Below are 57,671 nucleotides of genomic sequence, written 5' to 3' on the forward strand. Positions count from 1 at the left end.
TTCACTGAAAAGCCTACTCAAAATAATCTACTGTGGGTTTTGGCAGATCTTGCAGCCCTTTTTTTAGAGTTTCAGACCATTGCTTACTGATATGCTGAAAATATGGATCATCTTCCACAATTCGTTTTCCTTTAGGAATTTTTAAACAGTCTTTATTGTAGATCATGGCATCTAACGGCATACCGACCGAAACATTTGAGCGTAATGTTGAATCAAATGAAATTAAGCTACAGCGCAATGCTTCATCTAAAGGCATATCATAACTCAATGCCCGATCTAAAATCGGCTTACCATATTTGCTTTCACCAATCTGAAAATACGGCGTATCACTGGTCGCAGAAATAAAGTTTCCTTGTGGATAGATATTGTAAAGTTGCATCTCTTCGCCACTGATTTGTCCACCCACCAACAAACTACAGTAATAATTACTCTGCTCTTGTGTATCTTCAGTTACGTCTGCAATGACTTTACGTAAAGTCTGCCCAATCAAACCCGCTGCCTCAAACATGGTATTGACGCTATATAAATTAGGTTCTTGTTTTAAAGCCAAGTGATTTTCCAAATGCCCAATCACGGCTTGGGTTGTAGCGAGATTACCTGAGGTCTGGATACAAATGAATCGTTCACCTTCAATTCCAAATGTATAGAGCTTACGATATACCGAAATGTGATCGACTCCTGCATTGGTTCGAGTATCACTGATAAATACTAAACCTTGTTTAAGTCTTAAAGCACAGCAATATGTCATGGAACTACCTATACAACTAAAAATCGAAATGGATCACTTTTATAATAAAGACACTATTTACCACTCAACTGATTAGCATGCAAGCACTTGAACGATAGAATACATGGTTTCTACTCCGCCACGTTCACGCACACCACGAACGGGAGCCACATCCCAATAATCTCGCCCTATGGCAACATATACATGCGCGTGAGGGCAAAATAGTTGATTGCTTACATCAATGACATGCCATTGCCCTGCTAAAAAAACTTCTGTCCAAGCATGGCTTGCAAGATGCGATTGATTATTCACATATAAATAGCCTGAAACATAGCGTGCCGGAACACCCACCGCTTTCGCCATTGCGATCAAAACATGACTATGATCCTGACAAACCCCTTGCTGAGCAGAAAAGGATTCTATAGCCGTATGAGTTACAGTCGTACTTGCCGTCATATACGGCATATGCTGTAGTATTGCTGCAGCTAATTTCTGAAAGTTAGCCCAACTTTTTTGTGGTAAATAGTATGCTGCAAAAGCAATCATTTCATCATTGCACTGAGTCGCATTGGTAGGTTGTAAAAACACGGCAGGAGAAAGAGAATCCTGCAATCCAAACTGGTCAGTTGTATTAATTTCAACAATACCCTGTGCCATAATCAACATTTGTTGATAAGACTCTATTTGCGAACTGGTCAACCAAATATTATTAAACGCGTCTTTTTTATACTGTTTTTCTCCAGGTATACTGATTTGCCAACCTGTGACCTGTTGATGCCGGTTCGACTGTGGCGTCATTTTTATATACTGAATGCTATTTTTTGCCCAATCAGAATACTGATAATGGGTTTGATGGTTAATCATAAGTTTCATAAGCGATCCAATTCAAACAAGGAATCAATATGATCACTAAAATGATAGTAATTCATTCGATTAGGCTGCTTTTTTAATTCCTCCCAAACTTCAGGCAAACTACACATCCCATGCTGATTCAAACTACTGATTACCGCATTCAATTGAGCAACTGTGGCTGATTTATCTTGATCTAAACGTAATTGTCGATCAAATTGTTCCATCTTTTGCCCTAAACTAAAAAATAGAAAAAGCAACTCGTCATCTTCAGCCTCCAGTACATCATTACATTCTTCACAAACATCACAGATAAAACTGGCATTCTGCTCTGCTTGATGTAACAGTTGATTTAACTCTGCAAATGATTTTGCAGAAATAACGCCGCGTAAGTCGTGAATGTTATTTTTCGCGCAAGAAAACTGTTGGTGAAATGATGCAGGTTGTTCAGCATCCAAAATAAGTTCATTCAAAGAGCTGGCATCAAATGCAGGCAAGCAAAATGCGTTTGCATAACTTAGAGCCAGCTCATTGGTTTTGAATGGGAACTGGCTACATAAATATTGAATTCGGGTCAAATAACGCCCTAACCAAAATATATTTTGTGCATTTGTACTGAGTAAAATCATCTGTACTCTCCTTTGGTTGGGATGACTAAGGAATGATTAAATTGAATATTCATCAATCACCCAGGTATCCTTAATTCCACCGCCTTGTGATGAGTTAACCACCAATGAACCTTGTTGCATTGCCACTCGGGTCAAACCACCCGGGACGATTTCTATTCGTTCAGGTGAGGTTAAAATAAATGGTCGTAAATCTATATGACGTTCAGCAATTCCTTGTGAGGTTAATGTTGGCGCTACGGATAAATCTAATGTCGGTTGTGCGATATATGCTGAAGGCGTAGCGATTAATTTCATTTTAAACAAATCAATTTCTTGCTCAGTGGCTTTAGGGCCGATCAGCATCCCATAACCTCCAGAACCCTGCGCTTCTTTAATCACCAATTGATCAATATGTTTCAAAACAAAATCCAATGCTTCAGCTTCACGACATTGATAAGTTGGTACGTTGGATAAAATTGGCTTTTCATTCAAATAATAACCAATCATTTGATCCACATATGGATAAATGGATTTATCATCTGCAACCCCAGTACCAGGTGCATTTGCAATGACCACATTGCCACTTAAGTAAGCAGACATCAGCCCTGCAACACCTAAAGAACTGTCAGGTCTAAAGCATAAAGGATCTAAAAAAGCATCATCCAAACGTCTATAAATTACATCAACCTGCCGGCGACCTCGGATGGTTTTCACATAAACCTTGTCGTTTTCAACAAAAAGATCACGTGATGTCACTAAGGGCACACCCATTTCCCTTGCCAAAAATGAATGTTCATAATACGCACTGTTATAACGCCCCGGTGTCAGCACTACGATTAAAGGTGTACTTACTTTTGAATTTTCAGCAAGAATTTCACACAAAAGCTGCGGATACTGCTCAATATTTGCAACATTTTGATTGCATAATTCAGGCATTAATTTTTGACTCATCTTGCGACTTTCAATCATGTAGGATACTCCTGATGGAGTGCGCAGGTTATCTTCTAAAACAAAGAACTCCCCTTGTCGATCACGGACAATATCGATCCCACTGATTTGACTATATATATTTCCATTCAAACAGTGATTCATCATGATCGGCTGATACGCTTCATGTGAAAGCACAGGTAACTCGGGAATAAGCCCCTCTCTCAAAATATTTTGCTGATGATAAATATCTGCAAGAAACAAATTTAACGCTTGAATACGCTGTTTACAGCCTGCCTCGATTTTGTTCCATTGTTGTTTGGCAATTACTCGCGGAATCAAATCAAAAGGAATGGTGCGGTCAATTCCAGATTGTTCTCCATATACAGCGAAGGTAATCCCTTGGTATAAAAAATGTGCTTTTGCTGTTTCATTTAATTTTTCAAGCGCATAAATACTATGCTGAGATAACCAATGCTCAATTTTTTCTGCTGTCTCAGGGGAAAGGACATGATCGTCAGTCATTTCATTAAAGAAAATAGAATCGAGTTGTTTAAGTAAATGCATAGCTGGTTGCTGCATACCAATATTTAAATGAACACCTGCTTGAATATTTTTTATCTCTTTTAATTCGCCTGTCTTCGCCTGAGTCTGTTCTTCAACCATTGGCACAGCAAAACGTTCTGCATAATTTTCATTACTTGAATTTGTATCCATCGTTTCTTTTAGCATACAAACCTCTTCTTATGTTCTCTGGGGGGCAGGATCAATCAAGCAATATCAATGCCAATAATCATTGTGCCTCAAAATGTTTTTTCAGCATCAGGATTAAATCTTTTAACCATCATTTATTAATTCATTGTTTACGGTTTAGCTCAATGTGAGTTTTGATTGAACTTGTTTCAAAATTTTTTAGTGAGTGTTTTCAAAGTCTAACAAACTAATTTAAGGATAGAACTTGCAGAAAGTTTTTTATTTTTCTATTGTGTAGCTGATTTATTTCCCTTAAACCTTCACGATTTCAACGATATTTGACATGTCTGCACAAGAAAAAGAAACCTCGAACAGCCTCTATCGCCAATGGCAAATTTTATCCCGACTTTCTACGGGTAAATGGATGGGCACACGTGAATTACAAGAAGTCTTAGAACGTGAAGGAATTGAGATCAGTCTGCGTACCATTCAGCGAGATCTCAATCAAATCGCGCAACGTTTTCCGATTGAAAGCAATAAGACAGTGCCTCAAGGTTGGCGTTGGCGCTCAGATGCACCAATTCAAAGCTTACCGCATATGACCAGTTCTCAAGCAGTCACATTTATGATGGTTGAAGAACATTTAAAACACCTTTTACCACCCAGTTTGATTGATGAAATGAATCCTTGGTTTGATTTGGCTCGTCGTAGCTTGTCAACGCAGAATAATGTTCGACAATGGATTAATCGTGTTCGTATTGTACCTGCAAGTCAACCTGTGATTCCGCCTTTAGTTGAGAGACAGGCACAACAGGCAATCTATGAAGGATTACTCCAAGATAAGCAAATTGAGTGTGTCTATCGCTCACGGGGGCATCAAGGTGAGGAAAAAACTTATATCCTCAATCCTTTAGGCTTGGTGCAAAAAGGTGCAATTATTTATCTGATTTGTACCAGACATGATAAAACCGAAGTTCAGACCTTTGCCTTACATCGTTTTAAATCCGCAACGGTTTTAGATCTTCGCGCATTACATCCTGTTAAATTTGATATTGATGAATATATTGATTCAGGAGCGCTTGGCTTTAGAGTTGATTTTTCTCAGCCCACCAAGCATGTTGAATTAAAACTCGTGATGCACGAAGATGATGCGCAATACTTTACAGAAAGTCAGCTCAGCAAAGAGCAAAAAGTTGAACAATTAAATGAGCAACTGTATCAAGTAAGTGCAGTAGTTCCCTTTACTTCACAATTGGTATGGTGGCTGAGAAGTTTTGGTAAAAAGATTGTTCGAATTGAACCCATAGAAGTTTTTAATGCAGTTCATGAAATTGAATGATTCAATTTACGCAACATAGATATAAATTCTAGATACAAGTACTCAATAAAAAAGAGCCTCTCGGCTCTGATCTTTTATTGTTTTTGTTTTTTTAAATTTTATTATTTTGCGCTGATTAAAACTCACATCACATTTTTACATGTCCACAAGACATGAGTTTAAATTGGAGAAAGCTGAACATCATATCAGACAGCACGCAAGTTCAGCATTGTTGTAACGGATTGATTTCATCGTCATAGCCACCACCTCTCGTTTGAATGTAGATTGACTATAACCGCGTTTTTTCATACTGAAAAATAATTAAAATTGCTTTATTTTTCACCAATTCTGTTTAAGAATTATTTTGATAACGTTATACCCGTCTTGTTGAAATACGATACTCGGAACATCATTAGCAACTGTCTATGCTATGGTTGCTTTTATAAAATGTTGTTTTTTAATTAAATGAATATATTGCTGCTCAGCGAAAAATTTTGCTGTGAGCTTCGATATGGGTATGCAAAATGTCACCCTTAGCAGACTTAACTGATCATGTTGGAACAAAAAGAGTTCAAGCCGAGGGCTGAATCTGAAACTAACAGACTGTTCAACAAGACTTTACCCAGATTATTTTTCAATAACTTAAAGGCTTGTTTCATCATATTTTCGGGAACATCTCGATTTTAAAGTAGATAAATCAAGACAGTACAAGCACACTAATCTCTTGATTGATATCCATCTTCATTTCTAGGTTGTCATGTGAAGATTAAGTTTTTCCAATAAAGGCTCTACCAACTGTTTCCCTCTTAATTGATCCAGCCATGACTGAGGAATATCACGATAACCAAAATATAGTCCTGCAATACCGCCAGCCACACATGCTGTTGTATCAGTATCTCGTCCTAATGCAACTGCGCTTTTAATCACATCTTGATATGTCTGCTGTTGTAAGACATATCTGGCTGATTTTAAACAATCAACCACATAACCACTCCCTGTGCCCTGACTTAATTCGTCTGGCCGAATATGGAAATTAAGCTGTTGCAAATCTTCAGGTCGATCCTGTAAACAGTTACGTAATTTTTCCACTGCATCCGACCAGGCATCTTCAATCCCTAAACCATTTAAAATGGCTCTCGCCCATAAACAATATAGAGCACAACATACTTTTGATCTTAGGTGCGCATGGGTAACATGCGATTGCGCATATGCATCTTCAATCAACTGTTGGTCTGAACCTTGATGCCACAAGGCTAGAGGTAATACCCGCATGAGAGAACCATTACCGTTGGCATATTCATCATTTTTAGCAACCTGAGATAGAGGGACGCCCGACCTGTACTTTCTTATCGCTTCAGCTGTTTGCACCCCCACATCGAAAACTTCATAATCAACTGCCATATACCCGTATTGATACCAGTTACACAGTCGCCTCATCAGGTCTTCTGCATCCATTTCATGGTTATACAGGAGTGAATCCAGTAAACTCAGGGCTTGCGCTCCATCATCAGACCAAGTTCCTATAGGAATTTCTGGATAGGTCTTAGAAAAACAAGCAGGGGGCAGCATATCAATTTGATCATATTCAGGTAACTGTTCAGGTAGATTAAACTCATAAGGCACACCGACGGCATCCCCGACCAATAAGCCATAAATCGCACCTTTAATTCGATCTTGCTTGTTCATGTTGTTCTCTAAACTGATTACTTTATTTTATATTGTCATAAAGACCATATATTTTCAACAAACGAAGATGTATTCTTCCAGATATAAAAAAGCCCGCATCAAGCGGGCTTCTTCACTGACGATCATCTACGCTGACTTTTTCATTTGATTATGTTTACGAATGGTAATCATCACCAATTGAACAGCCGCAGGTGTTACGCCCGGAATTCGACTCGCTTGTGCAAGCGTTTCCGGCAATACATTTTTAAGTTTCATGGTAATTTCACGAGAAAGACCTGAAACAGCATCATAGTCAAAATCGGCAGGAATTTTAGTATCTTCCAAACGCTTCATTTGAGCAACATCCTCTTGCTGACGATTGATATAGCCCGCATATTTCACTGCAATTTCGATTTGCTCACCAACGAATGCAGACACTTCAGAGCCTGTCAATTCCGCAATTTGAGAGAAATTGATATTTGGACGTTTGAGCAAGTCGATCGCAGAACATTCTTTGGACAGATCAGCACCGGTCATTTCAACGAATTTTTTGCCCATTGGATTATTTGGTGCCGCCCAAAGATGTTGCAAACGTCCTGTTTCTTTTTCGACTGCTTCCATTTTTTCACAATATGCAGCCCAACGTTCATCATCCACCAAGCCCAGTTCACGACCAATGGCTGTTAAACGCTGATCTGCATTGTCTTCACGAAGCATCAAACGGTATTCTGCCCGTGAAGTAAACATACGGTAAGGTTCTTTCGTGCCTAAAGTAATCAAGTCATCAACCAAGACACCCATGTACGCTTCATCACGTTTAGGTGTCCATTGTTCTTGGTCCCACGCACGGCGTGCAGCATTTAAACCTGCCAATAAACCTTGGGCACCAGCTTCTTCATAACCGGTTGTACCATTGATCTGACCAGCAAAATAGAGGTTGTTAATGGATTTTGTTTCCAAAGAGAATTTCAGCGACTGCGGGTTGAAATAATCGTATTCAATTGCATAGCCTGGGCGAAGAATATGTGCATTTTCCATCCCGCGGATTGAACGTACCAACTCAAACTGCACATCAAATGGCAATGAAGTAGAAATACCATTTGGATAAAGCTCATGTGTATCCAGCCCCTCAGGCTCCAAGAAAACCTGATGCGAGTCTTTGTCAGCAAATTTATGAATTTTATCTTCAATAGATGGACAATAACGTGGACCTACCCCTTCAATCACACCGGTATACATCGGCGAACGATCTAAACCACCACGAATAATTTCATGGGTACGTTCGTTAGTATGGGTAATATAACAGTTCACCTGTTCTGGATGCATAGACACATCTCCCATGAATGACATGGTTGGAGATGGGAAGTCACCCGGTTGTGGGATCATCACAGAAAAATCAACTGAGCGTGCATCAATACGTGGTGGTGTACCTGTCTTTAAACGCCCTACTGGCAAGTTTAATTCGCGCAAACGTGCAGCCAGAGAAATCGAAGGTGGATCACCTGCACGACCACCTGATGAATTATTTAAACCAACATGAATCACACCACCCAAGAATGTACCTGTTGTCAACACCACAGTTTTAGCATCAAAGCGAATGCCCATTTGAGTGACTACACCTTTAACAGTGTCGCCTTCAACGATCAGATCATCGGCAGCTTGTTGGAAAATGTCTAAATTTGCTTGATTCTCCAAAGTATGGCGAATCGCTGCTTTATAACGAATACGGTCAGCTTGCGCACGTGTTGCACGTACTGCTGCCCCTTTACGCGAATTCAGAATACGGAATTGAATACCACCTTTATCGGCAGCAAGTGCCATTGCTCCACCCAAGGCATCGATTTCACGGACTAAGTGTGATTTACCAATACCACCAATAGCAGGGTTACAGCTCATCTGCCCTAAAGTCTCAATGTTATGAGTCAAAAGCAGAGTCTGTCGACCCATACGCGCCGCAGCAAGAGCCGCTTCCGTACCTGCGTGACCGCCACCGATAACAATGACATCGTAAACTTTAGGATAATGCATAGTGATAAATGAGAGATAAAAAGAATGACAGGAAATTATAGCAAAATTTTACTGTGAGTTTTAGGCGGTTTTACAAAAAATTATTCCCTAAAGACATATATTTCCAATTAAACATTTAGATACATAGGCAACATAAATTGACACTTCGTTTCAGTAAGTCCCCACAAATCGAATTTAACTTAGCAAAAAACCGCTATACCATGAGAATCACTCAGATAATTAAATTTTCCATCATGAATACAAGGAATACGATTATGAAAAATACATTGTCTAAGATGATGACGGCTTCATTGTTAAGTTGTATGGCAATTGGTTTTGCTCATGCTGCTGAGGAAAACACCAGTAAAGCTGAAGTGAAAAAGCAAATTCAAGTTTGTGCCAAGAAAAAACAAGGTGACTGGGTCACTTATGCCAATAAAGGTGTAACTTTTAACGGTACTTGTGAACCAAACGAGAATGGCAAGCTTCAATTCAGTTTCCCTGCTCCACCAGCAGGTAGCAATACCACTGGTGCTGCTGTCTCACCAGAACCTGCAATGGAAAATCGTCCTGCTGTAGAACAAGCGGCTCCTGCAAGTGCTGATGCACCTGCAACCAATGACGCCTCTCAAGCAGAACAGCCAGCAGTTGAACAACCTAGCCAAGCTGTACCGAGCGAAGATCCAATTCAAGCTCAATAATTTTCCTCAAAATCAGCAATTCATCTTCTTTGATTACGTGAATGATACCTGTATTCAATAGGCTTTAAACTCAATGGATGATTGTTGAAATCAAGAGATTCCGGTTAACGGAATCTCTTTTTTTATATTCTGAATGTCTATGTGATCTCTCTCCTGATTACCCTCTTTCGAATTAACCGACATTTCCAACCAATTTAAGGAATTGTATTTACAATATATTTAAATCAACTTGATGACCTATCCAAATGATAGTTATTTTAAATTATTGAGGAGTCATGTTTTTTATTTTTCTATTTTTATAGTTTCGATTACACTCAATTTTGAGTAAGGAATATTCAACTGTTTAAATGATTTAAAACAACAAAAAGGAAGAAACTATGGATTCAGGAATAATCACCGTCATGCTTCCGCTTGCCCTCGCCATCATTATGATTGGTTTAGGCTTAGAGCTCACTCCGAAAGATTTCGCTCGGGTATCAAAACATCCTAAAGCCGTTTTAATTGCCTTATTTTGTCAATTGGTACTTTTGGTCGGCATCGCCTTTGTCATCTGTAAAGTACTCGCCCTACCGCCTTTACTCGCAGTCGGATTAATGTTACTCGCTGCATCACCAGGTGGAAGTACCGCAAATTTATTCAGTTATTTATTTAAAGGTGATATTGCACTGAATATTACTTTGACAGCTATTAATTCTGTGATTGCTGCTTTTACCCTACCTTTGATTGTAAACTTCTCCATCCAGTACTTTATGAATGATGGACAGCAAATCAGTATGCAGTTCAGCAAAATCATTCAGGTTTTTGCAATTATTTTAGTTCCTGTCTGTATTGGTATGTTGATTCGACACTATGCACCCCATTTCACTGAGAAACTCAATAAACCCTTGCGTATTTTCTCAGTGGTTTTTTTGATACTCATTATTATCGGAGCAATCGCCAAAGAACGTACACATATTCTGGAATACCTCACCCAAGTCGGTTTAGCCACAGTGATTTTCTGTATATGCAGTTTGCTGATCGGTTACTTTGTCCCAAGATTATTTGGCATCAATAGCGCTCAAGCACGTGCATGTGCTTTTGAAATAGGCATTCATAACAGCACCTTAGCAATGACCATCGCCTTGACAGTCATGGCAAACTCAACTGTAGCGATGCCTGCTGCTGTCTACTCGATATTTATGTATATTTTTGCAGCAATCTTTGGTGCATTGATTTCCAAACATGCCACGCAAGATTCTATAATTGAACGTGCTTAAAATGGTGGTTTTGTAACACAAAAGTGGATGTTGATACATCCACTTTTTTATTTTGGTGGAAGGTAGGCGCGCCTTCGCAGTTTCCGTTACAATATTGGCTTTAAGAAAACGATTTAGGTCTTTCCCGTGAAGTGGTTACAAATTCATATTACAGTTGAACAAGCTCAAGTTGATTTTACTGAAACTTTATTAAGCTCTTTAGGTGCAGTAAGTGTGACTCTCGATGATGCTGAAAACCAAGACTTGCTTGAGCCACTTCCAGGTGAAACACCTCTATGGAATAAAGTCATTGTCACAGGCATTTATGCTCAAGACGAACATGAAGAAATCGATGTAGCAGCTTTAGAGACATTTATCCGTACTCAGCTCCCCTCTGCTCCAATGAAGAGTGAATTCCTTGAAGATCAGGTTTGGGAACGTTCATGGATGGACTACTATGAACCCATTCAAATTGGTGAAAAATACTGGATCGTACCTGAGTGGTTACAACCGCCTGAAGCTGATGCAGTCAATATCAAACTTGATCCGGGCTTGGCTTTTGGTACAGGCAACCATGCTTCAACTTTCCTTTGTTTGCAATGGTTAGGAAAAACTGATGTTAAAGATAAAGTTGTGATTGATTACGGTTGTGGCTCAGGCATATTGGGTGTTGCAGCATTACTATTAGGTGCGAAAAAGGTCTATGCAACAGATATTGACCCCCAAGCAGTATTAGCAACAAAACAAAATGCTGAATTGAATGGCGTACTTGAAAATCTCTATGTCGGACTTCCTGAAGAATTTAATGAAGCATTTAAAACTCAGCAAGCAGACATCTTGGTTGCAAATATTCTGGCTGGTCCACTTATGTCCCTTGCCGAGGAATTCTCAACTTTAATTAAATCTGAGGGCGAGTTCGCACTTGCAGGAGTAATTGAAGAGCAAGTTGCTGATGTTTCTAGTGTTTATTCTGAATTTTTTGATATAGTAGAGGTAGAGAAACGCGAAGAAAACTGGTGCAGAATTTCTGGTTCGCGTAAGAAATTTTAATCGATGAATATTTAACTATCTATGGCTGAAAAACAAACCCGCTGCCCTAATTGTGCTTCAATTTATAAAGTGTCAGTTACACAGCTTACTGTTGCGCAGGGTATGGTTTGTTGTCCAAAATGCGGTCATAACTTTAATGCGCTTGTTCATCTCCAACCCGCTCCTTCTGAAAAACAGGTGGCAGATACATCCGAACCTGAACGCAAATTGGATCAGGAGTCTTTTGATAATCGTCGGAATGAAACCAGTGTACTGGATATATTCAATCGGAAAGTTGAACATTCCAATATTGATCTGAGAACCTACTTAAATAATTTGAACTACTTTAACAATGAACCTGTTCATAATATTCCCAGTTTAAATCTATCTAAAGGGCTGACTCACAAAGGCGATGATCTGCTAAAACCGAAAAGTACCCTATATTATCTGGCTTGGAGTTTTATCAACCTGTCTTTGCTCAGTATTTTGCTGTTTCAAATTGTTTGGTTTAACCCAAACTTGACTGACCGCTATCCTGCAATCAATACTGTTTTTACCAAAGCATGTTCAATATTTCATTGTGACACTGTCGATCAACGTTATAAACATATTGTAATTAGTAATCTCAAAGTAAAAGCAATCGATTCACAACAAACTCAATTCTCGGGTCAAATCAATAATGAGTACTCTAAAAGTTTAGAACTCCCGATGATAAGGGTCACACTCAAAGCAAATGATAAAATAGTCAAGACTTATACAATCTCGGCCGAAGACTATCTCATCAAGAGTCTGATTGGAATCAAACGAATTCCACAAAACAGCCCATATCCATTTAAATTTGTCATTACAGAGTCTAGAAAAAGTTTTGATGACTATCAATTAGACGTCATTCATCCATAAAATTAAAAAAAACTACAAAAAAATGAAAAAAAATGTAGTTTTCTTGCTCATTTTTTCTGAGACAATGCTATCATACGCGCCACGAAAGCTTTGTCCTGCAAACTCCTCGCAATTTTTCACAAAAACTACTGTTTTGTTATGTGCTTTATATCCAATATCGCGCAAGTAGAACATTTTTTTGTTTAAAAGAGTGAAGTAACAAATATTAATCTATTGTTACGCTTATTTTTCACTCAACTCGACGATTTGTGGCAAGCTAATTGTTCTTGTTTTAGAGCCAACCGTTTTAGGATCTAAAACGGGGCTCAGATTTTTTTTAGACCACATTTATATTGTTTTACCCAAGCAATATTTTGATTTTTCGGATTAACTCGCATGAATAGCAAATCTCCTATTTTTACTGCACAATCTGATGTCGCTCTTCGTATTCACGTAGATCGCGCAGTTCGTCACTATTTTGCACAATTGCAAGGTGAGCAACCATCTCAAGTGTACGACATGGTGCTAGCAGAAATGGAGAAACCTCTTTTATCTGTCGTTCTAGAATATACGCGCGGGAATCAGACACGCGCTGCTGAAATTCTCGGACTCAACCGCGGAACTTTACGTAAAAAGTTAAAAGCTCACGGTTTAATGAGTGAATAAATGATAAAATGCTCACGGCTTGCGTGGGCATTTTTTTTACCTACCTATTGCCTACCTGTTCAATCTCTAGACTTAAAAACTGTTGACGAAGATCATGACTATTAAACGCGCTTTAATCTCTGTTTCCGATAAAACCGGGATCGTTGAATTTGCCCAGAACCTTGTTGCTCTTGGGGTAGAAATTTTATCTACTGGTGGTACATATAAGTTGCTTAAAGACAACAATGTCGCTGTAGTTGAAGTTTCAGAGCACACTGGCTTCCCTGAAATGATGGATGGTCGCGTAAAAACACTGCATCCTAAAATTCATGGTGGCATCTTGGCTCGTCGTGGTCTAGACGAAGCCGTGATGGCTGAACACAACATTGATGCGATTGATCTTGTTGTTGTAAACCTTTATCCATTTGCGGCAACTGTTGCCAAAGCAGATTGTTCTCTTGCCGACGCAATTGAAAATATTGATATCGGTGGTCCGACAATGGTACGTGCTGCTGCAAAAAATCATGCATCTGTGGGTATCGTGGTCAACGCGGCAGATTATGCAACTGTGATCAGTGAAATCAAAACTGAGGGGGCATTATCTTATGCGACTCGTTTTGATTTGGCAGTAAAAGCTTTTGAGCATACTGCACAATATGATGGCATGATTGCATCTTACTTAGGTGCTCGAGTAGGTAAAGAAGACGGTCAAGCAGACAAATTTGCTCGTACTTTCAATACACAATTGAACAAAGTACAAGACTTGCGTTATGGTGAAAATCCACACCAATCTGCTGCTTTCTATGTTGAAGCAACTGCAACTGAAGCATCAGTGTCTACAGCAAAACAATTGCAAGGCAAAGAACTCTCTTATAACAATATCGCTGATACAGATGCTGCTTTAGAATGCGTGAAGTCATTTGCCAAACCAGCCTGCGTGATCGTTAAACATGCGAATCCTTGTGGGGTTGCTGTATCGCTTGATGGCATTCAAACAGCTTATGATCTTGCTTATGCAACAGATCCAGAATCAGCCTTTGGTGGTATTATTGCATTCAACCGTGAACTTGATGTTGCAACAGCCCAAGCGATTGTAGACCGTCAATTTGTTGAAGTGATCATTGCACCAAGCATTGCTGAAGGTGTACTTGAAGTCACAGGTGCAAAGAAAAATGTTCGTGTGTTGGTATGTGGTGAATTACCAAAAATTGATGAACGCGCTGCACAATATGACTATAAACGTGTTAATGGTGGTTTACTTGTTCAAGACCAAGATCTTGGCATGATCACCAAAGATGATCTTAAAGTTGTGACAAAACGCGCCCCAACTGAAGCTGAAATCGATGATTTGATCTTCGCATGGAAAGTTGCAAAATATGTTAAATCAAATGCGATTGTCTATGCCAAAGGTCGTCAAACAATTGGCGTTGGTGCAGGTCAAATGAGCCGTGTGAACTCAGCACGTATTGCGGCAATTAAAGCTGAACATGCGGGTTTGGTTGTTGAAGGTGCTGTGATGGCATCAGATGCTTTCTTCCCATTCCGTGATGGCATCGATAATGCTGCAAAAGCTGGTATTAAATGCATTATCCAACCAGGTGGTTCTATGCGTGATGAAGAAACTATTGCAGCAGCCGATGAAGCTGGGATCGCTATGGTCTTTACAGGCATGCGTCATTTCCGTCACTAATTTACGATAAATCAAATTAAAAAAATCCATCCAAATCCTCCTTAAAAAAAAGGGGGATTTGTTACGAAATACAGGACGCTTTAAATTCATCATTCCCTCACGAATTAACGAGAGGAAGGAATTTAAAAAGGATACATTCAATGAACATTTTAGTTTTGGGTAATGGCGGTCGTGAACATGCACTTGCATGGAAAATCGCTCAAGATGAAAAAGTCGCAAAAGTGTTTGTTGCACCTGGCAATGCAGGTACAGCTACAGAACATAAATGCGAAAATGTTGCACTCAACATCCTCGACAACCCTGCAATTATTCAGTTTGCCCAGAATAATGCAGTTGATTTAATTGTTGTTGGTCCAGAAGCACCCCTTGTAAATGGTGTTGTTGATGCAGGTCGTGCTGCAGGACTTAAAATTTGGGGACCTACACAATTCGCTGCTCAGCTTGAAGGTTCAAAAGCTTTTGCCAAGCATTTCCTTAAGCGTCATCACATTCCAACTGCATTCTATGATGTTTTCACAGAAGTAGATGCTGCCAAAGCATTTGTAGAAAAAAATGGCGCGCCGATTGTAATTAAAGCCGACGGTCTTGCTGCTGGTAAAGGGGTTATTGTTGCAATGACCAATCAAGAGGCTTTCGATGCAATCGATGATATGCTTGCAGGTAATAAGTTCGGTGATGCAGGTTCTCGTGTTGTGATTGAACAATTCCTTGCCGGTGAAGAAGCATCTTTCATCTGTATGATCGATGGTGAAAACATTCTTCCAATGGCAACCTCGCAAGACCATAAGCGAATTTTTGAAGGTGATCAAGGTCCAAATACTGGTGGTATGGGCGCATACTCCCCTGCTCCTGTAGTCACAGCTGAAGTCTTTGACAAAGTCATGAAAGAAGTCATGCGTCCAACTGTAGACGGCATGAAAGAAGACGGTCATGTTTATACAGGTTTCCTCTATGCAGGTTTAATGATTGATGATGAAGGTCAACCACGTGTGATTGAATTCAACTGTCGTTTTGGTGATCCTGAAACCCAACCGATCATGATGCGTTTAAAATCCTCTCTCGTTGATTTAGTTGAAGCGGGTATTGAAGGTCAGCTTCCAGCAGAAGCAGAATGGGATGAGCGTAAAACCGTGGGAATCGTTCTCGCATCTAAAGGTTATCCTGAAACATCAAGCAAAGATGATGTCATTTCTGGTCTAGATACAGAAATGACTGATGCCAAAGTATTTCATGCAGGTACAGCAAAGAACGCAAATGGTGAGATTGTGACTGCGGGCGGTCGAGTACTTTGCGTGACTGCTTTAGGTAACACAATCGGTGAAGCACAAGCCAAAGCGTTAGAACTTTGTCAAAAAGTGTCTTTTGACGGTGTTCAGTACCGTAAAGATATTGGTTACCGCGCAATTGCACGTGAAAACGCTTAGTTCGATAAAATTTTAAAACCCGCTTAATGCGGGTTTTTTATTTTTTATTGTCTAACAAATTTCAATTTCGTTGATCAAATCAGAAAATCGAATCAATCAGGAGTACGCGTCACATACTTAAGCCAACTAAGTAATTGTGGAAATTCTTGATAACCATCACTGCCGAGGAAGTGTCCTGCATTCGGAATCACCGTATAAGCAAAGTTGAGTTTTTTAGCCAATGCTAGACTCAATTCCGTTTGTACATATTGATCATGATCAGATATAAACATATGCCCCTGAAGAATTTTATCCTTAAAGGAAAAGTCTTTATTTGTAGCAAGAATATATCCGTCCAACTGAGGCAAAGTTGTTAATTGCTCAGAAAATCCTGATACACAAACCATTCCACCGATTTGCTGAAAGTTTGATTGTGCAAGATAATCAAGTAAGGTAATGCAGCCCAAACTATGAGCAACAAAAAATGTATGCTTATCAATCCGAGTAATATTGTCTTTTAATGTTTTATTCCACGCTAAAAGCTGGGGATGACTAGCGTCTGGTAAGGCAATTTTCATCACATGGTTAGTTTTATTGCTTAAGTTACGTTCGATATAGTTAAACCAATGGTCATTCACATTTGCACCAAAACCATGAATAATATAGATATTATTTTGAGCGGATACCGTATTTATCGATAAAAAACTACACAACAGCATAATAAGAAATTTCACGAGCTAAGCACCTTATTGATCAAACTTCCGCCATGCTAAACTATGACAGCACTGTCAATGTCAAGTAAACTTCATCAGTGTTCCATTGACTCTTAAGCACTTTCAAATTTATCGCGATCAAAAGCAATCTGTTCTAAGCCCTGTAAATCTAGATCATTTAAATCATGAACTGCTTAATGAATGCCCAAATGACCTTATGCTTTAACATATTTTAAGGTGTATCTACGAGATCGACCAAAATTTTTACAAAGCTCACATCACACAAGATAGCGCAATATCTTGAATCACTACTCACACTCCAGCCTTCCCTTTAGATATCTATATCTAAAATTTAGATAAAAAATCCAAAAAAATTTATATATAAGGAATAAGCATAAAATTTAAACAACGTTATGAAAAAATTCAACAAAAGCGTTTGTTTTCGCTCAAAAATTAATAAAAACATTGATATTCAAATCGATACAGCAGGATGTGTTGTTAAAAAACAACCACTATGTATAAGATTGATTTATTGATATGATGAACAAATCTTTAGGGTCTGTTTTAAACAATTAAAATTCCTTTAAAACTTCACTCTAATTCCGAAATGTATAGAATATAGATAGTGCAATTCGACATATACGTCAGCGCCTTATTTATTTTCAAAAAAGATGTTAAAAATTCGATTTAAACCATCGAGAATGCAAGGGACTCTCTTCGATTGCATTTCCTACTTAGGACTGATTCATGAAAAAGCTGTTTGGCGTTTTACTCAGCGCATCTGTGCTTACTCTTTCTGCTTGTGGAAAACAAGAAGCTCCAAAAAATGAAACTGCTCAAGCAGAGTCTGGCAAGGAACAAGTTGTGACTATGGCTTCAACGGGTTCTGATGCAGATATTTGGCGATATATCGCCACACTTCCTGAAACCAAACAAGCAGGCATTAAGCTTGAAGTCAAAAATTTCACTGACTATGTTGCGATGAATACTGCTGTTGCCAACAAAGAAGTCGATATTAATGCGTTCCAATCCTATGCCTATCTTGTGGCTTTCAACGACTCTAACAAAGAAAAAATTGCACCGATTTCGACAACTTATTTAGAACCGATGGGGATCTACTCAAGCAAGGTCAAAAAAGTTGATGCGTTCGCCAATGGTGCAACGATTGCTATTCCTAACGATGGGGCAAATGAATCACGCGCCTTATTGTTGCTTCAATCTGCGGGTTTAATCAAATTAAAAGACGGTTTTGATCTGGTTAAAGGTACGCCTGCTGACATCACAGAAAATACTAAAAAAATCGTTATCAAACCAATTCAAATGGCAACAGCTGTTCGTGCGAAAGATGAAGTTGATGCGATTGTTTTAGGTAACACGCTTGCAATGGAAGGTGGTTTGAATGTACTTAAAGATTCTATTTACTATGAGCCAGTAGACCAAACCACTAAAATGAATGTCAATGTATTAGCCGTAGCAGAAGCACGTAAAGATGACCCTATTTTGAAAAAAGTGGGTGAGTTATATCATGTTGCAGCTGTTGGTAAATATGTTCAAGAACACTTTGGCGGTACTAAAGTTGATGTGAATAAACCAGTAAGCTACCTTACCGAAGCAAAATAGCCTTATAATGGCTTATAAACAAAACAGGCAAAGCGACTTTGCCTGTTTTTTCTTTTTAGTATAGTTTTTGACGATATGATTGAATTTAAAAACATTTCAAAACACTATGAGTTAAAAGGCCAAACCATACGGGCGCTGGATCAGATTAATCTGGAAATTCCTGCAGGCAGTATTTTTGGCATTATTGGCTACAGTGGCGCTGGTAAAAGTACCTTAATCCGCTTGATTAACCTGCTTGAGCGTCCCAATGAAGGTCAGGTCATCATCAATCAAAAAGACTTTACGGCACTTGATGCACGCACATTACGTCAAGAACGTGCAAACATCGGGATGATCTTTCAGCATTTCAATCTGCTACAAACCAAAACAGTGGCAGACAACATTGAAATGCCTTTAAAATTACTGGGTGTAAATAAGTCCGTACGGGAAAAGCGCTTAAATGAGTTGCTTGAGTTCATTGACTTGAAGCATAAAAAGGATGCGTATCCCGATGAACTTTCAGGCGGTCAAAAACAACGTGTCGGTATTGCTCGTGCATTGGCAAATCATCCCAAAATTTTGCTTTGTGATGAGGCAACTTCCGCACTCGATCCTCAAACCACGAAATCCGTACTCGCTTTGCTTAAAAAAATCAATCGGGAGCAAGGAATCACTGTGGTGATGGTTACCCATGAAATGGATGTCATCGAATCTGTTTGTGACTATGTTGCCGTAATGGAACAAGGGAAAGTCATCGAAACAGGCTCAACCCTTGAAATCTTTAGCCAGCCCCAACATCCTACGACAAAAAACTTTATACAGACAGTTTTACAGCAACAACTGCCTGTGAATATCTTAAATAATTTAGAAAATCAGAATCATAAAAGTATCTACAGCCTTCAATTTCTTGGAACTTCTGCTCAGGAAACTGTGGTTCAGGCTGCAATTAAACAATTCGACGTGAGTTTGAATATACTGTTTGCCAATATGACTGAAATTAATGGTTCAGTGATCGGTCAAATGTTTATTCAGCTTCTTGGTGATGCAGAAAACATTCGCCAGACGCTCGAGTTTTTTGAGAAAAATGGTGTAAAAGTTGAACAGTCAGGAGTGAGAGTATGAGAGACCTCATCGTACAATGGCTGACGACCCTGACTGCGCCCTTTTGGAAAAGCTCACTCAGCATTGATCAATTTGTTACAGCAATGCAAGAAACCTTACAAATGGTTTTCTTTGCCATGTTGTTCGGTACAATCTGGGGCTTTATTCAAGCCATTATCTTATTGGTCACTCGTCCGAATGGTATTCTGCCGAATCGTGCCGTTTATCAAATCCTCAACCCGATTGTAAATGCTTTACGTTCACTCCCCTTCATTATTCTTCTTATTGCTGTATTTCCGCTTACAAAAGCACTGGTGGGTACCACCATCGGCACATGGGCAGCGATTGTTCCGTTAACGATTTATGTCGGTCCATATATAGGACGCTTGGTGGAAACATCGTTACTTGAAGTGAACGAGGGAATTATTGAGTCTGCTCAAGCAATGGGTGCATCTCCTTGGCAAATCATTTTTAAATTTATTATCCCAGAATCACGCAGCTCTCTGATTCTGAGTCTAACCACAGCCACGATTAGCTTAATCGGTGCAACTGCCATGGCAGGAGCTGTAGGTGCGGGCGGTATTGGAGACCTAGCCATTTCTTATGGTTATCAACGCTTTGACCAAAGTGTAGTCTATCTTACTGTTATTGTCTTATTGGTTCTGGTTCAAATTGTGCAAAGCTTAGGAAATTGGTTATCTAAACTGAGATAATCATAATTCTAAAAAATACCCTCTCCTGTCGAGGGTATTTTTTTGATTCCATCAAGCAAAATTTGATTTAACCTGAATGCGAAGCAATCAGATCTTTTTGATTTATTGAAAGCAATGATCTTAGCAGTGTACTTTGATTCAATTTTAGGATCAGCCTACGGCGCACTATATTTATGTTTCGGCATGAACAAAGGCAACTGTCTTGCGCACGACATTGCTGCGCACCGCAAAAATTTTCAACCACCAGCAACGTGTTCAATCAGTCGCAGAAACCATGCTTCATAAAAACTCCTGCCTCAGATATCTGCCGATAATGCTTCCAAGTAGCATCATTCATCAAAGATTTGTAGCTGAATGTGATTATTGACTGTATGTTCTCTTGATCAAAAGCACGCAACTGAGTAAGTTATGGAAAATTTAAGAAGCATCTAAAATGAATCCATCTCGCCAAATATTTAACCGAACAATTAGTGCTGTACTCGTTCTATTCTCCATGATTAGTTTTGCACATGGTGCAGAAGATTACACCACAACCGTAAAAGTCAATGGTATTGAACTTAATCAAGCCCTAAGTGCCGCACAAGTTGATAAGTTATTGGGAAAAAATAGTCAGAAAATCACCAAAGAGTACGCAGAATGCACAGAAAATTATGAATATTCAACATCTACACCGTCTGGGAAAAATTTAACATTTGAAATTTTTGCAGAAGACAATCCACAAATTAAATCCGACAGTTTTTATAAAAGTAAACAAAACTTTCAACAACTGGGAACAACCAAAGGACGTGTTTGGTTATCCTGGTCAAACAGTCAGCACATGAATGACAGTATTTTGGTTAACAACAAAGTCATTACCCCTCAATATACCCTAAATCAATTTAAAAAAGATTTTCCAAATAGCGCAAAGAATGGCACCAACGTTCTGATTTTAACACCTACTGAAGCTAGACACTATTTAAAAAAACCTTCTGAATTCGAGATAGGTTACACCGCCTATGTCAATTTTGATTTCAAAAATGGTAAGCTGAATAAACTTGCAATCAACCAAGGCATGGCGTGTTAAATCGACTTAGCATGGCCAGTCATCGATTGGCGATACTTTTACAGTTAAAACCCTCCATATCAATCAATGGCTTGTCTTTTCATACTCACTGCAATCATTCAGTCTCTTTCCAACTTGTCTATTGAGTGAGTTTGATATTAAATTTAAATCACCGTTTACAGGGAATACAATGATGCAATTTAAAGTTCACGTCATCGATGTCAAAAACCAATTACAAAACTATATTTGGCTTATAGAACATCAACCCAGCCAGAATGTTATTGCGATTGATCCGACTGAAGCATCATTGGTTGAGAATTATTGCAAAGAACAGCAACTTAATTTGGAGCAAATCTGGCTCACACACTGGCATAAAGATCATATTGGTGGAGTTCCAGAGCTGATTGCAGATCGCAACATTCCCGTATATGGACCACGCGAAGAATTGAGCCACATTCCCTTTATAACTCATCCACTACAGCATGATGATCAATTTGAATTCCATGGTATCAAAATTGACATTATCGCTGTACCTGGACATACCTTAGGACACATTGTTTATTTTATAGATGCGCTCGACAGTGTATTCTGCGGTGATACGCTTTTTGCTATGGGCTGTGGTCGCATGTTTGAAGGAACTGCAGAACAGTTTTATCATTCGCTCAATCGCCTCGCAGCGCTCCCGCCAAGAACCCAAGTTTACTGCACTCACGAATATACGCTTTCTAATGCACAATTTGCTTTACACATCGAACCAGAGAATCGTGCCATTCAACAGCGCGCAGAAGAAATTAAACACCTGAGAGAACAAGGAAAAATTACCTTACCCAGTAGCATTGAGATTGAACTTGAAACCAATCCATTTTTGCGCGTTGAAAGTGCTGAAGAATTTGCTCGAATTCGGGCGCTCAAAGATCAATTTTAATTCGTTATACTGAACTAAATTCAGGTGTTCAAGCCCAGTCAAGTCGAGGTTATACAAGCCTTTCAGTGTGCAGTATTGTCACAATATATCGATACTCATGCTATGAAAGGCATGAAGATATTGGGAGAATTCCTGCATCGACATCGGTAAACATGTCATACTTCTGCCTCTTCGAAGCAGGGGTTAACAATTGAGAATGCTTTAAATTACATTTCAGCAGATTGCTTACTAGACAATCCTAAGACTGGTCAATTCCGATGAAAATAGGGGTAGCTGCTTATTGTTGTCATCGCGATATGTTTGGACACGATTTTATTCGTTAAAATGCTTTAGCCTAGATGAACATGTCTGCATCGCAGGCATGAAGCATATATGATCTTCTCAACCATTAAGCGTAAGTAACCATTACCACCCCAACCCTTTCAGAATAACAATACAGCGCTCAACGCTGCATGCTACGCAAGAAATCCATACACTACGCAAGTACATCGCCAACCCAGCTTCAAACACTTGTACAAATGATTCAAACCACAATTCTAATCACTGTTTCAATCTCAGCACCGATTTCCCATTGCATGGAGAGCTGAATGATTCAGGATATCAATCGATTACTCAGATAATTTAAATTCATGTGAATTCTACTGAAAAAATTTAAGAATTATTCTCATGCCCTACAGCACATGACGCAATGAGCGCGCTGAAACAGAGCGACTTGGTAGTATTTATTAGATTTCTTAGCACGGTATCATGCAATATACGCTGAATGCCCTTTATTTTTGTTAAATTTACTTACATTTAAAGCGACTAGAATGAGAAAATTTCGAGTTTTTAAAAATGACATCTTTGCATCAAAATATTACAGCCGTATTTCACGCAATTAAATAACTCATTGTTTTACATTAGTATTTATTTAAGTATTCATATTCACTTCACACTCATCCTAAAAAGATACGCATTGATACAAAAGCGCCATTTCTCTAAGCGCTCAAATATTGATATAAAAAATAAAATTCAACGAATTTCCCCCTTTAAAATTTTAAAGGTCATCCCTATTAAATTTATAGGCAGGAATTAAGGAGATCTTCTGTGAAAAAAGTTGTAAAGGCAAAAAATTTAATTGCTTTCCGTATTTGGTTAGAAAAATTGGGCTATTCAGTCAAAAACTTAGCAGATGGTAAAGGATTTACTTTCAGCTTTAAAAAAGAATATGGTTTGGTGACTTGTGACTTATCTGGAAATAATCTGGCAATGCAACTGGGTGAAGAATTTGAGGATCACCTAAAAGCATAGTTTTTATTTCAGAAATGGATGAAGGTTCTCTGTAAAGACCGAATCAATTTTAATTCGGTCTTTTTTATTGCACTCAAAACAAAACTACAGACAATAAAAAAGCATGATAAAAATCATGCTTTTTTGAATATGGTGGGGACGGAGAGACTCGAACTCTCACACCTTGCGGCGCTGGAACCTAAATCCAGTGCGTCTACCAATTTCGCCACGTCCCCGAATAAAATAACTATAAATATAGCTTTTTAAATAAGTTGGCAGAGGATCAAGGATTCGAACCTTGACGAACGGTTTTGGAGACCGTCATGCTACCATTACACCAATCCTCTATAACAATTTCATTTCGTTTTAATACCACCAAATGAATTGCTTGGTGGGGACGGAGAGACTCGAACTCTCACACCTTGCGGCGCTGGAACCTAAATCCAGTGCGTCTACCAATTTCGCCACGTCCCCGATGGCTGTGTATATTATAGAGATCGTTTTATTATGACAAGCCTTTTTTTCGAAAAAATGACTTGTTTGTTTAAATAAAAAACAAAACACGCTCATACTGCTTTTTGTTTAGACAATTTGGCTTAATACTTGTTTTATTTGATAAATATTTGAACAACGTTGCTCTATTTTTTTACTCAGCATGAGTTTTAAAATATTCTCCAAATCTTTAAAGGCTTCAGGCAAATGCACATTCAGTTGCTGACAATGCAAAACTGCCCAATCTTGATAGCTTTTTGCAGACAATCGTTGATGGGTTAACCATTCCAACCAAATAATACCCAGTGCGTAGATATCAGATTGAAAGGTTTTCTGTTGTGCGTGAAATAATTCAGGCGCCATATAACGAGGCGTTGCAGTCGTTATGGGATTTAATCGATAAAGGTCCTGGTCAATGCTGTAAGCTTGCTCAAAATCGATCAGATAACTTCGTTGTTGTTGATAGCGAAAATGCTGAAGCTTTAAATCACCATGGATAAAACCATAGTTATGCAAGTTTTCCAGCACCTCCAAGCTCAACCTCAGTTTACTGAAGACATCCACTCGGATTAATTGATCACTCGCAGGCTCAAACAGAAGATCTGTATCATTCATCCAGATCGCCTGCTCAATCACTGCTTCATCCAATTGAAATTGATGATATGGGTCAATGATTGAAAAATTGCACAGCACCTCGTGGGTGGGTGTCTCTAGAGTATTTAATTGAGCATAACAGTTAACTTCGTTTAAAAAGCCTTGCTCATAATGGTAATTGATATTTTTTACTTGTAACTTCAGCCAAAAAAATTGATTGCCCTGTTTAAGTCGATAAACACGGCGACCAAATTTCTGACTTTGACTAGAATTTGAAGCAGCAGGAAGCGTAATTTTGTTTTGGCTCATACTTCCGATAGCTGCCCAACAGCTTGAGAATAACTTATAGAATGGTTCAGCACTTCCAGACAATGTTGAATTGTCTTACCAATACGCGCATGTGTTTCTATGCTCGATATTTTCGGCCAGGTTGCCCGCTCGCCTTCTCTTTGCAACAACTTGAATAAATGGGGACGTGGATTCTGCAACATATAACTATAATGACGCAGGCTATAATTTCCAATGATATTCACATCACCATAATAGCGTTGATCAATCACACCATATCCATGATCAAGCAAACGTCTCATTGACGGTATACGCCCCATTCGACCACGAGCAAAATCCATAACCCCCATTGCCGCCATTCGCCCTTGCATCCGTACAATTCGCTCTGGCCAACTCAATAGATCTTTACGATAGCGTTCTTCATCATTCTGCATAAATGGCACAATATGCGGATTCACTTGGCTAGCAATGGTATAATTTAAATTATATAAGCGGGACATGCGTTCTTGAGGGAAATCACTGCGTACACTACCATCAACCCAACGTGTATTGGCAAGATAAGGTGTATGAACACCATCATAACGTTTACTGATTAAACGGACCGGCGGAAATAATATCGGTACTGCGCAAGAAGCCAGCACAGCACTCCATACCAACAAATCCGGCGAAGTATATTTATTCATAATCCGTGCATCCTCTTGAGATACATCATAGGGTGCCACAGTAACGTTGATGTCTAAACCAGATTTTTCAAAAGCCTCTTCAAATGTGACATCTCCTAGGTTTTCGATCAAAAACTTTTTCAGATAACGGACATCGGCAAATCCACCATTACCTTTGATCAATTCCTTAAAACTACGAAAATGAAAAGCCTCACTATAGAACTGATCTCCAGATAAAAGATTTGGAATTTCTGTGGGTTCATTGACACCCAACAGCGCAGTCATGATCGCTCCTGCACTTGAACCTGAAAGCACTTTGGGCATCAAGTCTTGTTCCATCAGTGCTTTACACACACCACTATGAAATAAACCTAATGTCGCGCCACCTGAAAACATTAGTGCAGGTTGACCATAAGCTTTTTCACAGTTTTTAAAAAAATCTCGTTTACTGTCTAAACATAATGAATGGCAACTTTCAGAAGCAATAAATGCCAGACTGTTGCTTACTTCATCTATATAATCTTCAATGATTTTTTTAGTCCCTACATAGGTATGTGCAAATAACATTGGATGTCCAATATTTGCAACATCATGACTAAAACCTTCTCTGAGAATATACATCAAATCATGTGTACGATTTTGCTGTCGATAGCGCCGCAAAAGATTTAAACGATGTGAAATAATCTCGGCATCAAAATAAGGTGATCCATTATCAAATTTCCATTCTTGTGCACCTGTTTCTTCATCCAGTTTTAATGCAATCGACTTCCACTCTTCATAATTTTCCGCATGTTCCAGTTTCCGTTTTAATTTTTTGATTCGATAGGCCTGATGCGGATTTAAATCCTGAGTGAGTTCTAATAGCATTTCTAATTTTCCTTTGATTTCAACCCGAGGATAAAGACTCATCTATAAACTATGCTTAAAAATAAACAGATAATCAATTACCACAAGTCATTTAATTTTGGCGATCTACTCCGATAATCACCAATTGAGATGAGCTCAATAAAATTACTGTGCTAATATCATCCACACTTAGTAATTTCTGAACATAGCGAACGGATATGGCAACTTTAGATTTACCAGACAATATCATCCAAAAATTATCTCAAGTCCTTGATCAATTAAAGCAAATTTTACCTGAAACCAAACAAGAACCTGACTTTTCGGCAATTGCTTTTCGGTGGCATGATCAACAACTCAAAGCCATTTATAACCCGAAAGCCATTCATCTAGATGATCTTAAAGGAATCGAAAGGCAAAAAGCCAAAATTTTACAAAATACCGAACAGTTCCTGCATGGATTACCTGCCAATGATATTTTGCTGACCGGATCGCGTGGTACTGGAAAGTCTTCTATTGTACGTTCCTTGTTAACTCAGTATTCAGAACAAGGTTTACGTCTTATTGAAATTGAGCGTGATGACTTATCAGATCTTCCTGAGATTCAAAAAATTATCCAAAACCGCCCTGAAAAATTTATCGTTTATTGTGATGATCTGGCATTCAATGCTGAAGATGAAAACTATCGTAGTTTAAAAAGCGTGTTGGATGGGTCTTTACAATCAGGCTCGAGTAACTTTGTGATCTATGCAACCAGCAATCGCCGTCATTTATTGCCAGAATTCATGCACGAGAATACTCCCGTTACCAAAGTTGATGTACCACAATATAAAGAGCTCCACCCTCAAGAAGCCATTGAAGAAAAAATTTCATTATCTGATCGCTTCGGGTTGTGGTTGTCATTTTATCCCATGGATCAAAATCTTTATTTGGAAATTGTTGAACATTATCTTAAAAAAGAAAACATGCCGTTTGGTGAAGAAGTCCGTGCAGAAGCCCTCAGATGGTGTCAAGCGCGTGGACAACGTTCAGGTCGTGCCGCATACCAATTTTCCAAGCATTGGATTGGTTCTGAGCGTTTAAAATCAGCCTCATCTTCATAGGGTGTGTTGAGGATTTATCTATGGTTGCGATCAACTGTGTTTTTTAGAAAAAACGAGTGGAAATAGCAAATTCAATCATTCTAAATCATGAGAACACAGTTTCGCAAAATCACGACGAAGTGGCAAAAAAGCCAATCCTTACGGCGCCTTATGCAGCAATAAACAATGCGCTGTTGTTGCTTAGGTTACGGTTAAAATTATCTCAGCTTAGCTCATGAAACTCGAAAATAGTCGTACTATTTTTCTGGTTTCCTTGCGCAGCCAACTCCTCAAGCCTGCTCAATTTCAACTTCAACGCAAACCATTTATGAAATATCAAGACTCGAATGCATTTCCAGTCGAGGCAAACCCATACCCTGCTTTGAATATTGGTGAATTTCTTTGATAACGTTGTTTCTTATTTAAAAAAACGTGTATTAGAAGCCAGTGTATCTGAACCTCTTGAACTGCGACATGTCGTATATAAGAATTGTTGGAATTACATGCAATTGAATATCAAATATAACAAAACATTATATTTTTCATATATTTCAATTATTTAAAATTCCACCATCAATTTCATCAACCGATGATATTTCAGCACATCACTGTTTAAGCATGATAAAATAACCCGCAGTTTCATATAGGATTGGTCTATGCAGTTTGTTCATCTTGGTATTCATACCGAATTTTCGATTACGGAATCGATTGTACGTATACCTGATCTGATTAAAGCTGCTGCATCTGATGAAATGCCTGCTTTAGCCATCACAGACCTGTCCAATCTTCATGCCGCAGTCAAATTTTATAATAAGGCATTAGGTAAAGGCATTAAGCCTATTTTCGGCAGTGTGATCCGTCTCAACGATGCCAACCATAAAGCAACCCTACTTGCAATGACCAACAAAGGTTGGCGTGGACTGACTGAAATCGTTTCTCGTGGCTTTATCGAAGGGCAACAACTTTCAATTCCATGCGTTCAAAAGGAATGGATACTTGAGCAATCAGAAGATATTATCGTTCTCTTGGGTTTGCACAGTGATGTTGGTGAAATGCTCTGCTCAGCCTACCCAGAAAAAGCTGAACCTTTACTTGAGCAGTGGATTGAAAAATTTGGCAATCGGGTCTATTTGGCGTTGACTCGAACCGGTCGGCCACTTGAAGAAAGCTTTAATCAAGAAGCTGTCAAACTCGCTGCAAAATATAAGATTGGTGTTGTTGCTCACAATGACGTGCATTTTATCACCGCAGAAGATTATGAAGCACATGAAGCACGTGTTTGTATTGCCGATGGTTATGTTTTAGGTGACGATAAACGTCCCAAAAACTATAGCCCTGAACAGTATTTTAAAACATCGGCTGAGATGATTGAATTATTTGCTGATCTTCCAAGTGCTATCGAAAATACACTGCAGATTGCAAAACGTTGTACGGTCTCTTTGCGTTTGGGCTTCCATGATCTGCCTGATTATCCAATTCCTGAAGGTCACACGATTCACTCCTATTTCGAACACGTTTCAGAAATAGGTTTAGAAGAGCGTTTGGATGTGCTCTACCCCGTAGAAAAACGTAACGAAGACTGGCCTGAAATACGTAAACCTTATGATGAGCGCCTTGCATATGAGCTTGGAATCATCAATAAAATGGATTTCCCTGGTTACTTCCTGATCGTGATGGACTTTATTCAATGGTCTAAGAACAATGGTGTTCCAGTTGGACCTGGGCGTGGTTCGGGTGCAGGCTCGTTGGTTGCGTTCAGTTTGAAAATTACTGATTTAGATCCACTTCGCTATGATCTACTTTTTGAACGTTTCTTAAATCCAGAACGTGTATCCATGCCAGACTTCGATGTTGATTTCTGCATCGCTGGTCGAGATAAAGTTATCGACTATGTAGCAAGTCACTATGGACGTGATGCAGTCTCACAAATTGCGACCTTTGGTACCATGGCGGCCAAAGGTGCTATTCGAGATGTTGCACGCGTATTGGGTAAATCCTATGGATTGGCTGATCGTATTTCTAAAATGATTCCTACCAAACCCCTGGGGCTAAGTTTAGAAGAATCACTGGAAGCAGAGCCACAACTCAAAGATATCGTTACCAATCCTTCCAATCCGGATTATGACGATGCAGCTGAAATTTGGGAAATGGCATTAAAACTCGAAGGCATAACCCGAAATACCGGTAAACATGCAGGCGGTGTAGTGATTGCACCCACAAAAATTACCGATTATTCCGCTGTACTTTGTGAAGCCGATGGTAGCGGTCGTGTTGCGCAATTCGACAAAGATGATGTAGAAGCTGCGGGCTTAGTTAAATTTGACTTTTTGGGCCTACGTAACCTGACGGTGATTGAAGATGCAGTTCAAAATATCAATAAAAGAATTCAATCAGATCAACCCTTAAACATTTCAAATATTATTTTGGATGATCCAAAGGCATATGCCGTGTTTGCCGATGCGAACACCACTGCGGTATTCCAGTTTGAATCCGTGGGTATGAAAAAAATGCTCAAAGAAGCACGCCCAAGTAAATTTGAAGAAATTATTGCCTTCGTATCACTATATCGACCCGGTCCAATGGATCTGATTCCTGACTTTATTCACCGTATGCATGGCGGTGAATTTGAGTATTTGCATCCTTTACTTGAAAGCGTACTTGAACCGACATATGGCATCATGGTGTATCAGGAACAGGTTATGCAAGCTGCACAGTTCTGTGCAGGTTATACCCTTGGTGGCGCCGACTTACTTCGTCGTGCAATGGGTAAAAAGAAAGTCGAGGAAATGGTCAAGCAACGCGCAACCTTTATTGAAGGTGCGGCGAAAAAAGATATTGATGAAGCTACGGCAAACCATATCTTTGACTATATGGAAAAATTCGCAGGTTATGGTTTCAACAAATCACATGCGGCAGCATATGCTTTAGTTGCTTATCAAACAGCTTGGTTAAAAGCCCATTATCCGTCTGAATTTATGGCAGCGGTGATGTCGTCAGAAATGCAGAATACCGACAGTATCGTATTTTTAATTGATGATTGTCGCATCAATGGATTAGATGTACTGCCGCCATCTGTCAACATGTCATTTTACCAATTCCACGCCAGTGATGCGAAAACCATCATTTATGGTTTAGGTGCAATCAAAGGTGTGGGCGAACAAGCCATGCAGTCTGTGATTGACTCACGTGAACAGGATGGTCCATATAAAGATCTATTTGATTTCTGCCATCGTGTAGATTTGAAAAAAATTAATAAACGAACCTTGGAAGCCCTGATCCGTGCTGGTGCACTCGATTGTTTAGGCATCGAACGCTCAAGTTTGATGGCACAACTTCCTGAAGCTGTTCAAGCTGCAGAACAGGCTCGATCAAATCGTGAAACAGGCATTATGGATTTATTTGGCGAGGTTGAGGAGGTTCAACGCAAACCTGCCAAACCGGTCAAACCATGGTCAGATGAAGTCCGTTTAAAAGGTGAAAAAGATACGCTTGGCTTATACCTCACAGGTCACCCCATCGATGTATATCGTCCTGAGTTAAAATCATTTATTCCCCATAAGATTAATGAGCTGACACCAACCCGTCGTGGTGTTACCACAGTCTTTGCCGGCTTGGTCGTTGACGTTGCCAACTTCCCGAATCGAATGGTCGTCACATTGGATGATGGCACAGCACGTATTGAAGTTTCCTCCAACCATGAACGTTTCCAGCGCTTTAAAGATATTATTCAGAATGAAAAAGTGGTGGTGATTGAGGGTGAAATTTATGAGCGTGAGGGCTTTGACCGTCCAATGGGACGCTTAACCAAAGCATTCACGTTAAATGAAATTCGCCAAAAACGCGCCAACAGTATTGCCATTAAACTAAACCCAGAAGTCATCAGTAAAACCCTAGCATCGGATATTCAAAAAATTTTACTGCCTTTTTGCAATGTCGATATGTGTCAACATATTCCTATGCAAATTTTGCTGGACTATGATTATGCCACTGCTGAATTACATTTTGGACAACAGTGGAAAGTCGCACCTTTAGATGAACTCTTATCAAAATTACGTGATTATTTTGGTAAGGAATCAATTCATATTGAATATCAGGTCAAATCTAAGGCAGCTAAGGCAGTTGACCATCGTGAATTGGCACAGCCTGCTCAAGTTGCTCCTCCTCCAGACAATATGAGCATGGAGGATGCAATGGATGAGTATCTCGCTGATGCCAGTCAATACTCTTAACATACCTAATCTTCTCTTTATTTAATTTTGGAACATCAATGGACATTTTTGACAATGCTGTGATTTCACAGCATTTAAGTCATGTACGTATTGTGATGGTCAATACCACACTGCCTGCAAACATTGGCAGCGCATTACGTGCAATGAAAACAATGGGATTATCTAAACTGGTTTTAGTCGCACCGAAAACCTATCCGCATCCCGATATTGAGGCTTTGGCAGCGGGTGCTACAGATTTAATCAAGTCTATTGAAATCGTAGAATGTCTAGAAGATGCAATTAAAGACTGCCATCTGGTATTTGGTACCAGTGCGCGCAGCCGAACGATTCCATGGCCTTTGCTGGATGCACGCCCTGCCGCAGAAAGGTCAATGCAGTCTGTCATTTACAGTCAACAGGAGGTTGCTGTCGTTTTTGGTCGAGAAGATCGTGGACTCACCAATGAAGAGCTTGCGCTTGCGAATTATCATGTCACAATTCCTGTAAATAGTGATTATGGTGTATTGAATGTTGCTCAAGCTATCCAAGTGATCTGCTATGAAATGCGTATGGCAACCTTAGCACTTGCAGATAAAACTGTTGATACTCAAGCTGTAATGCATGTAACAGACTCAGCAGATATGCACTGGGACGAACCCCTGGTCACACATGAACAAATGGAACAATTTTATCCTCACATTGAAAAAATGCTGGCTGAAATTGAATTTTTAGACCCTAAAAATCCGCGCCTTCTTCCATTACGCTTGCGTCGATTATTTGGACGTATACAATTGGATAAGATGGAATATCATTTATTACGGGGTATTTTTAGCAGAGTTCAGGCTCTCAACAACGGGACATGGAAAAAGTCAAAACATGAGGATCAAAACTAATGCTTAAGCAGCTTAAAGAAGATATCCAAGCTGTATTCGCGCGAGATCCTGCTGCGCGAAATACATTCGAAGTTTTAACAACATATCCGGGCATACATGCGTTGATTATGCATCGTGTAGCGCATGAGTTATGGGAAAAAGACTGTAAAACTTCAGCGCGAATATTGTCTTCTTTTAGTCGCTTTGCGACAGGTATTGAAATTCATCCAGGCGCCAAAATTGGCAAGCGTTTCTTTATTGATCATGGTATGGGGGTAGTGATCGGAGAAACTGCTGAAATAGGAGATGACGTTACTTTATATCATGGCGTCACATTAGGTGGCACAACATGGAATACTGGCAAGCGCCATCCCACACTCGCAGATGGTGTAGTGGTAGGTGCTGGTGCAAAAATTCTAGGACCTTTTGTAGTGGGTAAAAATGCTAAAGTTGGCTCAAATGCAGTGGTCACCAAAGCTGTTCCAGATGGTGCCACCGCGGTTGGCAATCCGGCCCGATTCATTACCAAAGACAAAGAAACAATTGCAACCACAGAGACTCGCTGTCCAGAAGAAGTCGCAACTACAACCGAAAACACAGAGTTTCAGGCTTATGCCGCAACTCAGGAGCAACCGGATCCAATGCTCGAAGGCATGCGTGTTCTGTTAGATCGACTTGAACAAAATGAACAGCGTATTCATAGTCTGTGTAAACGTTTGTCACTTTTAGATCCTACATTTAATTTATCTCAGACGATTGAACAACCTTTGAGCGACGAGGAAATCAAAATTATTGAAGAGGTCAGGCGTGAGTGTGAAGCACAAAAAGTGCCATCAAAAACTTAATGTATAATTTTTAATAATACGAACCAAATCAAGTTGCATGTTCAGACGTCTTTTCATAGACTGATGCGCATGCACATTTTTTAATATAAATTAATGGAAGAAACACATGACGATTAAGCCTTTGGCATATGCATTGCTCGCTACATCATTTCTCACTGCGTGTTCAATTACACCAACCAAACAAAGCACAAAAATAGATGCGAATGAGCCTTTCATTTACACTGAGCCAGAATTATCTCCACCCTTCTATGCGTTAAATCCATTTGATTACTCTCAACCTCCTGTTTTTGAGTTGGAGTTAAAAAAAGCAGCAGCTCAGCCTGTCAATAAACTGGAAGTGACCGATCCAGCAAATCCAAATCAAAAAATTGTGCTTGATACCAATAAATTAATTGTACCAACGGTAAACAGTTCACAGCGTGCGATGAAATATGCTGTATTGGCGGGTGATAACGAAATCGATATCACTGCAATTGATGACTTCTTACAAATGGTAGAAGGTAAAGCTCGCCACTATCCACCACAGTTCAGTGACCGTAAAGAACGCAAAGGTTTTGAAGGAAAATTAAAGGAAGTATCTACGCAGCTAGACCAGCTTGCTGCTGCGCCAAATGCATCATTTGATATTCTGATTCGTGCATTTAAAGCCAGTATTCTTGGGCGCAACCTTGATTTAGGTTCTTCATATACCACTAAGTCATTAGATTATGCTCAACGTATTCTTAAAATCAATAAAGAAGATCCTGAAGCAAACTTATGGTTTGGTTTCTCTTTATCTGAAGGTGGCGGTCAAAAAGAAGCGATGCCATATTTAGATAAAGCCATGAAAGCAGGTGTACAGGAAGCTTATTTGTCTTCTGCCAATAATTATATTGGTATGGAACAAAAGAAAAATGCTGTGCAAACACTAAAAAACTATAAAGTGAAATATCCTGAAGAAGCAGAAGTTGCAGATCGTTTGATTCAAGAAATTGAAAAACAAGGTCGCTACAATGTTTGGCAAGTGATGAAAAACCCGGCTCTGACGAAATAATTTCTAGGCTAAAAAAATAGACTGAGCATTCAGTCTATTTTTTTGCTTATAAATTGAAATTCTAGAAAACTATCGTATTATTCAGAAAAGATTGATCTCGTTAATGTTTATGCAAAACTCAAAAAATAAAATTTTGCTTTATGTTTTAGCCATCAGCCCATTGATTTTCTCTGGATGTCAGGTTGTAAGTGTTAAAAATCAAAAGGTTAATGTTACGATCGCCAATGAGCGTGATAGCATTTTAACACGCTCCAAAATGAGTGAGGCAAGTTTAAATGTGCTCTCCATGACTGGACGTGAAGCAAAATCATGCGCGGACGAAGCAGAAAAATGTGTGGCTGATTTAGCAAAAATCCCGCAGATACAAGATGAACAGCTGCTTTCGACAGCCAGTGAAATCTACCTGACCAAAGCGATTAATCTAGCAGACTCGTCCAATTGTAAAATCAGTGTATTTTCTAAACATCAATCTACAGAAAAAAAGCAAAATACACAGAAAAATTATGATCAATGCTTAGACCAACAAATGGTCATGCTCGATAACAGTATTCGTTATAGTTATGCTTACTTGTTTAAAACAGAACGCCAACCACAAGACCGTATTTTCAATAACCGACAGGTTCAAATACGAGATTTTTACAACCAAGCGCTGGCAAAGCTGATTTCCACCTATGCGGCACGCCATAAAAACCAAAAAGTTGCCAAGCAGATTAAAGTTGGAACCAGTACTTATCGCATCAACTTTAATGGTTATCCCGCGATTGCCAATACAGAATTAGAAGATCTCGTTTCCAGTTACAATCTTAACTTTTCAGGTTTACGCTCAATTAACCGTAGAGATGGTTTCGGTGCAGAATTTGTCGCGATTTTGCCGAAGACCGATGCCCCTGAAGAAAACAAATATATTGTTAATCCATTTGATTACCAATATAAACATGGCATAAATCCTAATATTCACCCACCGCGTTATTTATCTGTAAGTATTGCGGCTCAACCTGAAAATACCAATGAATCATTGCAGAATATTTTGCACAACCCCAACTTCCAGTTAAATATTTACGATCCATATAGTGTCGAAAACATTAAAATTGGTGGAAAACAATATCCTCTAGCAGCCAATTTTTCTGCTCCATACGGCTTATGGTTAGCGCAGAATAATTTAGGGATTGCTGCATACCTGAGCTTGATTGATCGAGATCAAAGCTTGACTATGCCACACCTTTACATGCTTGAGCCGTATAACCCCAATAAGAAAGTTATTGTTTTGGTCCATGGTTTAGCCAGTAGTCCAGAAGCATGGATTCGATTAACCAATGACATCATGGGAGACAATGTACTCCGCGAACATTATCAGGTTTGGCAAATTTTCTATTCCACCAACATGCCAATCTTGGAAAGCCGTTATCAAATCAATGCGATTATCAATCAAACATTCGCTTCGATTGACCAAAAATCAGCTTCTGCAAAAGATGCTGTATTGATTGGGCACAGTATGGGCGGCATTATTGCGCGTCTGTTGGTCAGCGATGCTGATCTCACTCAACCTGCTTTAAAAATGTTAAATAACCGTAAGTTTGATAAATTCAAAGATGACCCGATCTTTAAAGCACGTCTGAGCATTCAATCTGTACCGAACTTCGACCGCGCCATTTTTATATCAGCCCCTCACCGTGGTACAGCATTTGCTGATCGCTGGTTCACCTTAGCGGCTCGTCGTATTATCAAACTACCTGGTGCATTTCTCGGAGCTTTAGCGGACTCCATTGATGAACGTGATTTAAATGCGAAAAACTTTCTAAAAGATGTGGGACATGGAATCATTCAAAATGGACCAAGTGATCTCAGCCATAACTCCAAGTTTACTCAATTAACAGAAAATGTGATGCCTAAAAAGACCATGGTCTATCATTCAATCATGGGCAATATTACCGACAGTCAGGATCCTAAAATCATGACTGATGGTGTAGTTCCTTATACCAGCTCACACCTTAATGGAGCAGCTTCGGAAGTCATTATCAAAGGCGGACATTCAATTCAGGAAACACCTGAAGCAGTATTGGAGCTACGCCGTATTTTGAGGTTACATCTGGTTAAACTCGGCATATATAAACCCTAAAGATCCCAGTAAAAACGCCAGTCAAATTAACTGGCGTTTTTAAGGTTAACAAGTTTAAGATTGTCTGTGATTAAAACCAAATCCCAATAAAAATGACTATTCATTATTTCCTGTAAATAAGGCGACAACATCAGCCTCAGTCAGCTTTTTCGTATGGTTTTCAAAATTATAAAAAGCGGGTTTATTGTCAATATAAATTTCCATATCAAATTTGATATCTTGAGGTTGCTCATCCAAAGCAAAAGCATTGATATTACAATAGCTTTGATCTTTAGTACGCCAGAACAGATTCGTTCCACAGGCATTACAAAAACCACGCTCCCCCCATTCCGATGAGTGATAAATACTTAAGTGGTCTTTTTTAATAAAGTTTAACCCATCTTGCTCCACATCAATAGTCATGATTACACCACTGGTCTGTCTACGACAGATTGAGCAATGGCAAGCATGTACCGCATGATTTTTTAATTCTACGTTAAACGTTGTTTCCCCACAAACACATTGCCCTTTCATAGGAATCTCCATGTTCTCAAAAATATCCAAATAACATACTAGGGGCTGCTGGCATTTCATAAATGGCTTGCGTTTTTTGCCGTTACGTCGTTACGAACCATTCATTTAGAATGACTAAACTTCGTATTCCGTGCCTAGTATCGTCTAAAAAAGGTTAGAGTCGTGAACATAGACGAATGGTCAGCAGTCCCCCTATTACAGGTTGAAGTTATATTCTAAGCAATATTTTTTTAATCGAATGTGGTTTTTGTAATCTTTTTATCATTGAAAACTGGAATAATTAGCTCTAGATTATCCACTACAACAACTTAAATAAACAGTTGGAAAATATGCGCTATAAAATTATAGATGTTTATAAGCTTCATGATATTCAACGGTATATTGCAAAATGTCTAAAAACCCAGTCGCCACAGTTTATTGTCATTGAAAGCCGTCAGACTTTATGTAAAGAGTTGGATATCATCGATGTTGATTTAAATCAATCAAGCGCCACATGGGCAACCGGTGAAAAAATAGCCTTAAAAATCCTCCATCAATCCGACCATATCGAAAGGTTTTACGATATCGAATACTAAAAAGAATTTGACAGCATCTGTTAAAGCATTTTATTTTAATCATCAAGTTCCTTTTTGGAACTAAACAACTAGGACAGAATGATGAAATCTTTCAAAGAAATGACTGGACTCGAATTTTTACAAGCCATGATAGATGGTGATATCCCAAGAGCATCCATCAGTGAGACCATTCCTATGGATCTGCATGAAATTGCTAAAGGCTATGCAAACTTTATTGTCAAAGCTGATGAACGCCATTTAAATCCATTAGGGGGTGTACATGGCGGTTTTGCTGCTACAGCGTTGGATTCTGCAACAGGTTGTGCAGTACATACTACCCTTGAAGCAGGTGTAGGTTACGGCACCATCGACTTAAATGTTAAAATGTGCCGCCCAGTACCACAAAATAAACCTTTATTTGCGATTGGACAGCTGATTAATTCAAGTAAGAATCTCGCAATTTCTGAAGGTAAATTGGTCGATGAAGATGGCAAATTATATGCACATGCAACAGCGACCTGTATGATTATTCGACCATAAATAAATCGATTGTGCTATTCATCATGAATAGCACTTATTCAGCATCAGCTGACTTGTCAATCAATTGGATTTTGCCCATTTTAAGTTGCTTGGATGCCTCATCCCATTCCAAATTACGCTTACATATGATTGCTTCGGCTCGACTGATTTCATCCATATTTTGACCACAATAACCACCGCCAACTTCTATTTGCACGATCGCCTTGGGTTGATGATCTAAAACTTGATATGCAAAAACACTGCTGTTAAAAATTTCTTGAATGCTTTTACCATCTTGAGATTGATAGATCACCAGTTGATCTCCACCATGTCCTCTGAACACCCCATCTTCAGCACAGACAATTGAATCAGGCTCATAAATATATTCTGGTTGTTCATCACCAATTAAATCCACAGTTTTAATAACGCTACCCATTTCTACTGTTCCAGGTGTTTGACAGTGCTGCTGCGCTTCAGCAACTTGCTTAACCAAAGCTTCAGGATAAGTGAATGTTGCATGCTCCTGTTCTTTTTTAGGCACAGAAACAGTTGCTGGAATTTCTGCTTCAGAATCACTTTTCACTTGGCTTGCTATCGCTTGAGCATCAATGACCGGCTCGTTTTTTTTTATATCTTCTGATGATTGATTGTGTTTCTGACAGGCAGTCATCATTATAATACTGCTCAGTACAATAAGATTTAAAATTTTCAAAATTTTCTCTCTTTCAGTGTTTCTATTTGATTGCTCTTGAATAAAGCGGCCTAATCACAATCTAATTTGACACTATCATTTTACTTGTGTTGCAGTGCCCCATAAAAATGAAGTGCCTGAGTTCATGTCGAATAAACGTGCCTTAATATTACTTACTCTTTTTCATAGATCTTTTTAATAATAGGCCATTGTTTATATAGATGATAAAGCTTGAGATAAATTTATTTTAGCATTTTCCTCAAAATACATCCTAAAATATTCAGTCTGATACAAAGGTTGCATATCATAAAAATGCAGCAGCACCTCTGCTCGCTTTACTTGATAAATTTCTTTACTTACCCATGCATACTCCAACTGAATCTGCTGTTCGTATTGGAAAAAACGCGCTGCCGAGCTACCCAAAATTGCCAAATCAATATCCAATAAATAATTTAAATCCCGTTGCTGAGATGGTTGATGTTGTTGAGTCGCAATAATCCATGAATAAACTTTCTCAATGACAGATTTAGTCAAAATACCCTGACATAGATTTAGCATGCGTTGGGCACTTTGTTCTTCATTATCTTTGGCTTGCGGGTTATACACCACATCATGAAACCAAATCGCCAGTTCAACCGCATTAGGATCATCTAATTGAGCTTTTACTTGATGAAATAAATCAAGGCATTCAACAATATGTTGCAGTGTATGATAATGGCGTTGAGGCTCCGTATAAGCATTCAATACAACCGCATATAACATATCAGCCTGCGCTTTTGACATATTGATTTTTTTGCTGAACTCATCCCAGTATTGATTGAATGAATTGACGTATTTTTCTGAACTATCTATGATCATATTTATCGAAAATAATAGACTTCTATATATTAATACAACATTTTTGGCTGTTATCACATGATCAATAAATCAAAATTTTCAGCACCATCGCATTTAAGTAAATATGTTTGTTATATGCATAGCCCCTATTTCCAAGATTTAATCGATATTGAATGGCGCGGACAAATACAATCGTCCACACAATCAAAGCAGTTTAAAATCAAATATTATGGGGAACTCTATGATGAGTATCAGCTCATTTGTGCAACAGATTTTGCTCCAGAACTGATTTATGCCGTTGATATAGAAAGCAATGAAGAAATATTACTTTTTGATGGTGCACAGCATGGTTATGATCCCATGTTTTGTGATGAATTTACACCTGAACAACTTACGCAGCGCCCCGTCATTCATCAATTCATAGACCAAGATCAGCAAGATATCTTTGAAGTGATTATCAAGGTGTATCACAATATTGACTATGATGAAGAAATGGAAAGTTTGAGCAATACAGCTGGTGAAATTGAACTGATTTCAGGAAAAATTATTTCTGCCGATCAACTCAAAGCAGACGGATTTGATTTTATTCAAATCAATGTGATGAATTCACTGGGACATGAATACAGTATTTTCGAACGGGAATTGGCTTAATGCTCAGCCAATTCCGAAAATAAAGGATATTTCAAGCAACTTGCTCATCACGTTTAAATACAAGTTCCCCCTTCAATGAACTCTCAGCATCAAAATAATAACCATCCAGATTAAATGATTTTAAATCATCCAACTTTTGCAATTGATTTTGTATGATATAACGTGCCATTAATCCGCGCGCTTTTTTTGCATAAAAGCTAATCACTTTATATTTACCATTTTTCTGATCTAAAAATACAGGTTTAATGATCTCCGCCTGAATTTTTGCCTCTTTGACTGATTTATAGTATTCATCAGAAGCGATATTGACCAACAATTTCGATCCACTTTGCTGTAAATCCTCATTGATGAGTTGGGTAATTCGCTCTCCCCAAAAATCATAGAGATTGTGGCCACGCTGATTGGCGAGTTTAATCCCCATTTCTAAACGATATGGCATCATTAGATCCAAAGGGCGCAATAAACCATAAAGTCCAGAAAGGCTGCGTAAGTGATTTTGCGCGAAATTTAAATCATCTTGTGACAAGCTATACGCATCCAGTCCAGTATATACATCACCTTTAAAAGCAAAAATTGCTTGTCGTGCATTAGAAAAATTGAAATCAGCATTCCAGTCACGAAAACGTTCAACATTCAAATTGGCGATCTTGTCACTTACATGCATCAAACTGGCAATATCAGAAGCAGATAGTTTACGACTTAGGTCTATAAGCTGTTGAGATTGGTCCAACAGTCTTGGTAAAGTATGCTTGTCAGTCGGCAGTGCGGTTTCATAATCGAGCGTCTTAGCAGGGGAAATTAAGGCGAGCATGGTCTTCCTGATCAAAAAATAACTAATCAAACTATAACAGTCGGAATATTTTAATTCCAATTCATGTTTTCTGTGAGCAGAATCGGTAAACTATATCACTTCCCTGCTTTATGATCGTTTAAATTATGTCCGAACAACTGTTCATTCAAGGTTCGGTTGGCAAAATTGAAGTTTTTGTTGACTATCCTGTGGGCGAAGTAAAAGGATTTGCTGTCGTTTGTCATCCTCACCCACTACAAGGTGGTACTCCTCAACATAAAGTTCCAGCTTTACTTGCACAAATCCTCAGCGAACAGGGCTGTGTTGTTTATCGCCCAAGTTTTCGAGGTTCAGGACAAAGCGATGGTGTCCATGATGAAGGTTTTGCCGAAACTGAAGACATTTTAGATGTCATCAAACATGTTAGACAATTACACAAAAGTCTACCATTCTATGTAGGTGGATTTAGTTTTGGTGCGCATGTGATGGCAAAGGCTTATCACGCCTTACCTGATGAAATTAAACCCAAACAAGTGATTTTATGTGGTCTGCCAACCTCTACAGTCGATGGTCTACGCCACTATGTTACGCCTCCGATCAAAGGCGATATTCTGTTTGTTCATGGTGAAGCTGATCCAACCACAAAACTCAGTGATTTAATTGAATGGGCAAAACCGCAGCGCCATTTGATTACTGTATTACCAGGTGCGAACCATTTCTTTACTGGGTATCTAAAACAACTACGTGTTGCAATATCACGTTTCTTGTTAGTACCTTAAAAACCGTGGATTAAAAAATCAATAAGGTGAAATACTCACCTTATTGATGGACTTACATCGTCCCACTGTAAACCAAACTTCGCTAAATACTTTTTCACACGATCACTGTCATTGGTACTTTGTCTTTGCTCACGAGATATTGAAAATAGGCGCCTCCCAGCATCCGCCATGGATTTTGACTTTTGGCATATCTCAATGACCCCCTGTAGCTGAATACGATCAAACTCATCGATTTGTGATAATTGCTCCGTCGTTAAAATATTCGTCAGTACCGACTGTTTAAGCTCTTTTTCTGGCTCAGAGATACTCCAAATACGCTGAAGCCGTTGAATTTCTGTGTTGACCTCGTTTAAGCCAATCCGCTCTCCATTTGCCAACGTCGCCATCCGAGTCACACTTGCAGTCAAATCTCGAAAGTTGCCTTGCCATATTGCCTCTACTGACTGCGCAAATTTTAAATATTTTTCAAGCGCATCACTATGGAATCTTAATTGTCGCTGATGTGCTGTCGCAAAGCGCTGTAATTCAAATGTAATATTCGGTTCAATATCTTCAACACGATCTTTTAGACTGGGTAAGAAGAAAGTCCATGTATTTAATCGCGCCCACAAATCTTCTCGAAAACGGCCTGCTCGAACTTCCTCTCGTAAATCTCGATTGGTTCCTGCAATCAATTGAAAATCGGCATGTACCTCTTTATCACTGCCCACGGGGAAGAAAGACTTATCCTCCAGTGCCTTAAGTAACATTGCCTGTTCATCCAGACCTAATTCACCAATTTCATCGAGAAACAAAATACCGTTGTCTGCACTTTTTAAATAACCAGTACGTGCCGCAATCGCCCCCGTAAACGCACCTTTGTGGTGACCAAATAAAGTGGACATTGCGCTATCACCCACCAAAGTTGCACAGTTCACGTCAATAAAACGACCAGCGAGATGAAATTTTTCCTTTTTAAGCTGATAAATCTGCTTGGCCAAATGTGATTTACCCACACCCGTAGCGCCCATAATTAAAATCGGCGCACTCGAACGTGTTGCTACCAATTCAACCTCTTGAATCAACTGGTTAAACCCTTTATTTTTTGTTGCAATATTGGCTTTTAATTGTTGCCAATTTTCTGATTGCTCATGTTCAAAGCGCTGCGTTAATGCGGCGTATCGAGACAAGTCTAAATCAATGATGCGATACTCACCTTCTGGTTGCTGTTTTCCTGTAGGTGAACTTTGAATGAGTTTTGCAGGCAAATAGTGTGCATCAATCAATAGATACCAACAGATCTGAGCAACATGTGTACCTGTCGTAATATGCAATAAATAATGATTATTTTCGGTATCAAAAGGATAAGATTTTACAAAATCATAGAGTGCCCCATACATATCCGAAAAATCCCAAGGATCGCGAATATTGACTTTGTGGCCTGTGATCTTGGTTTGCGGGGAAATTTCAAAAGCATCTTGCTGTAAATGCGTAATCAAACTCGCATTGCGTCGATCATGCAATAGTACCAATTCATCGACCACTAAATCGTCATGCATCAACAAACTTATGGTAGGACGCCAACGCTGCCAACGCTCAGGCTTTTTGCCTTGATCCAGAGTAGAACCCACAAAACCAATCACGACTGTTTTTTTAAATTTTTGCATATTGCTATAAATCTATAAAAATTTATATATCTTGCCTAAATCATAGTTTTATTTTATCAATAAGCAAATATTATTCGCTGTGTTCAGCATAATATTTTAAAAATCACTATTTATTTTCATACATATGATCATGCTATACTGCTGCAGTACAAAGTTTTAACTTATTTTCCTCCATCTCTGTCTGATTCGACACTTCTCTTGATGGAACTGCCTTGCTTTGTCACAACAATAACCATAGATAAAATTTTATTATTCTACAGGCATATATTTCCCATGTTAGAGTTTACATTTTTAGGGACATCATCTGGTGTACCCACATTGACCCGCAATGTTTCAGGTTTAGCGATTCATTATGGCAAAGCTAAAGAATGGATTCTTGTCGATGCAGGTGAAGGAACCCAGCATCGAGTACAACAAGCCAAACTGTCTTTACAACACTTGAAAGCGATTTGTATTACCCATGTCCATGGCGATCATTGCTATGGTTTGGTGGGCTTACTCGCCAGTGCAGGGATGAATGGACGTAAAGACGCCATCACTATCATTGCACCCAAAGAGATTCAACAATGGTTGGAAGCTACTCGCCACTTGACTGAATTGTTTTTACCCTACCCACTTCATTTTATCGATAGCCATACACTGAATAGCACTTTTCAATTAGATGAAAAGCTTTCAATTGATGTTTATCCTCTACATCATCGTGTACCAAGTTATGCTTATGCTTTCAAAGCAACTTCGATTCAGCGCAAACTCGATCATGAAAAGTTAGTTCAATTAGAGATTCCGAAAGGTCAACTTTGGGGAGATTTGCAACAAGGACTGATGATTGAATGGAATGGGCGAACCCTTCACGGGAAAGATTTTGTAATTGAAAATACGCAACATGTATCTGCGATTGTCTGTGGAGATAATGACCAACCTGAATTATTGAAAGATGCGTGTAAAGATGCCTCATTGTTAATTCATGAAACCACCTATACTCAAGCAGTATTAGATAAAGTTGGTTCTGGTCCAATGCACAGCTCTGCAAAAATAGTCGCAGAATTTGCGCAAATGATAAGTCTACCGAATTTGATTGCCACGCATCTCAGTGCACGTTATCACGATGCTGTTGGTGTTCAAAAAATTCATGATGAAATCGCAGCGTATTATCATGGTCATTTTTATATTGCTGATGATTTTCATCGCTATGCCCTTAGTGCGAGTGGCGAACTCGCACTCATTAAATAACTTTAGCCTTGGAAAAAGTGATTTTTCCTCGGTTTCTTTAACACTATAGTGAAGTTAAACAGTAACATCTAAAAGATAAACCATGAAAATGATAACTTGGTTGGAATTTATACTTATTCCAATGGTTACTTTTATATTTTTATTCTTTTTTTATCTTATATTTTTTCTCAGCTTGATTGGTTGTGGATTCAATTCATCCATCATTGCATCCTATATAAAAATGGGGCATGTTGTATTTGCATCAATATTTCTTTTTGCAATCTGGCTGGGTTAGCTTTCTACAAAATATGCACCAAAAACTGGAAAATATATTCTATCTAATAGCTATAACATGATCTTTTCAGCTTTTGTTTTGCTTTATTTTGACGTATCAGAACCGCCCCGATCTTTTTCCATCGGCTATAGTTTTCTATTTTTTATTTGCACAACCTTAGGTACATAAATTTACAAAAAATATAAATAAAGATAAAATCATATAAACACAGATATTTTATTTTATAATCTCAACGTTTAAAAACCAATAAATATTGAACTTTTAAAATTTTTAAATAAATAAAATCAATATCTTATAAATATTATTTATTGCAAAAACAAAACTTGGCACACTCTCTGCAATAACCATCTCAAGAAATTAAAAATTCACTTGAGGATGCTGTCATGGCGAACAAGACAATTTTTGCCTCCAAACAACAGGCGAAACCAAAAACCATTGAATACAACGAAGCCGGTGGTCGCGCATATACATTAAAATCCCGTGCCGCATTAGCGCAGCTTGCTGCAACAGGTACACTGAATCAAACTTTTTATCAAAATGCACAAGTACAACTGGATCATATTCTCAACCTAGCACTTGAAGTGGATCCAAAGTTTGTGGCTAAAACCGCAATTTATGCGCGTCAAACAGCACATATGAAAGATACCCCTGTCGTATTATTGGCCTTACTTTCTGAATTGGATGCAGATTTATTTAAACGCATTTTTCCATTGATTATCGATAACGGAAAACAACTTAGAAATTTTGTACAAATCATGCGCTCAGGAATGATCGGTCGAAAGTCATTGGGTTCTTTGCCTAAACACATGGTGAATGAATGGATTTTATCCGCATCAGCACAACAACTGATTACCGCAAATGTTGGAAACAGCCCTTCACTTGCAGATGTGCTAAAAATGACACACCCTAAACCAAAAACAACTGAACAAGATGCCTTTTTTGCCTATGTATTGGGTAAGGAGTATCAACTTGCGCAGCTGCCTGCTCAAGTACATGCACTGGAGCAATTTCGCTTGGGTGTGAATACAGAATTACCCAAAGTACCTATGCAACTTTTAACCCATTTGAATTTAAATCAACAGCAATGGGCTGAAATTGCACGCAATGGATCTTGGCAAATGCTTCGTATGAATTTAAACACCTTCTTGCGTCACGATGTATTTAAGATCAAAGGGATGACTAAAATCATTGCGGATAAATTGATGGATGAACAATCGATTTTAAAAAGTCGTGTATTCCCCTATCAATTGATGATGACATGGTCTGCACTTGCTCAAGGGATGCCACATGAAATTGCCAATGCCTTAAAATTTGCAATGCAATGTTCAATTTCAAATGTACCTAAACTACAAGGTAATGTGGTCATCGCGATTGATGTTTCTGGTTCAATGTCGAGTTCGATAACAGGTTACCGCCAAGGTGCAACTTCACAGTTGCGTTGTGTCGATGTGGCAGCATTATTTGCCAGTGCTTTTAAATACGTAAACCCAAATATTCGCTTGATGGCTTTTGATACACAAGTACGCCAGTTATCCAATTTAAGTAAAGTGCAAGAATATTTGAAGAGAAAAAATCTGATGAAGCAGCAAAATTTAGAAATTGATATTTTTGCTTTGGCAAAAAAGTTTGCCAGTATGTGTGGTGGTGGAACAGATTGTTCTAAGCCTTTAGAACTGTTAGTGAAAGAAAAAGCCAAAGTCGATATGGTCATTTACTTCTCTGATAATGAATCTTGGGCAGATCAAATCCCAAGAGCACACCGCCAAACAGGGATGATGCATTATTGGAAACAGTTAAAACAACATAACCCTGATGCAAAACTAGTGTGTGTTGATTTACAACCTTATGCGACCACTCAACTCCCTGAGTATAAAGATGTCATGAATATAGGAGGATTTTCCGATACTGTGTTCACACTGATTGAAAGCTTTGCCAATAATGAAATGCACGCAAATCATTGGATTAGCGAAATCGAAAAAATAGACTTAACGCAAATTCAGTCACATGTTAGCTGAATTTGCTCCCTCATTTAGCATCTTGTATTCAAGTCTTCGCATCAAATGATGTAACTTGAGGCAATGATGTTAGATAAAAAGCACAAATGCCATAGGAACTACATTTTTCCAGAATGAAGTGTTTCTATATAAAGTTGTTGTGCTGAGTAAAACTGTTGCCAAATGCAGATAGAACTACATTACTTTGAATAATTGATGTTTTATCGAAAACTTGTTGGCAACATTCAATGCATAAAATGCGTTGAGGACTACATCTGTAATGCGTAGGTCGATGGTTCAAATCCATCCTTTTCATTCTTAGCTAAGATTGAAAAGTAGCTCAGCTGGATAGAGCAACGAAACGTCTTCAACATTTTGTTTATGCAGTGCGGTAACAATGATTCAAGTACATCAAATGCAATGAGGACTACATTACTCGTTTGTCGGTGTTTCGATACCACCCTGTGTGGCAACATACAGTAGCTCAGTCGGTAGAGCCACGACCGTCCTCAACTCCTTGTTGATGTATACTTGATCATGATGAAACATGTTGTAATTAAGCAATCACAAATGCAGATCGGATTACATGGTAACGCTTTTGCGCAGGGTTCAAGTCCCGATCGTGATGACTCACGAAAATCTGATCAAAAGTTGTTGTGATTGCTTTTCTTTTCTACGTTAACGATTTAAGAATATGGCTTGTGAATTGATCAACGATTTGTTAGTTTAATCATTCAATTTAAAACCAGAGACAGGTGTCAGTCTTTAAAACGCAAAACATGTCTATTAAAGTCATCGTGAAAGACGACAATCTCGATCTTGCTTTAGAACAATTAAGAGTTAAAAAATACTATTTAGAAACCAACCACTGGTATAAGAAATGCCAGAACTATCATGAAAAACCGCCAAGTAAAAGTCGTAAAAAAAGTGAACTGAAACTTTTACATGGGCATAGCCAAATCCTGGAAGATGATCCCCTCACATTGAGGTTAAAAATCCATATCGAAGAACATTATCAACCAACTGATGATCATACGGTATGGGATATGAGCAAAGATTAAGACTCACAAATTTCATCTAAGTAAGTTTGGGAGAAAAAATTCTCCCAAGCTAGGTTTCGTACTATAATCTGTAACATGACAAATATCCTGAATAATAACAATGCGTACTTGGTTTGCTTTGCTGTTATTTCCTTTACTCATTTTTGTCTTGTTATTTTTTTCTATGCCATTTTTTTGCTTTCACTCGCTTTGGGTTGCGGTTTCCGCCAAGAAGATATCTCTACCTGTTCAAAAATTTATTATTTTTCAATTATATCAATATTTCCAATCGCAATTTGGCTCGGCTATTTGACAACTCAATTTGCACCACGTTATTCAAGATATTTTCTGAACAGTCTTTATAACCTCATATTTTTCAATCACTTTATTTGCATATTTACATGACGCTAAAATAAACCTCATCTTGTCGATTGATTTTACCCTACTTTTCTTTTTATGTTTCGGCGCAGGTTGTTTTTATTCTATTTAAAATATAAAAATATATAAATTACTATCTAAAATAATACTTATTTTTAGATAGTTTTTTAAAATATAAATATAACTTAAAATTTAATTTTATTTTTTCAAATTAAATTCAATAGCTTAAGAAATAAGGTCCATTAAAAAACAAAGTTGGCATGCTCTCTGCAATATATAGAGCATACATCACTGGATGTACATATCACCCGCCTGCAACCGCTTGGCAGGCAGGTTTTGCAAAGGATAAAAGCTATGACTATGTCAGTATCAGAACAGATTGAAAAACAAGCATCCAATGAGCGTGCTTACAATATTATTCAGGATAAAAAGGGTGTCCCTGTAAAAATGTGGACCAAAGGCGTCCCTGTTGATGAGAAATCAAAAGACCAGTTATTAAAGGCAGCACAAATGCCATTTATTTATAAATGGATGGCAGTAATGCCAGATGTACACGTGGGAATTGGTGCAACCATCGGAAGTGTCATTCCAACCAAAGGTGCAATTATTCCTGCTGCCGTTGGCGTGGATATTGGTTGTGGAATGATGGCAGCACGTACCTCCTTAAACGCATCTGATTTACCCGATAATTTACATGCATTACGTACTGAACTTGAACGTTTGATCCCACATGGGATGACCAAAGGACGAGGTCGCCGTGACCGTGGATCTTGGGATACACCAACAGCGCGGGTAGACCAAGCTTGGGCTGAGTTAGTAACTGATTTTGAATATATTTGTGCCAAGCATCCACGTTTAAAAAATACCAATAACCATAAACAGTTGGGTACTTTGGGAACCGGAAATCACTTTGTTGAAATCTGTTTAGATGAGCATCAACAAGTATGGATTATGCTGCACTCAGGTTCTCGTGGTGTAGGAAATGCAATTGGCAACCATTTTATTGAGCTTGCACGTAAAGATATGCAAAAGCATTTTATTAACCTGCCTGATAAAGATTTAGCTTATTTGGTAGAAGGTACTGAGCATTTTGATGATTACTGGTTTGCTGTTGGATGGGCGCAACGTTTTGCCATGAAAAATCGTGAGTTAATGATGGAAGCGGCGGTACAGGCTTTACGAATCATCATCAACAAACCGTTTAATGCCAAAGTGGAAGCGGTGAACTGCCACCACAACTATGTAGATAAAGAGGAACACTTTGGTCAGGAAGTGCTGGTAACACGAAAAGGTGCTGTACGTGCCCGTTTGGGTGAGTATGGGATTATTCCGGGTTCAATGGGTGCAAAATCCTTTATCGTAAAAGGTAAGGGAAATCAGGAATCTTTCTGTTCATGTTCACATGGCGCAGGTCGTGTACATAGCCGTACTGCTGCGAAAAAACTGTTTACTGTTGAAGATCAGATTGAACAAACCCAAGGTGTTGAATGCCGTAAGGATGCCGCTGTGATTGATGAAATCCCATCTGCTTACAAACCGATTGAAGATGTGATGAAAGCACAAAGTGATTTGGTTGAAGTAGTTTATACCCTAAGTCAGGTCGTTTGTGTAAAGGGTTAATATTATGATGCCTGCTTTACATCAAGACTATAGCTTAAAAAGCTGTATAAAATTTACAGAATCAATTCCAGTTGATACATTGCCTCAGCAAATGTTGTATGAAATTATTCTGTTGAATGCTGATTAAATATTAAAGATATAGGAAAAATAAAATGAAACTTGCAGAAGCACTTTTATTGCGAAGCGATCAACAGAAGAAACTCGCTTCATTGAAACAACGTATCAATGCAAATGTATTGGTACAAGACGGCGATGAACCATCTGAAGATCCAAACGAGTTATTAAAACAAGTATTTGCGTTGACGCAAGAGTCTCAAAAACTTGTTTATGCCATTCATCAAACCAATGCACTGGCAAAACTTACAGATGGTCGCTCATTATTGGCTTTATTGACTCAACGTGATGAGCTTGTAGAGCGCCATAAAATTTTAACTTCAGCCATCAGTAACACCCAACGTGAACCTGATCGCTACAGTACACGTGAAATCAAATGGCATAAAGTGATTCCAGTATCATCCTTACAAAAACAGTCTGATGATATCAGTGCCAAACTACGTGATTTAAATGTACTGATACAAGCCACAAACTGGCAAGTTGATTTACTTGACGTTTAAAGCGATCATCTAAAAATCTGATTGGGTTTGCCCAATCAGATCTGAAATATATTGGGCGAGTACAAGATCTAAGGCTGTATAGATTGAAATAAAAGTCAGCATCATTTTTGGGTAATGACAGCGAAGTGGATTGAGGGCGATAACGAACCAATCAATCCATCACCAAGCATCATTTAAACCTTTGTGAATCGAAGTGACTATTCATAGAGCATTACCACGTACTGACACTATATTTCACCTTTTCTCAGATGATTCGTCATTTGAGATCACCCGAACATACTGGGCGAGTGCAAGATCCTCTACTTCCACAACACAGGATTGAAAATAGTGTAGTGGCTTGATGAGCGAGTGGGTCAGCTTAAAACCTTAAGCACAAATCAACCCATCACTACGTACAAGGCAAACCTTTGCGAGAGCAAAGTGACAATGCACCAAGCATCACCATGCACTGACAGTATGTTCATCCTTTTAGATATTTGAGTAAATTACGATTTTTAAACATGTTCGAAAACCGAATGATTTAGAAAGAAATGATGAAATAGAAAATGAATACATTATTACAAAATAAAACCATTCAAATCGATGGTTCACAAGGTGAAGGGGGTGGACAAATTTTAAGAACCGCTCTTTCCCTATCCATGCTAACGGGTATTCCTTTCGAGTTGGTGAATATCCGTGCAGGTCGTAAGAAACCAGGCTTGATGCGCCAACATTTGGTTTGTGTGCAAGCATCGCAACGGATCAGCAATGCGATTGTTGAAGGTGCTGAACTACATTCACAAAAATTATATTTTCAACCGCAACATGTTCAAACTGGAAAGTATGATTTTCATATTGGCTCAGCAGGCAGCACAATATTGGTTTTGCAAACATTATTACCTGCCTTGATGATGCAGAGTGAAGCCAGCCAGATCACTATTCATGGTGGAACGCATAACCCCATGGCACCCACTGCTGATTTTATTCAGCATTGTTTCTTTCCATTTATTCAGAAGCTTGGGATAGAAGTTGATTTTGAATGTGAGCGCGCAGGCTTTTTCCCGATTGGCGCAGGTCAAATCAATATTACGATTCATCCATGGAAGAGTAAGCTGAAGCATTGCATCTTAACCAAGGGGAAATTACTGGACATACAGGGGTATGCTGCCGCGTTAAATATTCAGCAGGATATTGCAGATCGAGAACTCGAAGTTTTAAACAATAAGCTTGGCTTAAATCAACGTAAACGAGTCAATTTTCAAGGCATCAGTCAAGGCAACACTGCATTTGTTGTTTTAAATTATGAACACCATCAGCAAGTATTCTCAGCTTTAGGTGAAAAGAAAAAATGTGCTGAAAAAGTTGCACACGATTTAGCCAAACAAGTAAAAGCCTATTTGGACTCCAATGCTGTGGCTGATGAATATTTGGCAGACCAACTTTTATTACCTTTGGCTTTAGGTCAAGGCGGTGAATTCACTGCTCAAGTCGTGAGTGAACACACCAAAACACAAGCAGAAATGATTCAGAAGTTTTTAAAATGCGCTATTCAGATCGAACCGTTCAATGGAATTTTTAAGTTGAAAGTGATTACTTAAAATACATCCTTGATTCATCAGCCTTATAATCGTTTATCCGAATGTGCCAATTCATTTTAATTTTTATATTTATTGGCACATAATGTAAATAAATCACTTAAGTATTCATTCTATAATCAATACCTTAGATAAATATGATTATTATCTAAAATAATCAACAAGGAATAAAGGAAATGAAAAATTTTTTATTTGGGGCAATGTCTATTGTACTTTTTGCAACTTCAGCTTTTGCAGAGGATATCACAGGGACTTGGCGTTACATAGACGACAAAACAGGGGAAGCCAAAGGTCTGGTTAAAATTGAAAAACAAAGCAATGGAACTTATGCAGGAACAGCGTTAAAAGCGACACCACGTCCGGGCTATACACCAAAAGAGTTTTGCACCAACTGCCCTGCCCCTTACACCAATAAGCCCATTATTGGTTTACAAGTAATCTCAGGCTTAAAAACAGATGACCATGTCAATTATACCGATGGAAAAATTATCGATCCTGTCTCAGGAAAAGTCTATCGTCTAAAAGGTAAAATCAGCCCGAATGGCAAAAAATTATTTCTTCGCGGTTATTTAGGGATCTCAGCAGTAGGACGTAGCCAAACTTGGTTACGTGTAGAATAAATTTGGCATTCTCATTAAGACAGCTTATTTGAGCTGTCTTTTTTATTTCTCATCTCGATTTAAATTCAATATTGAATAATAACTTGCAATGCCTGAATTTAATTTTCAATAGCCAGTTGATATAAAAAATCCAAATGGGTGGGAGCATCCCCCTTATCCAAATTCAAATCACTGGCACGACCACCTAATCGAAGTGCAGGCAGATAACAATACATTTGATCATGCGCTAATTTCCCATATTGAGCTTGGGCTTTTTCCAGCGCACGTTTTTCCAAAAACTGCTCAATAATTTCATCATCACACAGCCAGTCATTAAAAAAATCGTTCAACGACCAAACAGTTACACCTATATCAGAATTATGCGGATCCATAAACGAGATATCTTCATCTCCTCCATCGCTTAGACGCCGATAGTAGAACACTATTCCAAAAGCAGATATTGCAACAGGCAACCGCGTCATATCAGGTTCATCTTTCATTAACCATGACCATAATACATCCTGATAAAGCTCAGGATGAATGATCTGAATCAAACCATTTCCATAAAAACCAAAGCCATGTTTTCGCCAAAGCTCCAGCAAAGCTTCTGGTAAATAAGATTGATATTTTTTAATAATTTCAATGCTGACAGTATTGCCCACCTGATCTACAGGAAACTTATCGATAAATGATTGTAATTGCATTGTTGTTCTCTAACCTGAACTGATTAGCCAAGCCACAGCTTAGCTTAACTTTTCCACTCAAAACCACTAAAGGCATCATCCTGTTTTAAAGAATTTTCTACAGCATTTGCCAATTGCTTAATCATGCTTTGAGTGGCTATTTTTTTAAACCAGACCTGCTCTTCATCGGCATGGGCAGAAATTTCACAGGTTAACAAGCCCTGATCATTTAAACGACAATTTACCCCTAAACCTATAGGATGATTTTCCACACTCACTGCCAAATCTTCACGAGAAGATGTCATTTCAGCTTTAAAACCGTATTGAGAAAGCTGTTTTAATAATAAGTCCGTCACATACGCCTGAGTGACATGGCATGCATTTTGACCATAACCATTGCTTTTAACATGATTTTCGCAGTTTGCAGTAAATTGTAATGTTCTCATCGCTTCATCCAAAAGGCTTTATAGTTGTATGGTTTTAGAATAAGCAATATAAACAAAACAGCCAAGCTTTTGCTTGGCTGTTTTCAATTAATTATACAAATATTAGACAAGCGCTATCCACGCCCCAAGGTTTATTCAGAAACTAGAATCTCAAGTCCAGCCTGATTCGAAAGCTGTGTGAATGTCGGAAAACTGGTCGCAACTGTTTCAGTACCGACAATTTTAATCTCACCAGAATTACGTAACCCTGCCATCGAGAAGCTCATCGCAATACGATGATCGTGATGGGATTCAATTTCACCACCAGTGAAAATCGCAGACCAATCACCTGCTTTCCCCTTTCCTTCGATAATAATGCCATCATCAGTCGGTGTACAATCAATACCCAGCGTTTTCAAACCATCTGCCATCACCTGAATACGGTCAGATTCTTTCACACGTAACTCAGCAGCACCCGTTAATACAGTTTGCCCTTCAGCACAAGCAGCGGCAATAAATAAAGATGGAAATTCATCAATCGCCAATGGCACTTGATCTTCAGGCATATGAATACCTTTCAATGTACGTGTACCACGGATACGAATATCCGCAATCGGTTCGCCGCCCGCGATACGTTCATTTTCAACAGTGAGGTCAGCTCCCATCTGTTTCAGAATTTCAATCACACCTGTACGTGTTGGGTTAATCCCAACGGCTTCAAGCGTAACGTCCGAACCTTCAGTAATTGCAGCACCCACCATAAAGAAAGCAGCAGAAGAAATATCTGAAGGAACTTGAATATCGGTTCCCACTAACCTTCCACCACCTTGCAGTGAAATACGATTGCCTTGTGTTTTTACCTCATAACCAAATGCACGCAACATACGTTCGGTATGATCCCGTGTTGGTTCAGGTTCAGTAACGGATGTTTCACCCTCAGCCCATAAACCTGCCAATAAAATTCCAGATTTGACCTGAGCAGAAGCCATAGGTAAATCGTAATGAATTCCTTTTAAAGTTTGAGCACCAGTTATAGACACAGGCGGTGTACCACGTTCACCCGTTGTTTGAATCTGCGCACCCATTTCTCGCAAAGGCTTGGCGATACGCTCCATTGGGCGTTTAGACAAAGAAGCATCACCCGTCATAACAGAATCAAACTGTTGTGCAGACAACATACCAGATAGCAAACGCATTGATGTACCTGAGTTCCCCATATACAGTGCTGTTTTAGGTGCCTTTAGTCCATTGATGCCCACACCATGAATGGTCACTTCACCATTTTTTGGACCTTCAATACTGACCCCCATATCACGGAACGCTTGCAGCGTCGCCAAAGCATCTTCACCTTCCAGAAAACCCGTCACATGTGTGGTTCCTTCCGCAATCGCACCAAACATGATGGAACGATGAGATACTGACTTGTCACCTGGGATGGTAAATTTACCCTTAAATGTCTTCTGACCCGGCAAAATGGTAAATTGTTGTGTCACCTTATTTTTCTCCATCAAAGGTTTATTGGCGAGCATATGATTGAAATGTTGGCGTGCAGCTTGTGCATGACCAAGCAATCCCATCAAAGCCTGTGAATTTTCATATTGAATCAGTTGACGCAACGTTGCGAGCTGCGTTTCAAATCCATCTACAGCTTTTAATATGGCTTTTTTGTTGGCAAAAAAAATGTCATGCCACATTTGTGGATCACTGGCTGCAATACGTGAGAAGTCTCGAAAACCACCTGCAGCATAGCGAAAAATATCTAAATTATCTTCTCGATTTGCAAGCTGCTCAACCAGATTAAATGCCATCAAATGCGGTAAATGACTGGTATGTGCCAAAACCTCATCATGTTTTTCAACATCCATACAAATGACTTCGGCTTTAGCAGCCTGCCAAAGTTGAACCAACTTTTCCACTGCCCAATCAGCACTACTCGGCAATGGTGTTAAAATCACTTTGTGATTGGCAAATAAATCTACTTTGCCTGCATGAACACCCGTATGTTCAGCACCTGCAATAGGATGACCAGGGACAAAACCGACCGGAATATCCAGACCATACACAGCATGTGCGGCTTCAACCACATTGCCCTTGGTACTGCCTACATCAGTAATAATGGCATTTGCAGATACATAAGGCTTTATTGTTTCAAGAATTTTTTGCGTTGCCCGAACGGGCAAAGCTAAAACGATTAAATCTGCATCTCGAACCGCATCCACAGGGTCACTAAATCCTTCAGAGATAATCCCCAAAGCTTTTGCATCTTGCAAGGTTTTCTTAGAGCGTGTTGCAGCAACCACACTTTCCGCAAGATGTTCTGCAGCAATAACACGCGCCAGACTTGAACCAATCAGCCCAAGCCCAATAAAAGCAACTTTTTTAAATAACGGTTGTGACATGATGATTTTAAACTACCTAATTCACAACAGCTTTAAAGTACAGCGATTGGATATGAACCCAGTACACGCACTTCCTTAACTAATGGACGAATATCTTCAATCGCAGCCTTAACATTATCTTGCTCTACATGACCTTCCAAGTCGATGAAGAATACATATGCCCATTTCTCTGGCAATGCCGGACGTGTTTCAATACTGGTTAAACTGATATTGTGTTTAGCAAAAGGTGCAAGGATCTCTAGCAAAGCTCCAGCACGATCATGGGCCGAAATTAACAATGAAGTTTTGTCATTGCCGCTTTGCGGAACTTTTTCACGTCCAATCACCAAAAAGCGCGTGGTATTTTCAGGGTTATCTTCGATATTGCCATGCAAGATTTCCAAGTCATAAATGCTTGCAGCAACATCAGATGCAATTGCTGCTGAATGCCATTCATTACGAATACGGCGGGCAGCTTCTGCATTAGAACTTAAAGCAACACGCTCCACACCAGGATAATGTGCATCAAGCCATTTACGGCACTGAGCTAAAGTTTGTTGATGCGCATAAATTTGTTTAATGCTGTCTTTACGTGTATTTGATGAAATAAGAAATTGATGATGAATACGCAATTCAACTTCACCAATCACATTCAAATGCGATGCTTTAAAACAGTCTAGGGTATGGTTAACCACACCTTCAGATGAGTTTTCAACAGGCACCAAGCCATAGTGTGCGCTGCCCGCCTCAACTTCACGGAATACTTCATCTATCGTCGGTAATGGACGAACCACAGCATCTTGACCAAAATGTTTTAAAACAGCTGAGTGGGTATAGGTTCCAACAGGACCTAAAAATGCAATACTTTGTGGCGCTTCAAGTGCCAGACATGCCGACATGATTTCACGGAATAGACGCGCCATAGTCTGATCCGACAATGGTCCTTCATTACGCTCCATGACTTTGCGTAATACTTGTGCCTCACGCTCAGGACGATAAAACAACGGGTTCTCTTCTGCTGCAAACTTTGCTTTAGCAACAGCTTCCGCCAGTTTCGCACGGCGATTAATCAGTTGTTGAATTTGCTGATCTACAGAATCAATATCTTC

General features: G+C 39.0%; 52 protein-coding genes and 3 tRNA genes (1 of these 55 cut by a window edge). 34 read left to right on the forward strand and 21 right to left on the reverse strand.

Going from position 1 to position 57,671, the window contains the following annotated elements:
* Positions 1-13: 13 nt before the first annotated feature.
* From OSH00_RS15660 to OSH00_RS15675, 4 genes are all read right to left on the reverse strand, one after another.
* Positions 14-748, reverse strand: coding sequence for a proteasome-type protease (locus tag OSH00_RS15660; RefSeq protein WP_266131214.1), 735 nt, complete (start codon positions 746-748; stop codon positions 14-16).
* 72 nt (positions 749-820) lie between these two features.
* The gene (locus OSH00_RS15665; protein WP_266131215.1) at positions 821-1,600 is read right to left on the reverse strand and encodes a transglutaminase family protein; all 780 of its coding nucleotides are present in this window, start codon (positions 1,598-1,600) and stop codon (positions 821-823) included.
* Positions 1,597-2,205 (reverse strand): alpha-E domain-containing protein, encoded by a 609-nt coding sequence (locus tag OSH00_RS15670; RefSeq protein ID WP_196076960.1) that lies wholly within the window; start codon positions 2,203-2,205, stop codon positions 1,597-1,599. The genes OSH00_RS15665 and OSH00_RS15670 overlap by 4 nt, the downstream gene beginning before the upstream one ends.
* Before the next feature lie 36 nt (positions 2,206-2,241).
* On the reverse strand, positions 2,242-3,843 hold the full coding sequence (locus OSH00_RS15675; RefSeq protein WP_266131216.1) for a circularly permuted type 2 ATP-grasp protein: 1,602 nt from the start codon (positions 3,841-3,843) through the stop codon (positions 2,242-2,244).
* A gap of 304 nt (positions 3,844-4,147) precedes the next feature.
* Between OSH00_RS15675 and OSH00_RS15680 the strand changes: the two genes are divergently transcribed.
* The gene (locus tag OSH00_RS15680) at positions 4,148-5,143 is read left to right on the forward strand and encodes a helix-turn-helix transcriptional regulator (RefSeq protein WP_266131217.1); all 996 of its coding nucleotides are present in this window, start codon (positions 4,148-4,150) and stop codon (positions 5,141-5,143) included.
* Between the two features lie 726 nt (positions 5,144-5,869).
* Here the strand turns inward: OSH00_RS15680 and OSH00_RS15685 are convergent.
* A complete protein-coding gene (locus tag OSH00_RS15685; protein ID WP_266131218.1) occupies positions 5,870-6,808 on the reverse strand; it encodes an ADP-ribosylglycohydrolase family protein in 939 nt (312 codons plus the stop codon).
* Between the two features lie 126 nt (positions 6,809-6,934).
* Entirely contained in the window at positions 6,935-8,815 is a 1,881-nt protein-coding gene (gene mnmG / locus OSH00_RS15690) for a tRNA uridine-5-carboxymethylaminomethyl(34) synthesis enzyme MnmG (protein WP_266131219.1), read from the reverse strand.
* A gap of 254 nt (positions 8,816-9,069) precedes the next feature.
* Here mnmG and OSH00_RS15695 point away from each other — a divergent pair, with 254 nt between their 5' ends.
* The 7 genes from OSH00_RS15695 to purD all read left to right on the forward strand — a co-directional run bounded on the left by OSH00_RS15695 (position 9,070) and on the right by purD (position 16,397).
* A complete protein-coding gene (locus OSH00_RS15695; protein ID WP_196076955.1) occupies positions 9,070-9,495 on the forward strand; it encodes a hypothetical protein in 426 nt (141 codons plus the stop codon).
* A 377-nt stretch (positions 9,496-9,872) separates the two neighbouring features.
* Positions 9,873-10,751 carry a bile acid:sodium symporter family protein gene (locus OSH00_RS15700; RefSeq protein ID WP_266131220.1) on the forward strand — a complete coding sequence of 293 codons (879 nt, stop codon included), beginning with the start codon at positions 9,873-9,875 and terminating at the stop codon, positions 10,749-10,751.
* Between the two features lie 126 nt (positions 10,752-10,877).
* A complete protein-coding gene (gene prmA / locus OSH00_RS15705; protein WP_266131221.1) occupies positions 10,878-11,780 on the forward strand; it encodes a 50S ribosomal protein L11 methyltransferase in 903 nt (300 codons plus the stop codon).
* A gap of 21 nt (positions 11,781-11,801) precedes the next feature.
* Positions 11,802-12,659: a zinc-ribbon and DUF3426 domain-containing protein gene (locus OSH00_RS15710; protein WP_266131222.1), complete on the forward strand. Its 858-nt coding sequence runs from the start codon at positions 11,802-11,804 to the stop codon at positions 12,657-12,659.
* Positions 12,660-13,034: 375 nt separating this feature from the next.
* Entirely contained in the window at positions 13,035-13,304 is a 270-nt protein-coding gene (gene fis / locus OSH00_RS15715; protein ID WP_001086304.1) for a DNA-binding transcriptional regulator Fis, read from the forward strand.
* Between the two features lie 94 nt (positions 13,305-13,398).
* Positions 13,399-14,973 (forward strand): bifunctional phosphoribosylaminoimidazolecarboxamide formyltransferase/IMP cyclohydrolase, encoded by a 1,575-nt coding sequence (gene purH / locus OSH00_RS15720; protein WP_266131223.1) that lies wholly within the window; start codon positions 13,399-13,401, stop codon positions 14,971-14,973.
* A 140-nt stretch (positions 14,974-15,113) separates the two neighbouring features.
* Entirely contained in the window at positions 15,114-16,397 is a 1,284-nt protein-coding gene (gene purD / locus OSH00_RS15725) for a phosphoribosylamine--glycine ligase (protein ID WP_266131224.1), read from the forward strand.
* A 92-nt stretch (positions 16,398-16,489) separates the two neighbouring features.
* Here purD and OSH00_RS15730 read toward each other — a convergent pair whose 3' ends face one another.
* On the reverse strand, positions 16,490-17,110 hold the full coding sequence (locus tag OSH00_RS15730; protein ID WP_266131225.1) for an RBBP9/YdeN family alpha/beta hydrolase: 621 nt from the start codon (positions 17,108-17,110) through the stop codon (positions 16,490-16,492).
* Between the two features lie 726 nt (positions 17,111-17,836).
* Between OSH00_RS15730 and OSH00_RS15735 the strand changes: the two genes are divergently transcribed.
* The 6 genes from OSH00_RS15735 to OSH00_RS15760 all read left to right on the forward strand — a co-directional run bounded on the left by OSH00_RS15735 (position 17,837) and on the right by OSH00_RS15760 (position 23,759).
* Positions 17,837-18,709, forward strand: a complete 873-nt coding sequence (locus tag OSH00_RS15735) for a MetQ/NlpA family ABC transporter substrate-binding protein (RefSeq protein ID WP_266131226.1) — start codon at positions 17,837-17,839, stop codon at positions 18,707-18,709.
* A gap of 75 nt (positions 18,710-18,784) precedes the next feature.
* Positions 18,785-19,810, forward strand: a complete 1,026-nt coding sequence (locus OSH00_RS15740; RefSeq protein ID WP_266131227.1) for a methionine ABC transporter ATP-binding protein — start codon at positions 18,785-18,787, stop codon at positions 19,808-19,810.
* Positions 19,807-20,502 carry a methionine ABC transporter permease gene (locus OSH00_RS15745; protein ID WP_196076946.1) on the forward strand — a complete coding sequence of 232 codons (696 nt, stop codon included), beginning with the start codon at positions 19,807-19,809 and terminating at the stop codon, positions 20,500-20,502. The genes OSH00_RS15740 and OSH00_RS15745 overlap by 4 nt, the downstream gene beginning before the upstream one ends.
* Positions 20,503-20,935: 433 nt before the next feature.
* A complete protein-coding gene (locus OSH00_RS15750) occupies positions 20,936-21,565 on the forward strand; it encodes a hypothetical protein (RefSeq protein ID WP_266131228.1) in 630 nt (209 codons plus the stop codon).
* A 169-nt stretch (positions 21,566-21,734) separates the two neighbouring features.
* Complete coding sequence (gene gloB, locus OSH00_RS15755; protein ID WP_266131229.1) at positions 21,735-22,469, forward strand: hydroxyacylglutathione hydrolase; 735 nt, start codon at positions 21,735-21,737, stop codon at positions 22,467-22,469.
* A 1,086-nt stretch (positions 22,470-23,555) separates the two neighbouring features.
* Complete coding sequence (locus OSH00_RS15760) at positions 23,556-23,759, forward strand: hypothetical protein (RefSeq protein ID WP_004719296.1); 204 nt, start codon at positions 23,556-23,558, stop codon at positions 23,757-23,759.
* 130 nt (positions 23,760-23,889) lie between these two features.
* Here OSH00_RS15760 and OSH00_RS15765 read toward each other — a convergent pair.
* From OSH00_RS15765 to OSH00_RS15785, 5 genes are all read right to left on the reverse strand, one after another.
* Positions 23,890-23,974: transfer RNA gene (locus OSH00_RS15765), tRNA-Leu, on the reverse strand.
* 37 nt (positions 23,975-24,011) lie between these two features.
* Positions 24,012-24,085, reverse strand: a tRNA-Trp gene (locus tag OSH00_RS15770).
* A 42-nt stretch (positions 24,086-24,127) separates the two neighbouring features.
* Positions 24,128-24,212: transfer RNA gene (locus OSH00_RS15775), tRNA-Leu, on the reverse strand.
* A gap of 108 nt (positions 24,213-24,320) precedes the next feature.
* Complete coding sequence (locus OSH00_RS15780) at positions 24,321-25,133, reverse strand: protein kinase domain-containing protein (RefSeq protein ID WP_266131230.1); 813 nt, start codon at positions 25,131-25,133, stop codon at positions 24,321-24,323.
* Positions 25,130-26,641 (reverse strand): DUF3336 domain-containing protein, encoded by a 1,512-nt coding sequence (locus OSH00_RS15785; RefSeq protein WP_266131267.1) that lies wholly within the window; start codon positions 26,639-26,641, stop codon positions 25,130-25,132. Before OSH00_RS15785 ends, OSH00_RS15780 begins: the two co-directional genes overlap by 4 nt.
* Before the next feature lie 197 nt (positions 26,642-26,838).
* On the opposite strand from OSH00_RS15785, the gene OSH00_RS15790 reads away from it, so the two are divergent.
* The 7 genes from OSH00_RS15790 to OSH00_RS15820 all read left to right on the forward strand — a co-directional run bounded on the left by OSH00_RS15790 (position 26,839) and on the right by OSH00_RS15820 (position 36,773).
* The gene (locus tag OSH00_RS15790) at positions 26,839-27,720 is read left to right on the forward strand and encodes an ATP-binding protein (protein WP_266131231.1); all 882 of its coding nucleotides are present in this window, start codon (positions 26,839-26,841) and stop codon (positions 27,718-27,720) included.
* A 214-nt stretch (positions 27,721-27,934) separates the two neighbouring features.
* Positions 27,935-28,105 (forward strand): hypothetical protein, encoded by a 171-nt coding sequence (locus tag OSH00_RS15795; RefSeq protein ID WP_266131232.1) that lies wholly within the window; start codon positions 27,935-27,937, stop codon positions 28,103-28,105.
* A 250-nt stretch (positions 28,106-28,355) separates the two neighbouring features.
* Positions 28,356-31,928: a DNA polymerase III subunit alpha gene (dnaE, locus tag OSH00_RS15800; RefSeq protein ID WP_266131233.1), complete on the forward strand. Its 3,573-nt coding sequence runs from the start codon at positions 28,356-28,358 to the stop codon at positions 31,926-31,928.
* 38 nt (positions 31,929-31,966) lie between these two features.
* Positions 31,967-32,800 carry an RNA methyltransferase gene (locus tag OSH00_RS15805; protein WP_266131234.1) on the forward strand — a complete coding sequence of 278 codons (834 nt, stop codon included), beginning with the start codon at positions 31,967-31,969 and terminating at the stop codon, positions 32,798-32,800.
* Entirely contained in the window at positions 32,800-33,624 is an 825-nt protein-coding gene (cysE, locus tag OSH00_RS15810) for a serine O-acetyltransferase (RefSeq protein WP_266131235.1), read from the forward strand. Before OSH00_RS15805 ends, cysE begins: the two co-directional genes overlap by 1 nt.
* Before the next feature lie 106 nt (positions 33,625-33,730).
* Positions 33,731-34,657 carry an ABUW_2363 family tetratricopeptide repeat lipoprotein gene (locus tag OSH00_RS15815; protein ID WP_266131236.1) on the forward strand — a complete coding sequence of 309 codons (927 nt, stop codon included), beginning with the start codon at positions 33,731-33,733 and terminating at the stop codon, positions 34,655-34,657.
* A gap of 103 nt (positions 34,658-34,760) precedes the next feature.
* On the forward strand, positions 34,761-36,773 hold the full coding sequence (locus OSH00_RS15820) for a lipase family alpha/beta hydrolase (RefSeq protein WP_266131237.1): 2,013 nt from the start codon (positions 34,761-34,763) through the stop codon (positions 36,771-36,773).
* Positions 36,774-36,869: 96 nt separating this feature from the next.
* Here OSH00_RS15820 and OSH00_RS15825 read toward each other — a convergent pair whose 3' ends face one another.
* A complete protein-coding gene (locus OSH00_RS15825; protein ID WP_266131238.1) occupies positions 36,870-37,286 on the reverse strand; it encodes a GFA family protein in 417 nt (138 codons plus the stop codon).
* A gap of 329 nt (positions 37,287-37,615) precedes the next feature.
* On the opposite strand from OSH00_RS15825, the gene OSH00_RS15830 reads away from it, so the two are divergent.
* Entirely contained in the window at positions 37,616-37,861 is a 246-nt protein-coding gene (locus tag OSH00_RS15830) for a hypothetical protein (protein WP_196076935.1), read from the forward strand.
* Between the two features lie 81 nt (positions 37,862-37,942).
* Positions 37,943-38,380 carry a PaaI family thioesterase gene (locus OSH00_RS15835; protein ID WP_266131239.1) on the forward strand — a complete coding sequence of 146 codons (438 nt, stop codon included), beginning with the start codon at positions 37,943-37,945 and terminating at the stop codon, positions 38,378-38,380.
* Positions 38,381-38,414: 34 nt separating this feature from the next.
* Here OSH00_RS15835 and OSH00_RS15840 read toward each other — a convergent pair whose 3' ends face one another.
* Together OSH00_RS15840 and OSH00_RS15845 are read right to left on the reverse strand one after the other, a co-directional pair.
* Complete coding sequence (locus OSH00_RS15840; RefSeq protein ID WP_266131240.1) at positions 38,415-39,032, reverse strand: hypothetical protein; 618 nt, start codon at positions 39,030-39,032, stop codon at positions 38,415-38,417.
* A gap of 231 nt (positions 39,033-39,263) precedes the next feature.
* Positions 39,264-39,908, reverse strand: a complete 645-nt coding sequence (locus OSH00_RS15845; RefSeq protein WP_266131241.1) for an HD domain-containing protein — start codon at positions 39,906-39,908, stop codon at positions 39,264-39,266.
* Positions 39,909-39,965: 57 nt separating this feature from the next.
* Between OSH00_RS15845 and OSH00_RS15850 the strand changes: the two genes are divergently transcribed.
* On the forward strand, positions 39,966-40,538 hold the full coding sequence (locus tag OSH00_RS15850) for a hypothetical protein (RefSeq protein ID WP_266131242.1): 573 nt from the start codon (positions 39,966-39,968) through the stop codon (positions 40,536-40,538).
* Between the two features lie 31 nt (positions 40,539-40,569).
* Here the strand turns inward: OSH00_RS15850 and yaaA are convergent, their stop codons facing one another.
* Positions 40,570-41,349: a peroxide stress protein YaaA gene (gene yaaA, locus OSH00_RS15855; protein WP_266131243.1), complete on the reverse strand. Its 780-nt coding sequence runs from the start codon at positions 41,347-41,349 to the stop codon at positions 40,570-40,572.
* 125 nt (positions 41,350-41,474) lie between these two features.
* On the opposite strand from yaaA, the gene OSH00_RS15860 reads away from it, so the two are divergent.
* Positions 41,475-42,107 carry an alpha/beta hydrolase gene (locus tag OSH00_RS15860; RefSeq protein WP_196077546.1) on the forward strand — a complete coding sequence of 211 codons (633 nt, stop codon included), beginning with the start codon at positions 41,475-41,477 and terminating at the stop codon, positions 42,105-42,107.
* Positions 42,108-42,142: 35 nt separating this feature from the next.
* Here the strand turns inward: OSH00_RS15860 and rtcR are convergent, their stop codons facing one another.
* Entirely contained in the window at positions 42,143-43,753 is a 1,611-nt protein-coding gene (rtcR, locus tag OSH00_RS15865) for an RNA repair transcriptional activator RtcR (RefSeq protein WP_266131244.1), read from the reverse strand.
* Positions 43,754-44,026: 273 nt separating this feature from the next.
* Between rtcR and OSH00_RS15870 the strand changes: the two genes are divergently transcribed.
* From OSH00_RS15870 to OSH00_RS15910, 9 genes are all read left to right on the forward strand, one after another.
* Entirely contained in the window at positions 44,027-44,983 is a 957-nt protein-coding gene (locus OSH00_RS15870) for a ribonuclease Z (protein ID WP_266131245.1), read from the forward strand.
* Between the two features lie 657 nt (positions 44,984-45,640).
* Positions 45,641-47,272: an RNA-binding protein gene (locus OSH00_RS15875; protein WP_266131246.1), complete on the forward strand. Its 1,632-nt coding sequence runs from the start codon at positions 45,641-45,643 to the stop codon at positions 47,270-47,272.
* 516 nt (positions 47,273-47,788) lie between these two features.
* Positions 47,789-47,911 (forward strand): hypothetical protein, encoded by a 123-nt coding sequence (locus tag OSH00_RS15880; RefSeq protein ID WP_265092654.1) that lies wholly within the window; start codon positions 47,789-47,791, stop codon positions 47,909-47,911.
* A 119-nt stretch (positions 47,912-48,030) separates the two neighbouring features.
* On the forward strand, positions 48,031-48,312 hold the full coding sequence (locus OSH00_RS15885; RefSeq protein ID WP_266131247.1) for a hypothetical protein: 282 nt from the start codon (positions 48,031-48,033) through the stop codon (positions 48,310-48,312).
* A gap of 717 nt (positions 48,313-49,029) precedes the next feature.
* Entirely contained in the window at positions 49,030-50,289 is a 1,260-nt protein-coding gene (locus OSH00_RS15890) for an RtcB family protein (protein WP_266131268.1), read from the forward strand.
* Positions 50,290-50,293: 4 nt separating this feature from the next.
* Positions 50,294-50,416, forward strand: coding sequence for a hypothetical protein (locus OSH00_RS15895; RefSeq protein WP_266131248.1), 123 nt, complete (start codon positions 50,294-50,296; stop codon positions 50,414-50,416).
* A gap of 25 nt (positions 50,417-50,441) precedes the next feature.
* A complete protein-coding gene (locus OSH00_RS15900) occupies positions 50,442-50,903 on the forward strand; it encodes a DIP1984 family protein (RefSeq protein WP_004822548.1) in 462 nt (153 codons plus the stop codon).
* A 545-nt stretch (positions 50,904-51,448) separates the two neighbouring features.
* Positions 51,449-52,480 (forward strand): RNA 3'-terminal phosphate cyclase, encoded by a 1,032-nt coding sequence (gene rtcA, locus OSH00_RS15905; RefSeq protein ID WP_266131249.1) that lies wholly within the window; start codon positions 51,449-51,451, stop codon positions 52,478-52,480.
* Positions 52,481-52,653: 173 nt separating this feature from the next.
* The gene (locus OSH00_RS15910; RefSeq protein ID WP_266131250.1) at positions 52,654-53,097 is read left to right on the forward strand and encodes a DUF2147 domain-containing protein; all 444 of its coding nucleotides are present in this window, start codon (positions 52,654-52,656) and stop codon (positions 53,095-53,097) included.
* A 98-nt stretch (positions 53,098-53,195) separates the two neighbouring features.
* Here the strand turns inward: OSH00_RS15910 and OSH00_RS15915 are convergent, their stop codons facing one another.
* From OSH00_RS15915 to pheA, 4 genes are all read right to left on the reverse strand, one after another.
* Positions 53,196-53,780, reverse strand: a complete 585-nt coding sequence (locus tag OSH00_RS15915; RefSeq protein ID WP_266131251.1) for a GAD-like domain-containing protein — start codon at positions 53,778-53,780, stop codon at positions 53,196-53,198.
* Between the two features lie 44 nt (positions 53,781-53,824).
* Positions 53,825-54,205, reverse strand: coding sequence for a hypothetical protein (locus OSH00_RS15920; protein ID WP_266131252.1), 381 nt, complete (start codon positions 54,203-54,205; stop codon positions 53,825-53,827).
* A gap of 131 nt (positions 54,206-54,336) precedes the next feature.
* Positions 54,337-56,583, reverse strand: a complete 2,247-nt coding sequence (locus OSH00_RS15925) for a bifunctional prephenate dehydrogenase/3-phosphoshikimate 1-carboxyvinyltransferase (protein WP_266131253.1) — start codon at positions 56,581-56,583, stop codon at positions 54,337-54,339.
* 32 nt (positions 56,584-56,615) lie between these two features.
* On the reverse strand, positions 56,616-57,671 hold the 3' portion of the coding sequence (gene pheA, locus OSH00_RS15930) for a prephenate dehydratase (RefSeq protein ID WP_196076419.1). Its footprint extends 51 nt past the window's final position; 1,056 of the gene's 1,107 nt are visible here — the last part of the coding sequence; its start codon lies beyond the right edge, outside the window; the stop codon is at positions 56,616-56,618.

The organism is Acinetobacter nematophilus, assembly GCF_026344175.1.
In the GTDB taxonomy this organism is placed as follows: domain Bacteria; phylum Pseudomonadota; class Gammaproteobacteria; order Pseudomonadales; family Moraxellaceae; genus Acinetobacter; species Acinetobacter nematophilus.

Coding starts and splice junctions, on each gene's coding strand:
- OSH00_RS15660 (WP_266131214.1), bottom strand. CDS start 748: ATGACATATTGCTGTGCTTTAAGACTTAAACAAGGTTTAGTATTTATC.
- OSH00_RS15665 (WP_266131215.1), bottom strand. CDS start 1,600: ATGAAACTTATGATTAACCATCAAACCCATTATCAGTATTCTGATTGG.
- OSH00_RS15670 (WP_196076960.1), bottom strand. CDS start 2,205: ATGATTTTACTCAGTACAAATGCACAAAATATATTTTGGTTAGGGCGT.
- OSH00_RS15675 (WP_266131216.1), bottom strand. CDS start 3,843: ATGCTAAAAGAAACGATGGATACAAATTCAAGTAATGAAAATTATGCA.
- OSH00_RS15680 (WP_266131217.1), top strand. CDS start 4,148: ATGTCTGCACAAGAAAAAGAAACCTCGAACAGCCTCTATCGCCAATGG.
- OSH00_RS15685 (WP_266131218.1), bottom strand. CDS start 6,808: ATGAACAAGCAAGATCGAATTAAAGGTGCGATTTATGGCTTATTGGTC.
- mnmG (WP_266131219.1), bottom strand. CDS start 8,815: ATGCATTATCCTAAAGTTTACGATGTCATTGTTATCGGTGGCGGTCAC.
- OSH00_RS15695 (WP_196076955.1), top strand. CDS start 9,070: ATGAAAAATACATTGTCTAAGATGATGACGGCTTCATTGTTAAGTTGT.
- OSH00_RS15700 (WP_266131220.1), top strand. CDS start 9,873: ATGGATTCAGGAATAATCACCGTCATGCTTCCGCTTGCCCTCGCCATC.
- OSH00_RS15710 (WP_266131222.1), top strand. CDS start 11,802: ATGGCTGAAAAACAAACCCGCTGCCCTAATTGTGCTTCAATTTATAAA.
- fis (WP_001086304.1), top strand. CDS start 13,035: ATGAATAGCAAATCTCCTATTTTTACTGCACAATCTGATGTCGCTCTT.
- purH (WP_266131223.1), top strand. CDS start 13,399: ATGACTATTAAACGCGCTTTAATCTCTGTTTCCGATAAAACCGGGATC.
- purD (WP_266131224.1), top strand. CDS start 15,114: ATGAACATTTTAGTTTTGGGTAATGGCGGTCGTGAACATGCACTTGCA.
- OSH00_RS15735 (WP_266131226.1), top strand. CDS start 17,837: ATGAAAAAGCTGTTTGGCGTTTTACTCAGCGCATCTGTGCTTACTCTT.
- OSH00_RS15740 (WP_266131227.1), top strand. CDS start 18,785: ATGATTGAATTTAAAAACATTTCAAAACACTATGAGTTAAAAGGCCAA.
- OSH00_RS15745 (WP_196076946.1), top strand. CDS start 19,807: ATGAGAGACCTCATCGTACAATGGCTGACGACCCTGACTGCGCCCTTT.
- OSH00_RS15750 (WP_266131228.1), top strand. CDS start 20,936: ATGAATCCATCTCGCCAAATATTTAACCGAACAATTAGTGCTGTACTC.
- gloB (WP_266131229.1), top strand. CDS start 21,735: ATGATGCAATTTAAAGTTCACGTCATCGATGTCAAAAACCAATTACAA.
- OSH00_RS15780 (WP_266131230.1), bottom strand. CDS start 25,133: ATGAGCCAAAACAAAATTACGCTTCCTGCTGCTTCAAATTCTAGTCAA.
- OSH00_RS15785 (WP_266131267.1), bottom strand. CDS start 26,641: ATGCTATTAGAACTCACTCAGGATTTAAATCCGCATCAGGCCTATCGA.
- OSH00_RS15790 (WP_266131231.1), top strand. CDS start 26,839: ATGGCAACTTTAGATTTACCAGACAATATCATCCAAAAATTATCTCAA.
- OSH00_RS15795 (WP_266131232.1), top strand. CDS start 27,935: ATGAAACTCGAAAATAGTCGTACTATTTTTCTGGTTTCCTTGCGCAGC.
- dnaE (WP_266131233.1), top strand. CDS start 28,356: ATGCAGTTTGTTCATCTTGGTATTCATACCGAATTTTCGATTACGGAA.
- OSH00_RS15805 (WP_266131234.1), top strand. CDS start 31,967: ATGGACATTTTTGACAATGCTGTGATTTCACAGCATTTAAGTCATGTA.
- cysE (WP_266131235.1), top strand. CDS start 32,800: ATGCTTAAGCAGCTTAAAGAAGATATCCAAGCTGTATTCGCGCGAGAT.
- OSH00_RS15815 (WP_266131236.1), top strand. CDS start 33,731: ATGACGATTAAGCCTTTGGCATATGCATTGCTCGCTACATCATTTCTC.
- OSH00_RS15820 (WP_266131237.1), top strand. CDS start 34,761: ATGTTTATGCAAAACTCAAAAAATAAAATTTTGCTTTATGTTTTAGCC.
- OSH00_RS15825 (WP_266131238.1), bottom strand. CDS start 37,286: ATGAAAGGGCAATGTGTTTGTGGGGAAACAACGTTTAACGTAGAATTA.
- OSH00_RS15830 (WP_196076935.1), top strand. CDS start 37,616: ATGCGCTATAAAATTATAGATGTTTATAAGCTTCATGATATTCAACGG.
- OSH00_RS15835 (WP_266131239.1), top strand. CDS start 37,943: ATGAAATCTTTCAAAGAAATGACTGGACTCGAATTTTTACAAGCCATG.
- OSH00_RS15840 (WP_266131240.1), bottom strand. CDS start 39,032: ATGATGACTGCCTGTCAGAAACACAATCAATCATCAGAAGATATAAAA.
- OSH00_RS15845 (WP_266131241.1), bottom strand. CDS start 39,908: ATGATCATAGATAGTTCAGAAAAATACGTCAATTCATTCAATCAATAC.
- OSH00_RS15850 (WP_266131242.1), top strand. CDS start 39,966: ATGATCAATAAATCAAAATTTTCAGCACCATCGCATTTAAGTAAATAT.
- yaaA (WP_266131243.1), bottom strand. CDS start 41,349: ATGCTCGCCTTAATTTCCCCTGCTAAGACGCTCGATTATGAAACCGCA.
- OSH00_RS15860 (WP_196077546.1), top strand. CDS start 41,475: ATGTCCGAACAACTGTTCATTCAAGGTTCGGTTGGCAAAATTGAAGTT.
- rtcR (WP_266131244.1), bottom strand. CDS start 43,753: ATGCAAAAATTTAAAAAAACAGTCGTGATTGGTTTTGTGGGTTCTACT.
- OSH00_RS15870 (WP_266131245.1), top strand. CDS start 44,027: ATGTTAGAGTTTACATTTTTAGGGACATCATCTGGTGTACCCACATTG.
- OSH00_RS15875 (WP_266131246.1), top strand. CDS start 45,641: ATGGCGAACAAGACAATTTTTGCCTCCAAACAACAGGCGAAACCAAAA.
- OSH00_RS15880 (WP_265092654.1), top strand. CDS start 47,789: ATGATGAAACATGTTGTAATTAAGCAATCACAAATGCAGATCGGATTA.
- OSH00_RS15885 (WP_266131247.1), top strand. CDS start 48,031: ATGTCTATTAAAGTCATCGTGAAAGACGACAATCTCGATCTTGCTTTA.
- OSH00_RS15890 (WP_266131268.1), top strand. CDS start 49,030: ATGTCAGTATCAGAACAGATTGAAAAACAAGCATCCAATGAGCGTGCT.
- OSH00_RS15895 (WP_266131248.1), top strand. CDS start 50,294: ATGATGCCTGCTTTACATCAAGACTATAGCTTAAAAAGCTGTATAAAA.
- OSH00_RS15900 (WP_004822548.1), top strand. CDS start 50,442: ATGAAACTTGCAGAAGCACTTTTATTGCGAAGCGATCAACAGAAGAAA.
- rtcA (WP_266131249.1), top strand. CDS start 51,449: ATGAATACATTATTACAAAATAAAACCATTCAAATCGATGGTTCACAA.
- OSH00_RS15910 (WP_266131250.1), top strand. CDS start 52,654: ATGAAAAATTTTTTATTTGGGGCAATGTCTATTGTACTTTTTGCAACT.
- OSH00_RS15915 (WP_266131251.1), bottom strand. CDS start 53,780: ATGCAATTACAATCATTTATCGATAAGTTTCCTGTAGATCAGGTGGGC.
- OSH00_RS15920 (WP_266131252.1), bottom strand. CDS start 54,205: ATGAGAACATTACAATTTACTGCAAACTGCGAAAATCATGTTAAAAGC.
- OSH00_RS15925 (WP_266131253.1), bottom strand. CDS start 56,583: ATGTCACAACCGTTATTTAAAAAAGTTGCTTTTATTGGGCTTGGGCTG.